This is a genomic window from Streptomyces sp. NPDC091649, from assembly GCF_044756785.1.
Lineage (GTDB): Bacteria > Actinomycetota > Actinomycetes > Streptomycetales > Streptomycetaceae > Streptomyces.
This window is the reverse complement of the sequence record NZ_JBIVTR010000001.1, coordinates 401,920-458,832: the sequence shown is the minus strand read 5'-3', so window position 1 is coordinate 458,832 and position 56,913 is coordinate 401,920. Positions and strand designations below refer to the sequence as shown.

52 protein-coding genes and 1 tRNA gene (1 of these 53 only partly in view) are annotated in these 56,913 nt (G+C 71.8%); 37 read left to right on the top strand and 16 right to left on the bottom strand.

All coding sequences use genetic code 11. From position 1 onward, the window contains the following. Positions 1-71: 71 nt before the first annotated feature. The 5 genes from ACIQMU_RS01965 to ligD all read right to left on the bottom strand — a co-directional run bounded on the left by ACIQMU_RS01965 (position 72) and on the right by ligD (position 6,289). Entirely contained in the window at positions 72-1,451 is a 1,380-nt protein-coding gene (locus ACIQMU_RS01965) for an ATP-binding protein (protein WP_402688053.1), read from the bottom strand. Then, positions 1,448-2,209, bottom strand: a complete 762-nt coding sequence (locus ACIQMU_RS01960; protein ID WP_402688052.1) for a hypothetical protein — start codon at positions 2,207-2,209, stop codon at positions 1,448-1,450. Before ACIQMU_RS01960 ends, ACIQMU_RS01965 begins: the two co-directional genes overlap by 4 nt. Before the next feature lie 184 nt (positions 2,210-2,393). Then, positions 2,394-2,708: a zinc-ribbon domain-containing protein gene (locus tag ACIQMU_RS01955; RefSeq protein WP_352238199.1), complete on the bottom strand. Its 315-nt coding sequence runs from the start codon at positions 2,706-2,708 to the stop codon at positions 2,394-2,396. After that, a complete protein-coding gene (locus ACIQMU_RS01950) occupies positions 2,705-5,155 on the bottom strand; it encodes a HEAT repeat domain-containing protein (RefSeq protein WP_352238200.1) in 2,451 nt (816 codons plus the stop codon). Before ACIQMU_RS01950 ends, ACIQMU_RS01955 begins: the two co-directional genes overlap by 4 nt. A 243-nt stretch (positions 5,156-5,398) precedes the next feature. After that, positions 5,399-6,289, bottom strand: a complete 891-nt coding sequence (gene ligD, locus ACIQMU_RS01945) for a non-homologous end-joining DNA ligase (RefSeq protein ID WP_352238201.1) — start codon at positions 6,287-6,289, stop codon at positions 5,399-5,401. 88 nt (positions 6,290-6,377) lie between these two features. Between ligD and ACIQMU_RS01940 the strand changes: the two genes are divergently transcribed. The 6 genes from ACIQMU_RS01940 to ACIQMU_RS01915 all read left to right on the top strand — a co-directional run bounded on the left by ACIQMU_RS01940 (position 6,378) and on the right by ACIQMU_RS01915 (position 13,053). Further along, complete coding sequence (locus ACIQMU_RS01940; RefSeq protein WP_402688051.1) at positions 6,378-7,622, top strand: Ku protein; 1,245 nt, start codon at positions 6,378-6,380, stop codon at positions 7,620-7,622. A 151-nt stretch (positions 7,623-7,773) separates the two neighbouring features. Then, entirely contained in the window at positions 7,774-9,666 is a 1,893-nt protein-coding gene (locus ACIQMU_RS01935; RefSeq protein ID WP_402688050.1) for a protein kinase, read from the top strand. Between the two features lie 326 nt (positions 9,667-9,992). Then, positions 9,993-10,322, top strand: coding sequence for a hypothetical protein (locus ACIQMU_RS01930; RefSeq protein ID WP_352238204.1), 330 nt, complete (start codon positions 9,993-9,995; stop codon positions 10,320-10,322). A gap of 228 nt (positions 10,323-10,550) precedes the next feature. Then, a complete protein-coding gene (locus ACIQMU_RS01925) occupies positions 10,551-11,150 on the top strand; it encodes a hypothetical protein (RefSeq protein ID WP_352238205.1) in 600 nt (199 codons plus the stop codon). A gap of 227 nt (positions 11,151-11,377) precedes the next feature. After that, on the top strand, positions 11,378-12,031 hold the full coding sequence (locus ACIQMU_RS01920) for a hypothetical protein (RefSeq protein WP_352238206.1): 654 nt from the start codon (positions 11,378-11,380) through the stop codon (positions 12,029-12,031). 380 nt (positions 12,032-12,411) lie between these two features. Continuing rightward, positions 12,412-13,053 (top strand): hypothetical protein, encoded by a 642-nt coding sequence (locus ACIQMU_RS01915; RefSeq protein ID WP_402688049.1) that lies wholly within the window; start codon positions 12,412-12,414, stop codon positions 13,051-13,053. A gap of 179 nt (positions 13,054-13,232) precedes the next feature. Here ACIQMU_RS01915 and ACIQMU_RS01910 read toward each other — a convergent pair. After that, positions 13,233-13,304: transfer RNA gene (locus ACIQMU_RS01910), tRNA-Arg, on the bottom strand. Between the two features lie 211 nt (positions 13,305-13,515). Between ACIQMU_RS01910 and ACIQMU_RS01905 the strand changes: the two genes are divergently transcribed. From ACIQMU_RS01905 to ACIQMU_RS01785, 25 genes are all read left to right on the top strand, one after another. Next, positions 13,516-13,929: a response regulator gene (locus ACIQMU_RS01905; protein WP_352238208.1), complete on the top strand. Its 414-nt coding sequence runs from the start codon at positions 13,516-13,518 to the stop codon at positions 13,927-13,929. A gap of 344 nt (positions 13,930-14,273) precedes the next feature. After that, complete coding sequence (gene nrtL, locus ACIQMU_RS01900) at positions 14,274-15,473, top strand: ArgS-related anticodon-binding protein NrtL (protein WP_352238209.1); 1,200 nt, start codon at positions 14,274-14,276, stop codon at positions 15,471-15,473. Positions 15,474-15,505: 32 nt separating this feature from the next. Then, a complete protein-coding gene (gene lysA / locus ACIQMU_RS01895) occupies positions 15,506-16,897 on the top strand; it encodes a diaminopimelate decarboxylase (protein WP_352238210.1) in 1,392 nt (463 codons plus the stop codon). A gap of 258 nt (positions 16,898-17,155) precedes the next feature. Beyond that, complete coding sequence (locus ACIQMU_RS01890) at positions 17,156-18,457, top strand: homoserine dehydrogenase (RefSeq protein ID WP_352238211.1); 1,302 nt, start codon at positions 17,156-17,158, stop codon at positions 18,455-18,457. Positions 18,458-18,464: 7 nt separating this feature from the next. Then, positions 18,465-19,535, top strand: coding sequence for a threonine synthase (gene thrC / locus ACIQMU_RS01885; RefSeq protein WP_402688048.1), 1,071 nt, complete (start codon positions 18,465-18,467; stop codon positions 19,533-19,535). Between the two features lie 409 nt (positions 19,536-19,944). Then, positions 19,945-20,862 carry a homoserine kinase gene (thrB, locus tag ACIQMU_RS01880; RefSeq protein WP_402688047.1) on the top strand — a complete coding sequence of 306 codons (918 nt, stop codon included), beginning with the start codon at positions 19,945-19,947 and terminating at the stop codon, positions 20,860-20,862. Positions 20,863-21,251: 389 nt separating this feature from the next. Continuing rightward, positions 21,252-23,297 carry a transcription termination factor Rho gene (gene rho / locus ACIQMU_RS01875; RefSeq protein ID WP_352238214.1) on the top strand — a complete coding sequence of 682 codons (2,046 nt, stop codon included), beginning with the start codon at positions 21,252-21,254 and terminating at the stop codon, positions 23,295-23,297. 427 nt (positions 23,298-23,724) lie between these two features. Next, a complete protein-coding gene (locus ACIQMU_RS01870) occupies positions 23,725-24,828 on the top strand; it encodes an LCP family protein (RefSeq protein ID WP_352238215.1) in 1,104 nt (367 codons plus the stop codon). A 199-nt stretch (positions 24,829-25,027) separates the two neighbouring features. Next, positions 25,028-25,252, top strand: a complete 225-nt coding sequence (gene rpmE / locus ACIQMU_RS01865) for a 50S ribosomal protein L31 (RefSeq protein ID WP_015611364.1) — start codon at positions 25,028-25,030, stop codon at positions 25,250-25,252. A gap of 192 nt (positions 25,253-25,444) precedes the next feature. Beyond that, a complete protein-coding gene (gene prfA / locus ACIQMU_RS01860; protein ID WP_352238216.1) occupies positions 25,445-26,521 on the top strand; it encodes a peptide chain release factor 1 in 1,077 nt (358 codons plus the stop codon). Positions 26,522-26,567: 46 nt separating this feature from the next. After that, positions 26,568-27,413, top strand: a complete 846-nt coding sequence (gene prmC, locus ACIQMU_RS01855) for a peptide chain release factor N(5)-glutamine methyltransferase (RefSeq protein ID WP_352238217.1) — start codon at positions 26,568-26,570, stop codon at positions 27,411-27,413. A gap of 52 nt (positions 27,414-27,465) precedes the next feature. Then, on the top strand, positions 27,466-28,113 hold the full coding sequence (locus ACIQMU_RS01850; protein WP_352238218.1) for an L-threonylcarbamoyladenylate synthase: 648 nt from the start codon (positions 27,466-27,468) through the stop codon (positions 28,111-28,113). Continuing rightward, positions 28,110-28,751 (top strand): protein-tyrosine-phosphatase, encoded by a 642-nt coding sequence (locus tag ACIQMU_RS01845; RefSeq protein ID WP_352238219.1) that lies wholly within the window; start codon positions 28,110-28,112, stop codon positions 28,749-28,751. The genes ACIQMU_RS01850 and ACIQMU_RS01845 overlap by 4 nt, the downstream gene beginning before the upstream one ends. A gap of 155 nt (positions 28,752-28,906) precedes the next feature. Continuing rightward, the gene (glyA, locus tag ACIQMU_RS01840) at positions 28,907-30,208 is read left to right on the top strand and encodes a serine hydroxymethyltransferase (RefSeq protein ID WP_352238220.1); all 1,302 of its coding nucleotides are present in this window, start codon (positions 28,907-28,909) and stop codon (positions 30,206-30,208) included. Positions 30,209-30,392: 184 nt separating this feature from the next. Next, positions 30,393-31,775, top strand: a complete 1,383-nt coding sequence (locus ACIQMU_RS01835; protein ID WP_352238221.1) for an MraY family glycosyltransferase — start codon at positions 30,393-30,395, stop codon at positions 31,773-31,775. A gap of 267 nt (positions 31,776-32,042) precedes the next feature. Then, entirely contained in the window at positions 32,043-32,483 is a 441-nt protein-coding gene (locus ACIQMU_RS01830) for a hypothetical protein (protein ID WP_352238222.1), read from the top strand. A 200-nt stretch (positions 32,484-32,683) separates the two neighbouring features. Next, positions 32,684-33,511: a F0F1 ATP synthase subunit A gene (atpB, locus tag ACIQMU_RS01825; protein ID WP_352238223.1), complete on the top strand. Its 828-nt coding sequence runs from the start codon at positions 32,684-32,686 to the stop codon at positions 33,509-33,511. 97 nt (positions 33,512-33,608) lie between these two features. After that, the gene (gene atpE / locus ACIQMU_RS01820; protein WP_003966254.1) at positions 33,609-33,845 is read left to right on the top strand and encodes an ATP synthase F0 subunit C; all 237 of its coding nucleotides are present in this window, start codon (positions 33,609-33,611) and stop codon (positions 33,843-33,845) included. 37 nt (positions 33,846-33,882) lie between these two features. Next, positions 33,883-34,419, top strand: coding sequence for a F0F1 ATP synthase subunit B (locus ACIQMU_RS01815; RefSeq protein WP_352238556.1), 537 nt, complete (start codon positions 33,883-33,885; stop codon positions 34,417-34,419). Then, the gene (locus ACIQMU_RS01810; protein ID WP_352238224.1) at positions 34,416-35,231 is read left to right on the top strand and encodes a F0F1 ATP synthase subunit delta; all 816 of its coding nucleotides are present in this window, start codon (positions 34,416-34,418) and stop codon (positions 35,229-35,231) included. Before ACIQMU_RS01815 ends, ACIQMU_RS01810 begins: the two co-directional genes overlap by 4 nt. Before the next feature lie 128 nt (positions 35,232-35,359). Next, positions 35,360-36,931, top strand: a complete 1,572-nt coding sequence (gene atpA / locus ACIQMU_RS01805) for a F0F1 ATP synthase subunit alpha (RefSeq protein ID WP_352238225.1) — start codon at positions 35,360-35,362, stop codon at positions 36,929-36,931. A gap of 3 nt (positions 36,932-36,934) precedes the next feature. After that, complete coding sequence (locus tag ACIQMU_RS01800) at positions 36,935-37,852, top strand: F0F1 ATP synthase subunit gamma (RefSeq protein WP_352238226.1); 918 nt, start codon at positions 36,935-36,937, stop codon at positions 37,850-37,852. Continuing rightward, positions 37,852-39,294: a F0F1 ATP synthase subunit beta gene (atpD, locus tag ACIQMU_RS01795; RefSeq protein WP_352238227.1), complete on the top strand. Its 1,443-nt coding sequence runs from the start codon at positions 37,852-37,854 to the stop codon at positions 39,292-39,294. Before ACIQMU_RS01800 ends, atpD begins: the two co-directional genes overlap by 1 nt. A gap of 109 nt (positions 39,295-39,403) precedes the next feature. Beyond that, a complete protein-coding gene (locus ACIQMU_RS01790) occupies positions 39,404-39,778 on the top strand; it encodes a F0F1 ATP synthase subunit epsilon (protein WP_003966248.1) in 375 nt (124 codons plus the stop codon). A 133-nt stretch (positions 39,779-39,911) separates the two neighbouring features. Further along, positions 39,912-40,358 carry a DUF2550 domain-containing protein gene (locus ACIQMU_RS01785; protein WP_352238557.1) on the top strand — a complete coding sequence of 149 codons (447 nt, stop codon included), beginning with the start codon at positions 39,912-39,914 and terminating at the stop codon, positions 40,356-40,358. A 192-nt stretch (positions 40,359-40,550) separates the two neighbouring features. Here ACIQMU_RS01785 and ACIQMU_RS01780 read toward each other — a convergent pair whose 3' ends face one another. From ACIQMU_RS01780 to ACIQMU_RS01770, 3 genes are all read right to left on the bottom strand, one after another. Beyond that, positions 40,551-42,425, bottom strand: a complete 1,875-nt coding sequence (locus ACIQMU_RS01780; RefSeq protein ID WP_352238228.1) for a glycoside hydrolase family 18 chitinase — start codon at positions 42,423-42,425, stop codon at positions 40,551-40,553. 170 nt (positions 42,426-42,595) lie between these two features. Next, complete coding sequence (locus ACIQMU_RS01775) at positions 42,596-43,270, bottom strand: response regulator (RefSeq protein WP_402688046.1); 675 nt, start codon at positions 43,268-43,270, stop codon at positions 42,596-42,598. Continuing rightward, positions 43,267-44,490, bottom strand: coding sequence for a sensor histidine kinase (locus ACIQMU_RS01770; protein ID WP_402688045.1), 1,224 nt, complete (start codon positions 44,488-44,490; stop codon positions 43,267-43,269). Before ACIQMU_RS01770 ends, ACIQMU_RS01775 begins: the two co-directional genes overlap by 4 nt. A gap of 151 nt (positions 44,491-44,641) precedes the next feature. On the opposite strand from ACIQMU_RS01770, the gene ACIQMU_RS01765 reads away from it, so the two are divergent. Then, positions 44,642-45,211: a hypothetical protein gene (locus tag ACIQMU_RS01765; RefSeq protein WP_352238231.1), complete on the top strand. Its 570-nt coding sequence runs from the start codon at positions 44,642-44,644 to the stop codon at positions 45,209-45,211. On the opposite strand, the gene ACIQMU_RS01760 is transcribed toward ACIQMU_RS01765, so the two are convergent. After that, positions 45,208-45,780 (bottom strand): cob(I)yrinic acid a,c-diamide adenosyltransferase, encoded by a 573-nt coding sequence (locus ACIQMU_RS01760; protein WP_352238232.1) that lies wholly within the window; start codon positions 45,778-45,780, stop codon positions 45,208-45,210. The genes ACIQMU_RS01765 and ACIQMU_RS01760 overlap by 4 nt on opposite strands. A gap of 267 nt (positions 45,781-46,047) precedes the next feature. Between ACIQMU_RS01760 and ACIQMU_RS01755 the strand changes: the two genes are divergently transcribed. From ACIQMU_RS01755 to ACIQMU_RS01745, 3 genes are all read left to right on the top strand, one after another. Next, positions 46,048-46,896, top strand: a complete 849-nt coding sequence (locus tag ACIQMU_RS01755; RefSeq protein ID WP_352238233.1) for a 3-hydroxyacyl-CoA dehydrogenase family protein — start codon at positions 46,048-46,050, stop codon at positions 46,894-46,896. Positions 46,897-47,183: 287 nt separating this feature from the next. Next, entirely contained in the window at positions 47,184-47,507 is a 324-nt protein-coding gene (locus ACIQMU_RS01750; RefSeq protein WP_352238234.1) for an STAS domain-containing protein, read from the top strand. Between the two features lie 307 nt (positions 47,508-47,814). Next, positions 47,815-50,310, top strand: coding sequence for an ATP-binding protein (locus ACIQMU_RS01745; protein WP_402688044.1), 2,496 nt, complete (start codon positions 47,815-47,817; stop codon positions 50,308-50,310). Between the two features lie 105 nt (positions 50,311-50,415). On the opposite strand, the gene nucS is transcribed toward ACIQMU_RS01745, so the two are convergent. Next, entirely contained in the window at positions 50,416-51,087 is a 672-nt protein-coding gene (nucS, locus tag ACIQMU_RS01740) for an endonuclease NucS (protein WP_065488252.1), read from the bottom strand. A gap of 623 nt (positions 51,088-51,710) precedes the next feature. On the opposite strand from nucS, the gene ACIQMU_RS01735 reads away from it, so the two are divergent. Beyond that, positions 51,711-52,103: an SCO5389 family protein gene (locus tag ACIQMU_RS01735; protein ID WP_352238236.1), complete on the top strand. Its 393-nt coding sequence runs from the start codon at positions 51,711-51,713 to the stop codon at positions 52,101-52,103. A gap of 116 nt (positions 52,104-52,219) precedes the next feature. Here the strand turns inward: ACIQMU_RS01735 and ACIQMU_RS01730 are convergent, their stop codons facing one another. After that, complete coding sequence (locus ACIQMU_RS01730; protein WP_352238237.1) at positions 52,220-53,269, bottom strand: LLM class flavin-dependent oxidoreductase; 1,050 nt, start codon at positions 53,267-53,269, stop codon at positions 52,220-52,222. A 212-nt stretch (positions 53,270-53,481) separates the two neighbouring features. Between ACIQMU_RS01730 and ACIQMU_RS01725 the strand changes: the two genes are divergently transcribed. Further along, on the top strand, positions 53,482-53,811 hold the full coding sequence (locus tag ACIQMU_RS01725) for an ATP/GTP-binding protein (RefSeq protein ID WP_352238238.1): 330 nt from the start codon (positions 53,482-53,484) through the stop codon (positions 53,809-53,811). A gap of 86 nt (positions 53,812-53,897) precedes the next feature. Here the strand turns inward: ACIQMU_RS01725 and ACIQMU_RS01720 are convergent, their stop codons facing one another. The 4 genes from ACIQMU_RS01720 to ACIQMU_RS01705 form a co-directional block, all read right to left on the bottom strand. Further along, complete coding sequence (locus ACIQMU_RS01720; protein ID WP_352238239.1) at positions 53,898-54,746, bottom strand: ABC transporter permease; 849 nt, start codon at positions 54,744-54,746, stop codon at positions 53,898-53,900. Next, the gene (locus tag ACIQMU_RS01715; RefSeq protein WP_352238240.1) at positions 54,743-55,897 is read right to left on the bottom strand and encodes an ABC transporter ATP-binding protein; all 1,155 of its coding nucleotides are present in this window, start codon (positions 55,895-55,897) and stop codon (positions 54,743-54,745) included. The genes ACIQMU_RS01720 and ACIQMU_RS01715 overlap by 4 nt, the downstream gene beginning before the upstream one ends. Before the next feature lie 162 nt (positions 55,898-56,059). Continuing rightward, complete coding sequence (locus ACIQMU_RS01710; RefSeq protein WP_388533222.1) at positions 56,060-56,839, bottom strand: ABC transporter permease subunit; 780 nt, start codon at positions 56,837-56,839, stop codon at positions 56,060-56,062. Positions 56,840-56,844: 5 nt separating this feature from the next. Then, positions 56,845-56,913 carry the 3' portion of an ABC transporter ATP-binding protein gene (locus ACIQMU_RS01705; protein WP_352238242.1) on the bottom strand. Its footprint extends 927 nt past the window's final position, so the window shows 69 of its 996 coding nt (coding positions 928-996); its start codon lies beyond the right edge, outside the window; it ends in the stop codon at positions 56,845-56,847.

The following is a 56,913-nucleotide window of genomic DNA, read 5'->3' as shown; positions in this document are numbered from 1 at the left end:
GGGGACCGTGGGGGACACGAGCTGAGCTCGTGCTGACGACGCTAGGTTCGCCACTCGCGGTCCGCAACGCGTCACGTTGGGTGAGGTGCGTTCCTCGTTGAGCCGTCCGGGTCGTCCGTGCTCGGCGGACCCCCGTCGCGACCGGGATTCCCGTCGGAATCACCGTCGTCGAGGCGGACGTACTCCGGCAGGGTCATCCGGGCGAGCGCCCCGCCGTCCGGCGGATTCTCGAAGTCCAGCCGGGCGCCGATGACCCCGGCCTGACCGAGGGCGATGGTCAGCCCCAGCCCGTGGCCCTTGCCCGCGCCGTCCGTGCGGAACCGCTGCGGACCGCTCTCCAGCAGATACGCCGGAAACCCCGGGCCGTGGTCGCGCACGGAGATCACCGCGCCGTCGACGCTCAGCACCACCGGAGGGCCGCCGTGCCGGTGGGCGTTGGCCACCAGGTTGCCGATGACCCGCTCCAGGCGCCGCCGGTCGGTCTCCACCCGGGCCGCGCGCCCCACCCGCACCTCGGTGTCGGTGCCCGACGCCCGGACGACCCGCTCCGCCACCGGCACGAGATCGTGCACGGCGAGGTCGACCTGCTCGGTCCGGGCGTCCAGGCGGGAGATCTCCAACAAGTCCTCCGTCAGCGCCCGCATCGCCCGCACCCGGTCGCGCACCAGCTCCGCCGGGCGGCCCTGCGGCAGCAGCTCCGCGGCGGCCGACAGGCCGGTCAGCGGGGTGCGCAGCTCGTGCGCCACGTCGGCGGTGAACCGCTGCTCGGCCTGGAGCTTGCGCTGGAGGGTCGAGGCCATGGTGTCGAGCGCGCCCGCCACGATCGCCACCTCGTCCTGGGCGCGGAGCGGGCGCGCGGTCCGGGGGTCGCCCACCCGGGCGTCGAGATCGCCCGCGCTGATCCGGCGGGCCACCCGGGCGCTCTGGTGCAGCCTGCGGGTCACCCGGCCGACGGCGAACAGGCCGACGAGCAGGGTCGCGGCGATGGCCAGCAGCGAGGAGCCGATGATCGCCCGGTCCAGCCCGGCGATGGTGCGGGCGCTGTGGCTGTAGTCCGTCCAGGTGGCCAGCGCCCGCCCGTCCGCCGGGCCCGCCGCCCACATGGCGGGGCCGCCGCGCCCGTCCGGGTCGCCCGGCCGGCGCGGTCCCGCCGCGACGACGGTGCCCCGCTCACCGCCCGCGGCCAGGGCGCGCAGCGAGGCGGGCAGACCCGGCGGATCGATGCCGGACCCCGGGGGCAGCGGCTCCCCGGCCTCGTACGCGTCGGTGACCACCTCCAGCCGGCTCAGCGTCTTCTCCCGGGCCTGTTCGACCGTCTGCCGGGTGACCGCCGTGTGCACCAGGAAGCCGAGGAGGGCGGCCAGGGTGCAGCACATGGCGGTCAGGAAGACAGCGGACTTCCAGGCGAGGCTCGCGGTCCAGGAGGGCGAGCGGAACCGGTGCCGCCTCATCGCGCTCCCGCCGAGGACGCCGGGGACGCCGGGGACGCCGAGGACGCCGGGGACACCGGGGACTCCGGGGAGGGCTTCGGGGCCCTCCGGTGCTCGGGCGTCCGCAGGATCTCGTCCCGGGTGGGCAGCATCGCGCCCTGCCGGTCGTCCCAGGACCACGCCGTGCGGTACTCGTACCCCGGGATCACCGAGGGAGCCCGCATGATCAGGTCCCGGCCCGCCAGCTCCACGCTGATGACGGCGTCGTAGGTGGACATGATCCGGGTCAGCCGCCCCCGGTCGGGCATGTAGACGCGCAGGGCGAGCTGCCGGTCGGGCATCCGGATGCCGAGGACCAGTTCGTCCCTGCCGTCCCCGGTCAGGTCGCGGTAGTACGGCGGGAGGACCGGGCAGTCGTCCGGAGCGGTCCGGCACGCCTCGATCCGCCGGACCGTGGCATCCGGCAACTCGTCCAGGCCGCTGTCCCGCTCGGTCTTCGCCTTGAGGCCGGCCTGCGCCACGGCCACCGGATCCAGCCGCCGCACATCGCCGCCGGTCACCCGGATCCCCGGGATCAGCGCGGTCTCGCCCTCCCCGTAGTCGTACGGCGCGGAGGAGGCGGGCGGCAGATCCGGCCAGAGGCTCTGGGGCTCGACGGCCGACGGTGCGTCCCCCGCGCTCTCCAGCCCGCCCGCCGCGCCGCAGCCGGCCGCCAGGGCGAGCACGGCGACGGCGGTCACGGCGCTACGGGCCGCCCTCGCGACGCGGTGCGGAAGCACGGCTCGCCTCCTCTTCGACGACAGCGGTTTCCCACCCGGAGCGGACACGCACGGGCGGTTCCGGCCTCGCGGCCCCGTGCGGCACCACACGCTCACAGGAGCACGGAGAAGAGGGCCGGTCGGCGGGCCGGGGCGGCCGGGAAGCGGGAGAAGCCGTGCGGCCCGGGCGGCGGAGGCCGCCGGGTCAGCGCTGGTACGGGTTCCCGGGCGGGGTGAAGCCGGGCTGCTGCGGGGCCTGGCCGTGGGCGCCGCCGTCCTGTCCGCCGGCGGCCTGGGCGAGCAGCTGATCCGCCTCCTCCTCGGGTATCTGCCGCTCCCCGCCGCAGAACGTGCACTGCGTGGCGTACTTCGTCGAGAACGGGAACAGCGGGACGAAGAACAGCGTGAACTTCGTGACCCGCTTGCGCAGGGTGTGCGCGGCCGGATTGCCGCACCAGCCGCACACCATCGTCAGGATGGCCAGCTGGTGGAGGTAGCCCTTGGTACCGAAGATGATCATGCCGTGGTTCCTTTCCCCGTCCCCCGCAGTGCCCGTCGGCACAGCGCCAGGAGCTTCTCGTCCTCGTGGATGTCATGACTGCCGTACCCGCCGTCCATCGCGTTGTGACGGCGTACGGAGGCGAGTTCGCTCCGCAGGACGTGTGCTGCGGCCGACCCCTCCGGGACCGGCCCCATCCTTGCCACGCATTCTGCCACCCGGACCCGGACCTGGCGGCTCCGCTCCCAGTCGGCGAGCAGGGCTTCGGTGGTCTCCCGTGTCCGGCCGGACACCTCCCACAGCGCGATCGCCGCGTCCACGCGCAGCCACAGCTCCTCGTGCGCCAGCAGTCCGCGCAGCCGCGGCGCGACCACGGCGGCACGCGGCCCGAGGGCCCCCAGCGCCACCGCCGCCGCCCGCCGGTCGTGCACCTGGTCGGACTGGAGCCCCTCGATCAGCACCGGCAGCACGGCCTCGGTGTCCCCGGAGACGGCCCACAGCGCCTCGGCCGCCTCCGTCGCGGCGGGCGTCCCCGGGCGGCGGATCAGCGCCCGCAGCTCCGGGACGGCCTCCCGGGCGGCGGGTCCGAACGAGCCCAGCGCCCGCAGCGCCGCCGTACGCAGCCACTCGCCCCGGTACTCCGGAGCCCCGCGCAGCACCCGCAGCACCTCGGGGGCCGCCTCGCCCGCCCGCAGCCCGGTCAGCCCCGCCAGCAGCGGGCTCGCCCGGTCGTAGGCCCGCTCGTCCAGCTCCACTTCGGCGAGCCTGCGCCGCAGCGCCCCGGCGAGCGGCCGGGCCGCCTCCCCGAGGTGGCTCACCGCGAACCCCACGTCGTGCGCCACCTGGGGCAGCTCCAGCGCCGCCGCGAGCGCGGGCACCGCACGGGCGTCACCCAGGCGCGCCAGCGCCTTCACGGTGGAGCCGAGCCCGGGCGGACCGCTCGCCCAGGACTTCACCCAGCCCCCGGGATCGGCGGCCAGCCGGGCGGCCAGGGCGTCCGCGGCGGGCTCGGCCAGGCCGAACAGCTCCTCCAGCACATGGGACGCGGCCTCGGCCAGCCGGGGCTCGGGGTCGGACAGCTGGTCGCCGACGAGCGCCACCAGCTCATCGTAGGGGCCGCGCCAGGCCCGTATCAGCCCACCGCTCATCCGTACGGCGTCGATGCGCTGCCGGCGGTCGGGGCTGCGCAACTGGTCGGCGAGCAGCGCCGTGCGGTCGCCCACCCGGTCGTCGAGGCCGACGTGCAGGGTGCGCAGCAGGTCCGCGGCCCACGGGGCGCCGTGCCCGGCACTCTCCTGGGCGGACAGCGACCGCAGCCGGCCCACGAGCGTCGGCGTCGCGACCTGGTCGCCGCGACGGGGCTCCGCCGCGGTCACGGGCTCCGGATCCATCGGCTCGGCGTCAATCGGCTCGGCGTCCACCGGCTCGGGGTCCATCGGGTCGGGACCCGCCGGCTCCGGGGCCACCGGCCCGGAGTTCATCGGGTCGGGGTCCGTCGGGCCGGAGTCCGTCAGCCCGGGGGCCGTCGGGTCAGGAACCACCGTCTCCGGCTCCGTGCCGACCGGCTCCGTGGGGACCGGACCCGTGCCGACCGGCTGCGCGGGGGCCGGACCCGTGCCGACCGGGCCCGGGCCCAGGGGCTCCCGCTCAGGGTCCACCGGCTCCGCGGCCGGGCGCGGCCCGGGGCCCGGCTCGGCCCTGTCCCGCGGTGCGTCCCCCTCCGCGGCGTACTCCTCCGGCGACGCGCGCATCTCGCGCAGCAGCCCCGAGACCACCGGCACCACATCGCCGGGCAGCCCGTCGGGCGAACAGCGCGCCAGCTGGGCGAGGGCCGCGAGCCGCAGCCCCGGGGAGTGCGCCCGGGACGCCAGCCGGCCCAGCCACTCCGCGACCCGCCCCGCCAGCGGCCGGTGCCGCAGCGCGACCCGCCCGGCCGCCTCCACGAGGGCGAGCCGGACCTCCTCGTCGGGCTCCACCGGCAGCCGCTCCCGCAGCAGCGCGAGCACCCGCACGGGATGCCGGTGCAGCGTGGCGAGCGCCAGCGGGGCCGCGAGCCGCACCCCCGGGTCCTCGTCGGCGATCAGCTCGAAGAACACCCCCGCGCCCGCGGTGACCGCGGCCGCCGCCATCGCGTAGTTCGCGGCGCCCTCGATCTCGTCCTCGTCGATCTCCGCCTCGTCGTCCTCGTCGAGGTCGAAACCGCCGATGCTGGTGAGCAGTTCGACGACGCTGCCCCGGTCCTGCACCTCCGGGTCCACGGCCAGTTCGAACAGGAACGGGATGCACGCGAGCGTGCACGCGTACACATCGCCCTGGTGATGCACCGCGCCGTACATGCCGTCGAGTGCCGCCTCCCGCTCCGCCGGATCGTCGGAGGCCAGTCCCCGCAGGAGCTCCGGCACGTCGTCGGCAGGCCCGTAGGCATGCTCCATCGAGGCCCAGTCGACCTCGTCGATCCCCGAGAACACGCCATCCCCTCCCCACGATCACGACAGCGCCCGGACCGGCGCACCCCGGGCGCGCCCCTGTCCGTCACACCCCTCCCGGCGCGCCCTGTAGAAAGCGCCTGCGCAGAGTGTGCACCACCGGTCCGACAATCCACCCGCCACTTGTGGCCTTTCCTCGGGCCGTGACGAGGTCATGACCCGGTCAAGACGATTCGGCTGTGCGGTCCCTGTGTGCGGCGGGTCTCCACGGGCGGAGGAGCGCCGTCACGCCGGCAGCGGGCGGCCCTGCTCCGGATCGTTCAGGGGGGCGAGCAGATCGCCGTGCAGGTCCAGCCGGGCGGCCATGTCCTGGGCGCGGAACACCAGGTCCCCGGCCTCCCGGCACCCCCTGATCTCCTCCCAGGTGACCGGGGCCGACACGGTGGGTTCGGGCCTGGCGCGCAGGGTGTAGGGCGTGGCGGTCGTCTTCGACGCGGAGTTCTGGCTGAAGTCGACGAAGACCTTGCCCGGCCGCAGGGAGCGCTTCATCCGGTGCAGGGCCAGCCCCGGAAGGGCGGCCTCCGCCTCCACGGCCACCCGCTTGGCGTACGCGGACGCCTCGTCGGACGGGACCGGCTCCAGCGGCACCAGCAGATGCAGCCCCTTGGACCCGGACGTCTTCCCGTACGCGACCAGCCCGTCGGCGGCGAGACGCTCCCGCAGCCAGAGAGCCACCGCGCAGCACTCCACGACGGTCGCGGGGGAGCCGGGGTCAAGGTCGAAGACCATCCGGTCGGCGATCTCCGGCGCGTCCGTGCGCCACTGCGGGGTGTGGAACTCCACCACCAGGTTGGCCGCCCACATCAGGGAGGCCAGATCCCCCAGGACCACCTGCCGGGCGGCCGGGTCCTCGCTCCGGGGAACCGGGGTGGTGGCCACCCAGGCGGGCGTGCCGGGCGGCGGGTTCTTGGTGAAGAAGAGCTGGCCGCCCGGCCCGTCGGGGTAGCGCAGGAAGGACACGGGGCGGTCCCGCAGATGCGGCACGATCACCCCGCCCGCGGTGGCCGCGTAGTAGTGCAGCACCTCGCCCTTGGTCGTCCCGCCGGCCGGATACAGGACCTTGTCCAGATTGCTGAGCGAGACCCGTCGCCCCTCCACCTCGGTGATCGGCGTCATACGATAAGAGTCACACGAAAACGGGCCAAAGTGTGCTCAGGCGTTCTGGGTGGCTGAAGGGCGCTCCACGGTCGACAAGGGGTGAACGGTGAGGTCCATATGGAACGGCGCCATCTCCTTCGGGCTGGTCAGCATCCCGATCAAGCTGATCAACGCCACCGAGAACCACTCGATCCACTTCCGCCAGATCCACCTCGCAGACGGTGGCCGGATCCGGTACCGCAAGGTCTGCGAAGTGGACGAGGAGGAGGTCGCGAGCGGTGAGATCGGCAAGGCGTACGAGGACGCCGACGGCACGATGATCCCGATCACCGACGAGGACCTCGCCCAGCTCCCGCTGCCCACGGCGAAGACGATCGAGATCGTCGCGTTCGTGCCGGCGGACCGGATCGACCCGCTCCAGATGGACACGGCGTACTACCTCTCCGCCAACGGTGTCCCGGCCGCCAAGCCGTACACCCTGCTCCGTGAGGCGCTCCAGCGCAGCAACAAGGTCGCCGTCGCCAAGTACGCCCTGCGCGGCCGCGAACGGCTCGGCATGCTGCGCGTCGTGGACGACGTGATCGCCATGCACGGCCTTCTGTGGCCGGACGAGATCCGCGCCCCCGAGGAGGTCGCCCCGGACGGCGACGTCACGGTCCGTGATGCCGAACTCGACCTGGCGGACGCCCTCATGGACACGCTCGGTGGGGTCGACATGGACAGCCTCCACGACGACTACCGGGAGGCCGTGGAGGAGCTGATCGCAGCGAAGGCCGCCGGCGAGACCGTGCCCGCGGCCCCGACCGAGGACGGCGGCGGCAAGGTCATCGACCTGATCGCCGCCCTGGAGAACAGCGTGCGGGCGGCCAGGAAGTCCAGCGGCGAGGAGGGCGCCGAGACGGAGGCGCAGGAAGAGGGCGACGGCGACATGGCCGACGTCCATCCCATCAAGAAGACGGCTTCGCGGACGTCCGGTACGTCGTCCGGGGGCGCCTCGGACACGTCGTCCGCCTCCGCCTCGTCGTCCGGGAAAGCCGCGAAGAAGACGACGAAGACCACGCACCGCACTCCGACCGGCAAGACCGTCACCCGCTCCGGCAGCTCCACGACGAAGAAGCCGGCCCCCAAGTCCACCGGCACGAAGAAGTCCACGTCGACGGCGAAGAAGTCCGGCGCCGGCGACGGGAGCAGCGGGAGCCGAACGGCGGCGAAGAAGAGCACCGCGAAGAAGAGCACGGCGGAGAAGAGCAGGGCGGAGAAGGGCACGGCGAAGAAGCAGTCGTCGTCGACCGGTGGCGCCGCGGCGAAGAAGACGGCATCCTCGTCCTCCCGCAAACGCGCCTCGGCCTGACAACGGCCGTGGCTCGACGTCGACAAGCCCCGACGTCGACATGAGGTGACGACGACATGACGACATGGCGACGTGGCCCGACTGAGAACGTACAACTGCGTCCTGACCGTGCCGTGCACGGCTGTCGTACGGCCGCCGTACGCTACGTCCCATGAGCGAAGAGGCCCCCTCGGGACGGGTGATCGACGGTCGTTTCACGCTGGTGGAGCGGCTCGGCAGCGGTGGCATGGGCATGGTCTGGCGGGCCCGTGACGAGGCGCTCCACCGCGATGTCGCCCTCAAGGAGGTACGGCCCCCGGACCCGGCGCTCGCGGAGTACGACCCCGAGGGCGCCCGCACCCTGCGCGCTCGGGTGCTGCGCGAGGCCCGCGCCCTGGCCCGCGTCGACCATCCATGCGTGGTCACCGTCCACCACATCGTCGACCCCGGCGAGGACGGCTACCCGTGGATCGTGATGGAACTGGTGGCCGGCCCCTCCCTGCACGACCGGCTCGCCGCAGGGCCCATGGAGCCCGCCGGGACGGCCGCACTCGGCCGCGGCATCCTCTCCGCCCTCCGCGCCGCCCACGCCTCCGGCATCCAGCACCGCGACGTCAAGCCCGCCAACGTACTGCTGCGCCCCGACGGCCGCCCCGTCCTCACGGACTTCGGCATCGCCGCCATCCGCGAGTCGACCAGCCTCACCATGACGGGCGCCCTCATCGGCTCGCCCGACTACATAGCCCCCGAGCGCATCCGGGGCACCGAGGGCGACCCGTCCTCCGACCTCTGGTCGCTCGGCATGCTGTTGTACGTCGCCGTCGAGGGCCGCCACCCGCTGCGCCGGGCCACCACCCTGGCCACGCTGGCCGCCGTGCTCGACGAGGAGATCCCGCCGCCGGTACGGGCGGGGGCCCTCGCCCCGGTGCTGAGCGCGCTCCTCACCCGGGACATCCCGGCCCGCCCGGACGCCGAGGCCCTCGACCGGATGCTGGCCCGGGCCGCGTCGGACACCGGCGGGAGCCCGGCCCCGACGCCCACGGAGCCCGTACGGCATCGCCCCGCCTCCGCGCGCCCGGCGGCCTCCGCGCACCCCGCATCCGTGCACGCGACGCCCACGCAGACGGTGTCCGGGCCTCCGACCGGGCCGAGACCCGGGCAGCCGCCCGCACCCGACGGGAAGCCGCACACCGCCTCGTCCACCCCGTCCACCCCGTCCGCCTCGTCCGCCTCGGACTTCGGGGCCGCCGCGTCCGGCGTGCCGCACGACCGCGTCCCGACGGGGCACGGCCTCCCGTCGTCCGCTGCCACACCCGCACCGGGCGACCCCGGCCGACAGATGGTCACCGGTCCTCCCGCTGCCCCGGAAGAGCGCCGAGACCGCTCCACACTCCTCTACCGGCCGCTCGCCATCTCCTCGGCCGCCATCGCCGCCGTGGTGGTGGCGGGCGTCATCCTCTGGACGGTCGGTCCGTTCTCCTCCAACGGTTCCGACAGCGACGACCGCCCCCGTGACACGGTGAGCACGCCGTCGGCAGACGGGACACCCTCGTCACCGGGTTCCGCGCCGGCATCGGAGCCGGCCGCCGACGAGGACGGGCCGGAGGTTCCGGGAAGTCTGCTGACCCCGAAGGGGGCACGGGCGGTGATCAAGGCGCTGACGCCCCTCATGGGCGGGACGAAGGTCACCGGCTTCACCCTCTTCGACGAACACGCCTCGGCCGAGGCGCCGCTGAAGTCCAACTCCGCGCTGTACGACCGCTTCAGCTATCGCGAGGGCAGGGCCAGGAACGACGAGACGGGCGGCACGCTGATGCCGAGGGACACGACGGTCGACCTGGACTCCGTCGACTGGGACGCGCTGCCCGCCCTGCTGAAGACGGCGGAGAAGACGCTCAACATCCCGGAACCGGAAAGCCGTTATGTGATCCTGGACCCCTCGTCCCCCTTCCACGACGACCGCCCGGTGCTGCGCGTCTACGTCTCCGACTCGCACGGCGGCGCCCATCTCACCGCGGAACTGGACGGCCGGGTCATCGAGAAGAGCCCGCGCCCCAAGGGCTGAGCACCGGCCGCAGCGGGTCCGGGATCAGCGGCAGGTCCAGCCCGAACGGACCCCGTTCGATGGCATAGGTGCAACGCCGTACACCCGGGAGTTCGGTCGTCCGGGGCCTCCGTGCGGCAGCTCCAGGGAGCCACGTTCCCCGGGGGAGTGGGCTCGGGCGGTTCGATGGTCGACCGGACGTAGATCCGCGGGAGCGCGTGGGCGCGGGGGCATGGAGCACTCAGGCGCTCATCTTCACCTGTTCTCCGCTCTCCGCGCCGTGCGTTGTGGCACCGTGGATCGACTGGCGACTCGGGCGTCCGAGCGTTCGCGTAGGGGGAATCTGCATGCGTTTTCGCACCGTTGCGGCCTCGGCCACGTTCGTCCTGTGCGCCTCGACGGGCGCGGCGGCCTGTTCCTTCTCGCCGGGCCCCACAGACGCCACCCGGCCCGCCGTCCCCGCCGTCTCGGCGACGCCCGTCCCCGCGGAAGGCATGGCGGGACACATCGAGACGGGCCGGCGTCAGGCAGGCCCGCCCCCGACGGGCGGACAGGACGGCACGGGCCCCGCGAAGTGCGCGACGTCCGCCGCCGCGATCCCGGCGGAGTGCGCTCTCGATCTCTCGTTCCCCGACGTCACCGAGGGGAAGCCGGCCACGGAACCTCCCGTGCGGTGAGAACCGTACGGGGGAGGGGCGGGCACACGGCGTGTGCCCGCCCCCCTCTGGCCGGGCCTGCGGCACGCACGCCCCGGCGCCTCGACCCCCGATGCGCCTCGTACCGTCGGAACCCCTGCGTCACAGAAGCCCCTTCCATCCGTCACGGTGATCTCTTAGTCTCACAGTCTGTTCACATATTGATATTGATGATCTTGCAACAGAGGTCAGGCGCGGGGGTAGTGAAGCATGCGTGAAAACTGGCGCTCGAAGTTGAGCGTTCTCGCCGGTACGTCAGCACTTGTGCTCTCGGCCGTCACCGCGACGCCGGCGCTGGCCGACGACGCACCGGTGAGCCCCCAGGAAGTGCGGATGCCGGCGAACATGAAGATCGTCGAAGGCGGGGCCACGGAGCCCGGAGCGGCTGCTCCCTCACCGGCGGAACGGGCGGAACCGGCGGCGCCGGCGAGCCCGGCAGTATCCGCGGGACCGGCGGGAACGATGGAAGCGGTGGGCACGGCCCAGGCCGCTCCGTCGTCGAACACCTGCCTGGGCTCGACCGCCGCGTACGGCGCCAGCGGATGCTTCCAGCACAGCGGCGACATCGTCTGGGCGGGCGACACGAAGAAGGACGGCATGTCCGCGGCCGTCGGGGTCTACACCGACTACGGGCGCGCCGCCGAGGTCTGCGTCAACAAGCTCGGCGTCGACACCTGGGCGACCTGCAACAAGAACTACGGCGAGGGCGGGAACGTACGCCTCCGCGTCCTGCGCTACGACGGCGACACGGGCAAGTTCTACCAGCCCGAGACGTGGTCCGGCTGGATTCCGGTCGACGGGAAGTACTGAGCCCCGGAGACGATCCCGACGTGCGGCTCCGGGCTCGGTCACCCGCACGCCGTCATCACACCCGTACGCCCCTGCCTGCCCCGTGACCCGACCCGACGGAAGCCGGAAGGGGCCCGGCGGCGACACGGTCTAAGACGTCAAGCTGACCAGGTGAGACCGTAGGGCACGCTCGCGCGCGGATATTGACCCGGGGCCGCCTGTCAGCGGTGGGTGGGACAATCCGCGGCATGCGTGAACACACGGACTGGACGTCGATCCCCTCCCCCGGCCGCATCGCCGCGGGGCTGGCCTACGGCGCGACGTTCGCCGCCGTGCTGGGCCTGCTCCCCCGGCACGCGCCCGAGCCCGAACGGGCCGCCCACGACGACGGCGGCGGCAGCTCCTTCGTGCTCGACCTGTCCGGGACCGTACCCGTGCTGGTGACGCGCGACCGGGATGTGTACGACGTGCAGATCGCGTATGAGGACGTACGCGCCACGCTGGACCTCGCGGAGCTGCCGGGCCCCTACGCCCACGCGTGGGACCTGGCCTTCAGCGGGGCAGCCCGGTGGGACGGAGCGTCCTGGACGCCCGCCGTCGGCGTCCCGGGCCGCGTCGTCACCGGCGTCGTCGACGACCGGCACCTCCTGAGCGAGGCTGACATCGCCCTGGCCGAGGTCGCCGAGGGCGAGAGCGACCCGAACGCGCTGGCCGCCCTCCTGGCCGCGGTCCGCGCCGGCGCCTGGGACCGGGACATGGTCGAGGCGGCCGTACGCCTGGCCCCCTACGAGGACGACGAAGACCTCGAAGCCCACCCCGACCCCGAAGCGGCCTTCGACGCCCTGGAGCGCTACGCCCACTTCCTGGAACACGCCCTGGCGGTGGACCGCGGCACTTCCTGACGTCGGGTCAGCCGACCACCGCGGGCGGAGGCCGCCCTGGAGCATCTCGACGCCGGCAGTCCCGCTGTGTGGTCGCCGGGGCGCGCTTCTCACCAGTTCCTCCGGCTTGGGGAGGCGGCTCCCGTGCAGAGGGATCCTGTTCTTCCTGCCTGCGGCGTCGGGCTGCGGACGGACTCGTACGTCGAGGCGAAGTGCAGCTCATGCACAGGGCCCTTCGCGCGCGAATGCCGCTCATGCCGGTGGATGTGACCGCAGGGTCGGTCTGGTGGTGAGGGCCGCCGACCGCGCCGGGACCGTGGTTTCGCCAGGTCCGCACCGGTACCTCCGCACCGACCACGAGGCAGTCTTCCCGTCCATCGTCCTGTACTACGGTCGCCCGCATGCTTGTCGAACAGAACGCCGACCCCGCCCGCGTCGAGGCGGCCTGGCGGAACATCACCGCGTGGCTCGCCGAACACGCACCCCTCTCGCACGCCTCACTCCTGCCGCCCGCGTCCGAGGCTGAGACCGAGCGCGCCGATGCTCTTCTTCGGGAACGCCTCGGCTTTGGACTTCCGGCTGAACTGCGGAAGTTGTGGCGACTGTGCGGTGGTGTGGAGCACCAGGACATCGAGGCCGACGCGCAGGGCGAGGTCTTCTCCGGGGCGTTCTTCCCGGACGGGGTGCTTCTGTCGCCGGCCAAGGCGCTGGGGCCGCGCCTTCCCGGGCCGGGGGCAAAGGACTTCTGGGGCGCCGAGGTGGTTCCCTGGCTCACGGGGGACGACGAGGACGCTCCACTGCAGGGCTCCTACATCGGCGCCCGGGGTGTCGGGAAGTGGTCGTTCGAGGACGACCCGGCCGGCACACCCGATTACCCATCGATGGCCGTCTACCTGGAGGACGTTTACCGCACGCTGAACACAGGGCCTGCGAACCTGATGGGATCCGATGTCCCCGGCGTCGTGTGGGGGTGCCTGGTCTGGGACCGTCCTCAGGGGTCCTGGTTGACGGATGCCGCCGAGCACTGGAGTCCGCTCCACTGACTGGGCGGCGCCTGCTTCCACGCGAGACGCCGTGCCTCTCTTCTGAACGGCGGCACAAGGCTTCTGGTCGAAGAGCTAGGGAAGTCAATCGCACACGGACCTTCGGACCGGTGCTGCTTTGGCAGGAACAAAAAAGGCGCTGACCTGCATTTCTGCTGGTCAGCGCCTTGATCCGGAAGTGCCCCCGGCAGGATTCGAACCTGCGCACCCGGCTCCGGAGGCCGATGCTCTATCCCCTGAGCTACGGGGGCGTATCGCTGTGCTGCTCTGCGACGGGTGAAACACTACCAGCTTCCACGGGGTGTCCGTGAACAGGTATTCCGTCGCGCCTCCGGGGTTCTCCCCGCCGGTCGGGCGGCCTTCCAGAGCGGTGGCCACTCGTCCGGTGCGGAAGTGGACAAAACCCGGACGCCGGGCCTCCGGCCGACCTACTCTCGAAGGGTGTCAGGGGCGTACGGCCGCGTGCTTGTTGTCGACGACAACAAGGTCATCCGGCAGCTGATCAGGGTCAATCTCGAGCTGGAGGGCTTCGAGGTCGTGACCGCGGCCGATGGCGTCGAGTGCCTGGACCTGGTCCAGCGGATCCGCCCCGACGCGATCACCCTCGATGTCGTGATGCCCAGGCTGGACGGTCTGGAGACCGCCACCCGTCTCCGCTCCGATCCTCGGACCCGTCGTCTTCCCATCGCCGTCATCAGCGCCTGTACGCCCCAAGAGGTCGACGCGGGTGTGGCGGCGGGGGTCGACGCGTTCCTGGCGAAGCCGTTCGAGCCGAGTGAGCTGGTGCGGATCATGCGCCGGCTGGTGACCGGTGCGGAAGAGCCCGCGGTGGACGGGCGGCGCGGTGCGGGCCGGGCGGGGAGCACCGCCGGCTGACCTTGCCGGCGAACGGGAGTCCGGGCCGGCTCTGCGGCTGGAACCGCGGATGGAACCGCGCCCTGCGCGTCGGAGCGCTGTGCATCCGGGTCACCGCCGGCCAGGGCCGCCGAACCGGGCCCGGCGGAGCACGGCAGCCAATCCGGCCCGACCAATCCAGCCACCGAACCGGCCCGACCGAACCGGCCCCGAACCAGCCCCACCGAACCGGCCCAGCGGAGCAGGGCAGCCACATCGAGCCGGCCGAAGCGGGGCCGGTGGAGCAGGTGGTGAAACGGGGCGCGGCTGCCCGGATGGCGAAACCGGGTCGCGGAGTGCCCCCCTCTCTCACCTACGCTTGACCCGTGACCCCCGCCGATCTCGCCTCGACCGTGCTGCACGCCGTGCGCCGCGCGGTCGACGAGGATGCGTTGCGCGCGCCCGTGCCCGCGCGCGTGCGAGTGGAGAGGTCACGGCCCGGCGGCAGCGGGGACTACGCCTGCGCCGTCGCGCTCCAGCTCGCCGGGCCCGCCGCGCTGCCCGCCCTGGAGGTCGCCCGCATCCTGCGGGAACGCGTCGTCGGCCGGCCCGGCGTCGGGCGGGTCGAGATCACCGGACCGGGGTTCCTGAGCTTCACCCTCGACGCCCCGGCCGATCGCGACCGGGCCGTGCTCGACGCCGTACGGGCACAGGGCCTCGGGTACGGACACGGGGACGCGCTCCGCGACGAGGCCCTCCAGTTCCACCACGCGCGGGAGGTGCGCGCCGCCGTCACCGCCCACGCCGTGCGCCGGCTCGCCGTCGCCCAGGGCGCCCGGGTCCGGGTCAGCTGCGAGGAGGCGCCCGACCCGCACTGGGCCCGCCTCGGCGTCGCCGTCGACGCGCACGGGACGCCCCCCGTACCGCTCACCGGGATCCGGCCCGTCCCCGCCGGGGCCACCGCGGCGGAGCTGTCGGAGCGGCTCGGGTCCGACGCGGCCCGCTGGGGGCTCCTGCGGCCCGCCGGGCACGACCGTGCCGCCCTCGGCCCCGAACTGCTCGTCCAGGGCGAGGCCAATCCGCTCTTCCGGGTCCGTTACGCCCACGCCAGGGCCCGTGCCCTCACCCGGGCCGCCGCCCTCCTCGGCTTCACCGCCGAACCCACCGGCCACGCCCCGTACGGGAAGCACACCGGGCAGGCAGCGCAGGCGGGGGCCACCGTGCAAGCCCCCTGCACCGAGCACGCCGGCGATGCCGCGCACCGAGAGCAGACCGGGCCCACCCCGTACGGCGAAGGCCCCGCCCCGTACGACAGTGCCGCGCGCCCCCTCCTGGACCTCATCGCCGACCATCCCGGCGTCCTGCTCGCAGCGGCTCGTCACCGCGCGCCCGACCGGGTCGCCCGGCAGCTGGAAGCCGTCGCGTACGCCTTCTTCGACTTCCACGACGCCTGCCCGCCCCTGCCCGCCGGTGACGAGAAACCCTCGGCCGCCCACCGTGCCCGGCTGGCTCTCGCCGAAGCCGCCGGGACGGTGCTGGCCGGTGGCCTGTCCCTGCTCGGCATCCGCGCGCCCGAACATCTCTGACGAGATCAGACGAGACCCGAGAGAGCATCACGATGAGCCGCTCCGCACACCCCGCCGGCCCCCGTCACGCCGACGTCTTCACCGAGGGCCACTACTCCGCGCCCGCCGCCGACCTCAACGTCCTCGACGAGAAGGTCTGGTCGCGTACCGTCACCCGCGACGCGGACGGCGCCCTCACCGTCGGCGGGATCGCCGTCGCCCGGCTCGCGGAGGAGTTCGGCACCCCGGCCTACTTCCTCGACGAGAGCGACTTCCGGGCCCGTTGCCGCGCCTGGTCCGACGCCTTCGGGCCGGACGCCGACGTCTTCTACGCCGGAAAGGCATTCCTGTCCCGCGCCGTCGTGCGCTGGCTGACGGAGGAAGGGCTCAACCTGGACGTCTGCTCCGGCGGGGAGCTGACCACCGCCCTCGACGCCGGAATGCCGGCCGAGCGCATCGCCTTCCACGGCAACAACAAGACCGTCGCCGAGATCGAGCGGGCGGTCGCGGCCGGCGTCGGGCGGATCGTCCTCGACTCCTTCCAGGAGATCGTCCGCGTCGCCCACATCGCCCAGCGCCACGGCGTCCGCCAGCGCGTGCAGATCCGCGTCACCGTCGGCGTCGAGGCCCACACCCACGAGTTCATCGCCACCGCGCACGAGGACCAGAAGTTCGGGATCGCGCTCGCCGACGGGCAGGCCGCCGAGGCGGTGCGCCGCGCCCTCTCACTCGACGGGCTCGACCTCATCGGCGTCCACTCGCACATCGGCTCGCAGATCTTCGACATGGCCGGCTTCGAGGTCTCCGCCCGGCGCGTGGTGCAGCTGCTCGCCGAGATCCGCGACGAGCACGGCGTCGAACTGCCCGAGATCGACCTCGGCGGCGGCCTCGGCATCGCCTACACCTCCGAGGACGACCCCCGCGAGCCCCACGAGATCGCCAAGGCGCTCAGCGACATCGTCACCCGCGAGTGCGAGTCGGCGAAGCTGCGCACCCCCCGCATCTCCGTCGAGCCGGGCCGCGCCATCGTCGGACCCACCGCGTTCACGCTGTACGAGGTCGGCACGATCAAGCCCCTGGAGGGGCTGCGGACGTACGTCAGCGTCGACGGCGGCATGTCGGACAACATCCGCACCGCGCTGTACGACGCCGAGTACAGCGTCGCGCTCGTCTCCCGCACCTCGGACGCCGAACCCATGCTCGTCCGGGTCGTCGGCAAGCACTGCGAGAGCGGCGACATCGTGGTCAAGGACGCCTTCCTGCCCGCCGACCTGGCCCCCGGCGACCTGATCGCCGTCCCCGCCACCGGCGCGTACTGCCGTTCCATGGCGAGCAACTACAACCACGCGCTGCGCCCGCCGGTCGTCGCGGTCCGCGACGGAGAGGCGCGCGTCATCGTCCGGCGCGAGACGGAGGAAGATCTCCTGCGCCTCGATGTCGGCTGATGAAATAGTCATCTCAGGATCCGGACGGGGGTCAGAAACTCCCGTCCGGTGAGTGAGACTGGTCCACACATGAGTATGACCCTCCGGCGATCGGGAGGGCGGGAGAAGGAGCGGGACTGGGTGCGTGCGGCTGCAAGGCGGAGGATCGAGGCATGGCGGAGCCATGGTGATTGACGACAACGCCGCAGATGTGCGCACCCAGTCCCGCGACGCCGCTCCCCGATCGCCGGAGGGCCCAGGTATGAGAAACGAGGTCGGATGATGCGTACGCGTCCGCTGAAGGTGGCGCTGCTGGGCTGTGGAGTGGTCGGCTCAGAGGTGGCGCGCATCATGACGACGCACGCCGACGACCTCGCGGCGCGCATCGGCGCGCCCGTGGAGCTCGCCGGGGTGGCCGTCCGCCGGCCCTCGAAGGTGCGGGAGGGCATCGACCCCGCACTGATCACCACCGACGCGACCGCGCTCGTGCGGCGGGGCGACATCGACGTCGTCATCGAGGTCATCGGGGGCATCGAACCGGCCCGCGCGCTCATCACCACCGCCTTCGAGCACGGCGCGAGCGTCGTCTCCGCCAACAAGGCGCTGCTGGCCGAGGACGGCGCCGCCCTGCACTCCGCCGCCGAGAAGTACGGCCGCGACCTCTACTACGAGGCCGCCGTCGCCGGAGCCATCCCCCTCGTACGGCCGCTGCGCGAGTCGCTCGCCGGCGACAAGGTCAACCGGGTGCTCGGCATCGTCAACGGCACGACCAACTTCATCCTCGACAAGATGGACACCAGCGGCGCCGGCTACTCCGAGGCGCTCGACGAGGCCACCGCCCTCGGGTACGCCGAGGCCGACCCGACCGCCGACGTCGAGGGCTTCGACGCCGCCGCGAAGGCCGCGATCCTCGCCGGCATCGCCTTCCACACCCGGGTCCGGATCGGGGACGTGCACCGCGAGGGCATCACGGAGGTCACCGCCGCCGACATCGCCTCCGCCCGCCGGATGGGCTGCACGGTCAAGCTGCTGGCGATCTGCGAGCGCGCCGCCGACGGGCAGTCCGTCACCGCCCGCGTGCACCCCGCGATGATCCCGCTCAGCCACCCGCTGGCCTCGGTCCGCGAGGCGTACAACGCGGTCTTCATCGAGGCCGACGCGGCCGGGCAGCTCATGTTCTACGGGCCCGGGGCCGGCGGCTCGCCGACCGCCTCCGCGGTCCTCGGCGACCTCGTCGCGGTCTGCCGCAACAAACTGGGCGAGGCCACCGGTCCCGGTGAGTCCGCCTACACCCGCCTGCCGGTCAGCCCCATGGGCGAGGTCGTCACGCGGTACCACATCAGCCTCGACGTGGCCGACAAGCCGGGCGTTCTCGCCCAGGTCGCGACGATCTTCGCCGAGCAGGGCGTTTCCATCGATACGGTACGCCAGCAAGGGCGTCCGGACGGAGGCGGCGAGGCGTCCCTCGTCGTCGTCACCCACCGCGCGCCCGACGCCGCCCTCTCCGGGACCGTCGAAGCGCTGCGCAAGCTCGACACCGTGCGCGGTGTCGCCAGCATCATGCGTGTTGAAGGGGAGTAAAGGACCCATGACCAGCAAGGGCACCCACCAGTGGCGCGGCATCATCGAGGAGTACCGGGACCGCCTTCCGGTCACGGCCACGACGCCGGTCGTCACCCTTCGTGAGGGCGGTACGCCGCTCGTTCCGGCGCAGGTCCTCTCCGAGCGCACGGGCTGCGAGGTACACCTCAAGGTCGAGGGCGCCAACCCCACCGGTTCGTTCAAGGACCGCGGCATGACCATGGCCATCACCCGGGCCAAGGAGGAGGGGGCGAAGGCCGTCATCTGCGCCTCCACCGGCAACACCTCGGCCTCCGCCGCGGCGTACGCGGTGCGCGCCGGGATGGTCTGCGCCGTCCTCGTGCCGCAGGGCAAGATCGCCCTCGGCAAGATGGGCCAGGCGCTCGTGCACGGCGCCAAGATCCTCCAGGTCGAGGGCAACTTCGACGACTGCCTGACTTTGGCCCGCTCGCTCTCGGACAACTACCCGGTGGCGCTGGTCAATTCGGTCAATCCGGTCCGTATCGAGGGCCAGAAGACCGCCGCGTTCGAGATCGTCGACGCGCTCGGCGACGCCCCCGACATCCACGTCCTGCCGGTCGGCAACGCGGGCAACATCACCGCGTACTGGAAGGGGTACACCGAGTACGCCGGTGACGGGGTCTCGACCCGCTCCCCGCGCATGTGGGGATTCCAGGCGTCCGGCTCCGCGCCCATCGTGCGCGGCGAGGTCGTCAAGGACCCGTCCACCATCGCCACCGCGATCCGCATCGGCAACCCGGCCTCCTGGGTCTACGCGCTCGCCGCACGCGACGAGTCGGGCGGCTTCATCGACGAGGTGACGGACCGGCAGATCCTCTCCGCGTACCGGCTGTTGGCCTCGCAGGAGGGCGTCTTCGTGGAGCCCGCGTCGGCCGCGTCCGTCGCCGGCCTGCTCAAGGCCGCCGAGGAGGGCAGGGTCGACCCCGGCCAGCGCATCGTCTGCACCGTCACCGGGAACGGCCTCAAGGACCCCGACTGGGCCGTCGCGGGCGCGCCGCAGCCGGTCACGGTCCCGGTCGACGCGGCCACCGCCGCCGAGAAGCTCGGCCTCGTCTGACCCGGCCCCGGGCCGGCCCCGGGTCGGCCGCAGCAGACGACGCGGCCGACCCGGGCAACCGCGACAACCCGCTCAACCGGCCCCTTTCCGGGGCGGAGAGCGCATGCGAGGCGGGCGACACGCATCGTGCGCCTCCTGTGCGCCCTATGTCGCCACAGAACCTTCCTTCGATAAGCTGTACCCCATCCGCCCGGCATCCGCCCGCCGGACCGCCACGCCGACGGTCCCCGTCGTGGCCGTCGGGCCGGCCGCCGGATTCCCGCACCGTCTCGGAGCCCTCCGCACAGCCGCGACCCCACCGCAACGACCTCCGCCGTTCGCACCCGCCCCCGTCCCCGCCGTCAACGCCCCGCCGCCGCAGAGCCACCCGCACTGCATCCCCGCCGCCTTACAAGGAGTGGTCCGACCGATGGCCGGTCCCGCGTTCCGAGCCGCCGCCGTCAGGGTGCGCGTCCCCGCAACCAGCGCGAATCTGGGTCCGGGTTTCGACTCCCTGGGCCTCTCGCTGGGGCTGTACGACGACGTCGTCGTCCGGGTCGCCGACTCCGGGCTGCACATCGACATCGCAGGTGAGGGCAGCGAGACGCTGCCCCGCGACGAGAGCCACCTGCTCGTGCGCTCCCTGCGCACCGCGTTCGACCTGCTCGGCGGCCAGCCCCGCGGGCTGGAGATCGTCTGCGCCAACCGCATCCCGCACGGCCGGGGCCTCGGCTCCTCGTCCGCCGCCATCTGCGCCGGGATCGTCGCCGCCCGCGCGGTGACGACCGGCGGCGACGCCCGCCTCGACGACGCGGCCCTGCTGGAGCTGGCGACCGAGATCGAGGGGCACCCCGACAACGTCGCGGCCTGTCTGCTCGGCGGATTCACGCTCGCCTGGATGGACGGCGGTGCGGCCAGGGCGATCAGGATGGACCCCGCCGCCTCCGTCGTCCCGGTGGTCTTCGTACCCGGGCGCCCGGTGCTCACCGAGACGGCGCGCGGCCTGCTCCCGCGCACCGTCCCGCACGTCGACGCGGCCCTCAACGCCGGCCGGGCGGCCCTGCTCGTCGAGGCCCTGACCCGTCGGCCCGAGCTGCTGCTCGCCGCGACCGAGGACCGGATCCACCAGGAATACCGGGGCCCGGCCATGCCCGAGAGCGTGGAGCTGGTCAACCGCCTGCGCGCCGACGGCGTGCCCGCGGTCATCTCCGGCGCGGGACCCACGGTCCTGGCGCTGACGGAGGAGGGCTCGGCCGACAAGGTCGCCCGACTGGCGGGGGAGGACTGGGCGGCGAACCGGCTGGCCCTCGACGCGACGGGTGCGAGTGTGCTGCCGCTGGCCGCATAGGCGCAGGTGATTACCGGTGAGCGAGAGGGGGAATATGTGTTGGAGCCGGTAGTGTTAATCTCAAGTCTGCAACCGACGTCTTTGAGGCGCGTTGCTTCGTGTCCCTTTCCGGGACCGCCATTCTTCCGGGAGCCTCCCCAACTGCCTGAGCAGCCTGCCTGAGCAGTTTCGAGCACGCTCCGGAACCGGCACGACACCCCTCGCTGGTCCAGGAGTGGGCCGAGCAGGGGGATTTCGCGCCGGACCCCGCACGTTCATCTCTCCGCCGTACCCGGCGGACCACCGCCCCGGCAAGGTCCGCGATCCAGCAAGATCGAAAGACCGCAGTCGGACAGCACAACCGGTCGCCGAGCCAGAAGGCCGACGTCCGCTCCAGGGAAGGACCCTTCGTGAGCGACACCACCGATCTGATGGGCGTGACTGCCGACAAGAACGTCGACAGCGCCGCGCCCGCCGAAGGTGCTGCCACTGGCACCACCGCACGGCGCCGCCGCTCCGGCACCGGCCTCGAGGGCATGGTCCTGGCCGAGCTGCAGCAGGTCGCGTCCGGCCTCGGCATCAGGGGCACCGCGCGGATGCGCAAGAGCCAGCTGATCGAGGTCATCAAGGAGGCGCAGGCGGGTGGCGGATCCGCCGCCCCCAAGACCTCCTCCAAGTCCGCAGAGGCCCCCGCCGAGGCGGAGAGCAAGCCGAAGCGCCGCGCGACCTCCAAGGCGCGCACCGGGGACGAGGCCGCCGCTGCCGCCGCCGAGAAGGACACGGCCCAGCAGCAGACCGCCCAGCAGCAGATCGACATCCCCGGCCAGCCGGCCAGCGACGACCAGCCCGCGGGCGAGCGTCGGCGCCGCCGAGCGACCGCGCAGGCGGGCAGCCCCGACACCAAGACCGAGGCGAAGTCCGAGGTCAAGGCCAAGGCGGAGCCCCAGGCGGAGCAGAAGACCGAGGAGCGGGGCGAGCCGAAGGGCGACGCCAGGGCCGAGGCCGCCGCCGACACGGCCGAGGGCCGTCGCGGTGACCGTCGCGACCGCGGTGAGCGCGGCGACCGCAGTGAGCGCCGCGAGCGTCAGCGCGACCGCCGCGGCAAGGGCGACGACCAGGGCCAGCAGGGCGGCGGCGGGCAGCGCCCGCAGCGCCAGGGCCAGGGTCAGGGCCAGCAGAACCGCGACAACGGTCCGCAGGACGACTTCGACGACGAGGCGGGCGGCCGTCGCGGCCGTCGCGGACGCTACCGCGACCGCCGGGGCCGTCGCGGGCGCGACGACTTCGCCAGCGATGTGCAGGTGGCCGACGACGACGTCCTCATCCCCGTCGCGGGCATCCTGGACATCCTCGACAACTACGCGTTCATCCGGACCTCCGGCTACCTGCCGGGCCCGAACGACGTGTACGTCTCGCTCGCCCAGGTCCGCAAGAACGGCCTGCGCAAGGGCGACCACGTCACCGGCGCGGTGCGTCAGCCCAAGGACGGCGAGCGGCGCGAGAAGTTCAACGCGCTGGTCCGCCTCGACTCGGTCAACGGCATGGCCCCCGAGTCCGGCCGGGGCCGCCCCGAGTTCCAGAAGCTGACCCCGCTCTACCCGCAGGACCGGCTCCGTCTGGAGACGGACTCCAACATCCTGACGACGCGGATCGTCGACCTGGTGGCCCCGATCGGCAAGGGCCAGCGCGGGCTCATCGTGGCTCCGCCGAAGACCGGCAAGACCATGATCCTGCAGGCCATCGCCAACGCGATCACGGTCAACAGCCCCGAGTGCCACCTGATGGTCGTCCTGGTCGACGAGCGTCCGGAAGAGGTCACCGACATGCAGCGGTCGGTGAAGGGCGAGGTCATCTCCTCGACCTTCGACCGTCCCGCCGAGGACCACACCACGGTCGCCGAGCTGGCCATCGAGCGCGCCAAGCGCCTCGTCGAGCTGGGTCACGACGTGGTCGTGCTGCTCGACTCGATCACCCGTCTGGGCCGTGCGTACAACCTCGCGGCGCCCGCCTCAGGCCGCATCCTGTCCGGTGGTGTCGACTCGACCGCGCTCTACCCGCCGAAGCGCTTCTTCGGCGCCGCGCGCAACATCGAGGACGGCGGCTCGCTGACCATCCTGGCCACCGCGCTCGTCGAGACCGGCTCGCGCATGGACGAGGTGATCTTCGAGGAGTTCAAGGGCACCGGCAACATGGAGCTCAAGCTCGACCGGAAGCTCTCGGACAAGCGCATCTTCCCGGCGGTGGACGTCGACGCGTCCTCCACCCGCAAGGAAGAGATCCTGCTCGGCACCGACGAGCTGGCGGTCGTCTGGAAGCTGCGCCGGGTGCTGCACGCGCTCGACCAGCAGCAGGCCATCGAGCTTCTCCTGGACAGGATGAAGAAGACCCAGTCCAACGCGGAGTTCCTGCTCCAGATCCAGAAGACGACACCGGGCAGCGGAAACGGCAACGACTGACCGACCGCGCACCGGCACCCGTCCGGTCCCCAAGGACTCCGCCCCCTCGCTCCGGCACTCCGGTGAGGGGGCGGAGCCCGTTCCCGGGGGCGGTGCCCGGACGTCTCCCGCCGCCGGCGCTCCCCGCCCCGGCCGGGGCCCACCCTTCCGGCCGGAAGGCCGGCCCGCCCGAACCCGAGACCTTGACCACACGGCACCGGCGCCCGAGCTGTCCGCCGACTCCCGGCACCGCGCACGAAACCCCAGGTGAAAGCGGTCTCCGGGCCCGTTCGCCCGAACCGTCCGCGGCCCCCGTCGTCCGGCGGGGGCCACAGACGCGTATGCAACCCTTCTTGCTGCTTCGGCCGTCCCCCCCCGGGAGAGGCCGACCGCGCGTGGAGGACCACGGCAGGGGGCCGGACGGGCAACAGGAGCGACGAGGAGACGCGTGAGCGAGCAGAGCAGGAGCACGGGCCGCATACGCGGTACCGGCAGCCGGCGGAGGAAGCCGTCGCGCCGGCGCCGCGCCAAGGCCGTCGCGGCCTGGACGGCGGCGGGTGTCGTGGTCGTCGGCGGGGCCGGACTCGGCTACGCCTATCTGGCGCTCGACGGCAACCTCTCCAGCATCGACATCGACGCCCGGCTGGGCGCCGACCGCCCCGACGACGTCGACGACGGCTCGCAGGACATCCTGGTGCTGGGCTCCGACTCGCGCTCCGGCGACAACGGGGAGTACGGCGAGGACGAGGGCGCGGCCCGCTCCGACACGGCGATGGTCGTGCACGTCGACAAGGGCCACAAGTCCGCGAGCGTCGTCTCGATACCCCGCGACACCCTGATAGAGCGTCCCGCCTGCGCCAGTGACACGACGGGCGAACCCGTCGGCGCCGAGCACCGGGCCATGTTCAACACCGCCTACGAGGTCGGCGGGCCCGCCTGCGCGGTGAAGACCGTCGAGTCGATGTCCGGCATCCGCATGGACCACTACCTGGAGGTCGACTTCACCGGCTTCAAGAAGCTGATCGACGAGCTCGGCGGCGTCGAGATCACCACGAGGACCGCCATCGACGACGCCAAGAGCCATCTGGACCTGGAGCCGGGCACCCACACCCTGAACGGCGAGGAGTCCCTCGGCCTCGTCCGTACCCGCAAGAGCGTCGGCGACGGCAGCGACCTGGGGCGCATCCAGCTCCAGCAGGCGTTCATCAAGGCGCTGATGGAGCAGGCGAAGAGCGTCGGCGTGTTCTCCAGCCCCAAGAAGCTGTTCGGCCTCGCGGACGCCGCCACCAAGGCCGTCACCACCGACTCGGGGCTCGGCTCCGTCAAGAAGCTCACCGGTTTCGCGGGCGGCCTCAAGGGGCTGGACGCGAAGAACGTGCACATGGTGACGCTGCCCGTGGAGTACGACCCGGCCGACCCGAACCGGGTCCTGCCGCAGGAGAAGGCCGGCCGGCAGGTCTGGGCCGCGCTCAAGGCCGACCGGCCGATCCCCGCGTCCGCCACCGAGGAGTCGGCCGGCGACAAGGGCGACGCCGCCGACGTCGTCGAGTAGCCACCCGCCGGCGCACGGACCGCGCACGCCGTCACACTCCGTGCGCGAGGCGCCGGCGAACACCCGGCGGGGAATACCTGCGCTACGCCCCCGGTTTTGGGAGATACGGCCGGTCCTGGCAGACTGGTACGTCGGCCCCGGTTCACGGCCGCGCAATCCGCGCGGACGACCCGGAGCCCTCCCGAAACTAGGAGACACCTTGAAGCGCGACATTCACCCCGAGTACGTCGAGACGCAGGTCAGCTGCACCTGCGGTGCCTCGTTCACCACCCGGAGCACCATCGACAGCGGCGCCATCCGCGCCGACGTCTGCTCCGAGTGCCACCCGTTCTACACGGGCAAGCAGAAGATCCTCGACACCGGCGGCCGCGTGGCCCGCTTCGAGGCCCGCTTCGGCAAGGCTGCCGGCTCCGCCAGCAAGTAGCGAGCCACTGCGCCGGTTCTCGGCGCCCTCTTCCCCGGGGGCGTCGGAGCCGGCGTTTTTCCGGTCGGGTGCCCCGGGGGAGCCCTCCCGGACCGAGGAGTCTCCCCGGCCCGGGAAAGCCCTCTGGGCCACCCCACCCGGCAGTACGCCCTCCAGCAGGCCCGCAGACGTAAACCAACCAGGAGCCCCCGAATGTTCGAGGCGGTCGAGGAACTGATCGGTGAACACACCGGTCTTGAGAAGAAGCTCGCCGACCCGTCGGTCCACACCGACCAGGCCAACGCGCGCAAGCTGAACAAGCGCTACGCGGAGCTGACCCCGATCGTCTCCACGTACCGGACCTGGAAGCAGACCGGCGAGGACATCGAGACCGCCCGCGAGTACGCGGCGGACGACCCCGACTTCGCCGCCGAGGTCAAGGACCTGGAGAAGCAGCGCGACGAGCTCACCGACAAGCTCCGCCTCCTCCTCGTCCCGCGCGACCCCAGCGACGACAAGGACGTGCTCCTGGAGATCAAGGCGGGCGCCGGCGGCGACGAGTCGGCCCTGTTCGCGGGCGACCTGCTGCGCATGTACCTGCGCTACGCCGAGCGCATCGGCTGGAAGACCGAGATCATCGACTCCACCGAGTCCGAACTCGGCGGCTACAAGGACGTCCAGGTCGCCGTGAAGACCAAGGGCGGCAACGGCGCCACCGAGCCCGGCCAGGGCGTCTGGGCCCGGATGAAGTACGAGGGCGGTGTGCACCGCGTGCAGCGCGTGCCCTCGACCGAGTCCCAGGGCCGCATCCACACCTCCGCGGCGGGCGTGCTCGTCACCCCCGAGGCCGAGGAGGTCGACGTCGAGATCCACGCCAACGACCTGCGCATCGACGTCTACCGCTCCTCGGGACCCGGTGGGCAGTCCGTCAACACCACCGACTCCGCCGTCCGCATCACGCACCTGCCGACCGGCGTCGTGGCCTCCTGCCAGAACGAGAAGAGCCAGCTCCAGAACAAGGAGCAGGCCATGCGCATCCTGCGCTCCCGGCTGCTGGCCGCCGCCCAGGAAGCCGCCGAGCAGGAAGCCTCCGACGTCCGCCGCAGCCAGGTCCGCACCGTCGACCGCTCCGAGAAGATCCGGACGTACAACTTCCCGGAAAACCGCATCTCGGACCACCGCGTCGGCTTCAAGGCGTACAACTTGGACCAGGTGCTCGACGGAGAGCTCGACGCCGTCATCCAGGCATGCGTCGACGCCGACTCCGCCGCCAAGCTCGCCAACGCGTAAGCGACCCGCCCGCCCCGCACGCCCGTAACCCGTACGGAGAACCGCGATGAACCTGCTGCTCGCCGAGGTGGCCCAGGCCACCCAGCGGCTGGCCGACGCCGGTGTCCCCTCACCGCGTTTCGACGCCGAGGAACTCGCGGCCTTCGTCCACGGGGTGAAGCGGGGAGCGCTGCACACGGTGCCCGACACGGATTTCGACGCCCGCTACTGGGAGACGATCGCCCGCCGCGAGGCCCGCGAACCCCTCCAGCACATCACCGGCCGCGCCTTCTTCCGCTACCTGGAACTCCAGGTCGGACCCGGGGTCTTCGTCCCCCGGCCGGAGACCGAGTCGGTCGTCGGCTGGGCGATAGACGCCGTGCGCGCGATGGACGTCGTCGAGCCCGTCGTCGTCGACCTGTGCACCGGCTCGGGAGCCATCGCGCTCGCCATGGCCCAGGAGGTCCCCCGCTCCCGGGTGCACGCCGTGGAGCTGTCCGAGGACGCCCTCAGGTGGACGCGGAAGAACGCCGAGGGGTCCAGGGTCACCGTGCACAAGGGAGACGCCCTGAGCGCCCTTCCCGAGCTCGACGGCCAGGTCGACCTGGTGATCTCCAACCCGCCGTACATTCCGCTCACCGAGTGGGAGTACGTCGCCCCGGAGGCCCGCGACCACGACCCGCAGATGGCCCTGTTCTCCGGCGAGGACGGCCTCGACACCATCCGCGGCATCGAACGCACCGCCCACCGCCTGCTGCGCCCCGGCGGCCTCGTCGTCATCGAGCACGCCGACACCCAGGGCGGCCAGGTCCCCTGGATCTTCACCGAGGAGCGGGGCTGGGCGGACGCCGCCGACCACCCCGACCTGAACAACCGGCCCCGGTTCGCCACCGCCCGCAAGGCCATGCCGTGACCGGCCCCCGGCACCACCACCCGTACCCGTACCCGCTCCAGGAGGCCGGCTGATGGCTCGGCGATACGACTGCAACGACGCCACCGACCGGACCACGGGCCTGCGCGAGGCCGCATCGGCCGTCCGCCGGGGCGAACTGGTCGTGCTGCCCACCGACACCGTGTACGGGATCGGTGCGGACGCCTTCACCGCGGAGGCCGTCGCGGACCTGCTGGACGCCAAGGGCCGGGGCCGCAACATGCCCACCCCCGTCCTCATCGGATCGCCGAACACCCTGCACGGCCTGGTCACCGACTTCTCGGAGGAGGCGTGGGAGCTCGTCGACGCCTTCTGGCCCGGCGCCCTCACCCTCGTCGCCCGGCACCAGCCCTCCCTCCAGTGGGACCTCGGCGACACCCGGGGCACCGTAGCCATCCGGATGCCGCTGCACCCGGTCGCCATCGAGCTGCTGACCGAGGTCGGTCCGATGGCCGTCTCCAGCGCCAACCTCACCGGACACCCCGCGCCGGAGGACTGCGACGCCGCCCAGGGCATGCTCGGCGACTCCGTCTCGGTCTACCTCGACGGCGGCCCGACGCCCGGCATCGTGCCGTCCTCGATCGTCGACGTCACGGGCGCCACCCCGGTACTGCTGCGCGTCGGCGCCCTCTCCGCGGAGGAGCTGCGCAAGGTGGTCCCCGACCTCGAGGTGGCCAATTGACCGCCCCCGAGGGGCGTGGCATAGCGGGGCGGACCGACACCTTCCGCATCCTCCACGTCAGCACCGGCAACGTCTGCCGCTCGCCGATCACCGAGCGGCTGACCCGCCACGCCCTGGTGGACCGCCTCGGCGATCCGCTCAGCGGCGGGCTCGTCGTGGAGAGCGCGGGCACCTGGGGCCACGAGGGCGCACCCATGGAGGCCAACGCCGAGGTCGTCCTCGCCGACTTCGGCGCGGACTCCAGCGGTTTCGTCGGCCGGGAGCTGCTGGACGAGCACGTGATCCGCGCCGACCTGGTCCTCACCGCCACCCGTGACCACCGTGCCCAGGTCATCTCCATGGGCCACTCCGCGGGCCTGCGCACCTTCACGCTCAAGGAGTTCACCCGGCTGGTGCGGGCCATAGACCCGGCCACCCTGCCCGACGCGCTCGACGAGGGCGTCGTCGAGCGCGCCCGCGCCCTGGTGCGCGCCGCCGCGGCGCTGCGCGGCTGGCTGCTCGCCCCGACCGCCGAGGCGGACGAGGTCTACGACCCCTACGGCGCCCCCATCACCTTCTTCCGCTCCATCGGCGACGAGATCAATCAGGCGCTCGACCCGGTCGTCACCGCGCTCACCGGCGTACGCGCCCCGCACTGACCGGGCGCACCCGCCGGGCCCGCGCACCTCGCGCCGGTGCGCCGACCGGGGTACGGGACCCCGCGACAGCGGGCACAGCGCCTCGCCCCGGCCTACATTGGAGCTGACACCGGCACGCTCGCCGGCGCACCCTCCTCCAGGCCCGGAGCCGTCCCATGCCGGTCACCTCTCCCGCCGCACCCGCAGCTGTGCCGCCCGCGCCCGACGCCCTGCCCCAGGACTTCGGCGCGCTGCTCCGCCAGGACCCGGAGGTCGCCGGGGTCCTGCTGGCGGAGGGGGACCGGCAGGCGTCGACCCTCCAGCTGATCGCCGCCGAGAACTTCCAGTCGCCCGCGGTCCTCGCGGCCCTCGGCTCCCCGCTCGCCAACAAGTACGCCGAGGGGTACCCGGGCGCCCGCCACCACGGCGGCTGTGAGTACGCGGACGCCGCCGAGCGTGTCGCGGTCCGCCGGGCCACCGCCCTCTTCGGCGCCGAGCACGCCAACGTCCAGCCGCACTCCGGCTCCTCGGCCGTCCTCGCGGCCTATGCCGCACTCCTGCGCCCCGGCGACACGGTGCTCGCGATGGGACTCCCGTACGGCGGACACCTCACCCACGGGGCGCCGGGCAACTTCTCCGGCCGCTGGTTCGACTTCGCCGGCTACGGCGTGGACGCGGAGACCGGGCTGATCGACTACCCCCGCCTCCGCGCCCTGGCCCGCGCCCGCCGCCCCAAGGCCATCGTGTGCGGCTCGATCTCCTACCCCCGCCACCCCGACTACGCCCTGTTCCGGGAGATCGCCGACGAGACCGGGGCGTATCTGATCGTGGACGCCGCCCACCCGATGGGGCTGATCGCCGGGGGAGCGGCGCCGAACCCGGTCCCGTACGCCGACGTGGTCTGCGCCACCACGCACAAGGTGCTGCGCGGGCCGCGCGGCGGTGTGATCCTGTGCGGCGCGGAGCTGGCCGAGCGGATCGACCGGGCGGTGTTCCCGTTCACCCAGGGCGGCGCGCAGATGCACACGGTGGCGGCGAAGGCCGTCGCGTTCGGGGAGGCGGCCACTCCCGCGTACACGCGCTACGCGCACCAGGTCGTCGCCCACGCCCGGGTGCTCGCCGCCGGCCTGGAGGCGGAGGGCTTCGAGGTGACCACGGGCGGCACGGACACCCACATCGTCGTCGCGGACCCGGCCCCGCTCGGCGTCGACGGCCGCACCGCCCGCGAGCGGCTGGCGGCGGCCGGCCTGGTCCTGGACACCTGCGCACTGCCGTACGGGAACGCCCGGGGCATCCGCCTGGGCACCGCGGCCGTCACCACGCAGGGGATGGACGACGGGGACATGGCCCGGATCGCGGCCCTGTTCGGGGCGGCGGTGCGGGAGCCGGGCGGTGCGAGCCGGATCGCGGCGGAGGTCCGGGACCTGGCCGCGCGCAATCCGCCGTACCCGCGGGAGCGGACTCCGCGGTATCCGTAGCAAAATCCCCGGGACAGCGGGATTCCGGGGGCGGGAGCTCCCCGGGTCCGGGCGCGCGTCCCCGTGCGCGGGGCGGCTGACCCGGCCGTATCCGGGGCAGACGAACCCTGTGCAACCATCACCCGTACCGTGGAGTCCTTGTTCCAGAGACTAGGGTGTGGGTTTTGGATGGCCGGCGAGTTCTGTGGGGCAGCCCGTGCGTGATTACCTGCTGACGCTCTGTGTCACGGCAGCGGTGACTTATCTGCTGACCGGACCGGTGCGTAAGTTCGCCATCGCGGTCGGGGCGATGCCCGCGATCCGTGCGCGTGACGTCCACCGGGAGCCGACACCCCGGCTCGGTGGGATCGCCATGTTCGGCGGACTGTGCGCGGGGCTGATCGTGGCCGACCACCTCTTCAACCTGAAGGGCGTCTTCGAGCTCTCCAACGAGCCGAGGGCGCTGCTCTCCGGCGCCGCCCTGATCTGGCTGATCGGCGTCCTCGACGACAAGTTCGAGATCGACGCCCTGATCAAGCTGGGCGGCCAGATGATCGCCGCCGCCGTCATGGTCATCCAGGGCCTCACGATCCTGTGGCTGCCGATCCCCGGCGTCGGCACGGTCGCCCTCACCCAGTGGCAGGGCACGCTGCTCACGGTGGCGCTGGTCGTCATCACGATCAACGCGGTCAACTTCGTCGACGGCCTGGACGGCCTCGCGGCGGGCATGGTGTGCATCGCGTCGGCGGCCTTCTTCCTGTACGCCTACCGCCTCTGGATGGGGTACGGCATCGAGGCGGCGGCCCCCGCGACCCTGTTCGCGGCGATCCTGATGGGCATGTGCCTCGGCTTCCTGCCGCACAACATGCACCCGGCGCGGATCTTCATGGGCGACTCGGGCTCGATGCTGATCGGCCTGGTGCTGGCGGCGGGCGCGATCTCGATCACGGGTCAGGTCGACCCGGACAACATGCAGATCTTCGGCAGCGAGCGCGGGGCCACCCACGCGATGCTCCCGGTCTTCATCCCGCTGGTGCTGCCGCTGACGATCATCGCGATCCCGGCAGCCGATCTGGTCCTCGCGATCGTCCGGCGCACCTGGAACGGCCAGTCGCCGTTCGCCGCCGACCGGGGCCATCTGCACCACCGGCTGCTGGAGATCGGCCACTCGCACAGCCGGGCCGTGCTGATCATGTACTTCTGGTCGGCACTCATCGCGTTCGGCGCCGTCGGCTACTCGGTGCACTCGGCCTCGATGTGGATCGTCTTCGTCATCATCGCGGCGAGCACCATGGGACTGGTCCTGCTGCTGATGCCGCGCTTCACCCCGCGCGCCCCGCACTGGGCCAACCGCATCGTGCCGCCGCGCTACCGCCGGGCTGCGGTGCAGGAGCCCTCTTCCTCGCACGAGGAGCAGCCGGCGCCCGGGACCTCCGGAGCCCAACAGGGCTCAGCGGACGCTCCGATGGACGAGGAGAGCGACGAACGGGCTCCCGTGGCGGTCGGGGTGTCCGGCGTCAACGGCGCTACCGCGATCGGCGCTCGTTCGCGGTTCCCGGATCGCCGCTCCATCGACTCGTCACATTGACGATTCGGGATCCGCGGTGCATTACCAGACATTGCGCCTACTTGTCGTGCACACACGCGCGCCGTCACTCTCATGTGTGACAGTTGGCACACTTTTCAGGTAAAGACCTCATCAAATAGTTTGTGATACCGTTCACGAGACCCGGTGACGGAGCCGAAGGACCTTGGTAACACGGTCCATTGGCCCGAAGATCCGCCTCGCGGACCGGGCCTACGCTCGTCCATGACGACGCCCCATTCCTCCCCTCAGACCAGTGGAGCTGCCGCCATGCAGTCCGACATGCGCGAACTACTGCGCATCGCCACCCCCACCGCCGCAGTGGGAGCCGTCGCCACGCTCGTCGGCGGCCTGCTCGCCGGTGGCGAGGGGGCGATCGGCGCCGCGGTCGGCTGCGTGGTCGTGATCGTCTTCATGGCGCTCGGACTGCTGGCGCTCAACTGGGTCGGCAAGACCATGCCTCACCTGTTCCAGGGCATGGGGCTGATGATTTACTCGGCTCAGCTCGTGCTCCTGCTCATCTTCATCCTGAGCATCAGGAACACCACGCTCTTCGATCTTCAGGTCTTCGCCCTCTCGCTGGTCGCGGCCGTCATCACGTGGATCACCACACAGGCCGTGCTGCATTCCCGGAGCAAGACCCTTTACGTCGACCCCGACGCGGAGACCCGGAACCGTCCGGGCGGAGCTGGGGGAGATCGTGACGAGTAGGGCCGGAATAAAGCCGTGTTCGACGTGCTGCTATCGTCCGGTCTCGGTTGCGGTAGTGCGAGCGCGGGCAACAGGGCGGTCGCATGATTCATCGCGAGGCTTCGGGCCCGGCCGCCGCCTCCTCACCGTAAGAACCAGTCCGGTGCCGACCTGCGGCCACCCGCCGCTCCGACACAACGAGGTAGCCGCATCCATGCGCCATGCAGAAGGAGCTCTTGGTGACTGACGCCCAGACGCTCGCCTTCGAGACGAACTGCCACCTGTTCAAGGACTGCGGGTTTCATGCCCCCAGCGTGTGGTCGTTCCTCTTCGAGCCGCTCTTCACCATTGGGCCTGTCGAGTTCAACAAGCCCATGCTGCTCGCGATCATCGGCACATTCGCGATCCTGGCCTTCTTCTGGGCCGGTTTCTCGAAGCCCAAGGTCGTCCCGGGCAAGCTCCAGATGGTCGCCGAGGCGCTGTACGACTTCGTCCACCGCGGCATCGCCCGTGAGGTCATCGGCAAGAAGGGCGAGCCCTTCGTCCCTCTGCTGGTCTCGCTCTTCTTCTTCGTCTGGATCCTGAACCTCTGGGCCATCATTCCGCTCGCCCAGTTCCCCGTCAGCTCCGTCATCGCCTACCCCGTCGGTCTGGCGCTGGTGGTCTGGGTGACGTACATGACGGTGACGTTCCGGACGAACGGGCTCGTCGGGGGCATCCGCAACCTCTGCGTCCCGAGTGGTCTGCCCAAGCCGATCTACGTGCTGCTGACGCCGCTGGAGTTCATCTCCAACGTCTTCGTCCGGCCGTTCACGCTGGCGGTACGACTCTTCGCGAACATGTTCGCGGGCCACATCCTGATCCTGATCTTCACGATCGCCACCTGGTACATGCTCGGCACCGTCCTCGGCACGGTCTACGCCGGAGCGTCGTTCATCATGACGCTGGTCCTGACCGTGTTCGAGATGTTCATCCAGGCCCTTCAGGCATATGTGTTCACGGTGCTGACCGCCACGTACCTCTCCCAGGCGCTCGAAGAAGCCCACTGAGGAACCCCCGAGCCCTCCGGCTCGATTCCTCACCCACCCCAGACGCCCGGTGTGAAGACACTTTCCACCGGTCCCACCAAGAGAAGGAACCACGGACATGTCTGCTGCTTTCGAGACCCTCGCGGCCGTGAACGGCAACGTCGGCACCATTGGCTACGGCCTCGCCGCGATCGGCCCCGGCATCGGCATCGGCATCATCTTCGGTAACGGTGTGCAGGCCATCGCCCGCCAGCCCGAGGCTGCCGGCCTCATCCGCCAGAACATGCTGCTCGGCTTCGCCGTCGTCGAGGCCCTCGCCCTGATCGGCTTCGTCGTTCCGTTCATCGTCAAGTGACGTTGTGGCTGTAGCTCCATTCGACGAAAGGTCCACCATGATGTACCTGGCAGCCGAGGAACCGCAGAGCCCTCTGCTCCCGGTCTGGCCTGAAGTCGTCATCGGCCTGATCTGCTTCGGCATCGTCTTCTTCGTCTTCTCGAAGAAGCTGCTTCCGGTGATCAACAAGACCCTGGAAGAGCGCCGCGAGGCGATCGAAGGTGGCATCGAGAAGGCCGAAGCGGCTCAGACCGAGGCCCAGAGCGTTCTTGAGCAGTACAAGGCTCAGCTCGCCGAGGCCCGCCACGAGGCCGCCCGTCTGCGCCAGGAGGCGCAGGAGCAGGGTGCCGTCATCATCCAGGAGATGAAGGCGGAAGGTCAGCGGCAGCGCGAAGAGATCATCGCCGCCGGCCACACCCAGATCGAGGCCGACCGCAAGGCCGCGGCCTCCGCGCTGCGCCAGGACGTCGGCAAGCTCGCCACCGACCTGGCCGGCAAGCTCGTCGGGGAGTCCCTCCAGGACCACGCCCGGCAGAGCGGCACCGTCGACCGTTTCCTCGACGAGCTCGAGGCGAAGGCCGAGGCGGCCCGATGAACGGCGCGAGCCGCGAAGCACTGGCTGCCGCACGCGAGCGTCTCGACGCGCTGACCGACAACACGTCGGTCGACGCGGCGAAGCTCGCCGAGGAGCTGGCATCGGTCACGGCACTGCTCCACCGCGAAGTATCCCTGCGCCGGGTCCTCACCGACCCGGCCCAGAGCGGCGAGAGCAAGGCCGAGCTGGCCGCGCGTCTGCTCAGCGGGCAGGTCGGCGGAGAGACTGTCGACCTGGTGTCCGGACTCGTCCGGTCCCGCTGGTCGTACTCCCGTGACCTGGTGGACTCGGTCGAGGAGCTGGCGAACACCGCAGACCTCACCGCGGCCCAGCGCGGCGGCCGCCTCGACGACGTCGAGGACGAGCTGTTCCGCTTCGGCCGGATCGTCGGCTCCGACACGGGCCTGCGGTCCGCGCTCACCAGCCGTACGGCCACGGCGTCCGCCAAGAGCGAGCTGCTGCGCAGCCTGCTCGGCGGCAAGGCGCAGCCGGTCACCGAGCGGATCATCGTCCGCCTGGTCACCCAGCCCCGTGGACGTAGCCTGGAAGCCGGGCTGGACTCACTGTCCAAGCTCGCCGCGGAGCGCCGGGACCGCATGGTCGCCGTCGTCACCTCGGCGGTGCCGCTCAGCGACCGGCAGAAGCAGCGCCTCGGCGACGCCCTGGCGAAGCTCTACGGCCGGCAGATGCACCTGAACCTGGACGTGGACCCCACGGTCCTCGGCGGGATCTCGGTGCGCGTCGGTGACGAGATCATCAACGGCACCGTCGCGGAGCGCCTCGAAGAGGCGACCCGCCGCATGGCCGGCTGACACAGAGCAAGAACAAGCAAGACCAGCGGCCCGGTTGGGCCGTGCAGAAATTGCAGAAGATTCCTGGGGGTCGGCCCCCAGACCCCCTTAAGAAACTTCGGGCCCAACAAGGAGAGCAGGGAACCCAGATGGCGGAGCTCACGATCCGGCCGGAGGAGATCCGGGACGCGCTGGAGAACTTTGTCCAGTCGTACAAGCCGGACGCGGCCTCGCGCGAGGAGGTCGGTACGGTCAGCGTTGCCGGCGACGGCATCGCGAAGGTGGAGGGACTTCCCTCCGCCATGGCGAACGAGCTGCTGAAGTTCGAGGACGGCACCCTCGGTCTCGCCCTCAACCTCGAGGAGCGCGAGATCGGTGCGATCGTCCTCGGCGAGTTCAGCGGCATCGAGGAGGGCCAGCCGGTGCAGCGCACCGGTGAGGTGCTCTCCGTAGGCGTCGGCGAGGGCTACCTCGGCCGTGTCGTCGACCCGCTCGGCCAGCCGATCGACGGTCTCGGCGAGATCGCGACCGACGGCCGCCGCGCCCTCGAGCTGCAGGCCCCTGGCGTCATGGTCCGCAAGTCGGTGCACGAGCCGATGCAGACCGGCTACAAGGCCGTCGACGCCATGGTGCCGATCGGCCGCGGCCAGCGTCAGCTGATCATCGGCGACCGTCAGACGGGTAAGACCGCTCTGGCCGTCGACACGATCATCAACCAGCGCGACAACTGGCGCTCGGGCGACGTGAACAAGCAGGTGCGCTGCATCTACGTCGCCATCGGTCAGAAGGGTTCCACCATCGCCTCCGTGCGTGGTGCGCTCGAAGAGGCCGGTGCGCTGGAGTACACGACCATCGTCGCCGCCCCGGCGTCCGACCCGGCCGGCTTCAAGTACCTGGCGCCGTACACCGGTTCGGCCATCGGCCAGCACTGGATGTACCAGGGCAAGCACGTCCTGATCATCTTCGACGACCTCTCGAAGCAGGCCGACGCCTACCGCGCCGTGTCCCTGCTGCTGCGCCGCCCGCCGGGCCGCGAGGCATACCCGGGTGACGTCTTCTACCTGCACTCGCGTCTGCTGGAGCGCTGCGCCAAGCTCTCCGACGAGATGGGCGCCGGTTCGATGACGGGCCTCCCGATCGTCGAGACCAAGGCGAACGACGTGTCGGCGTTCATTCCGACCAACGTCATCTCCATCACCGACGGCCAGTGCTTCCTGGAGTCCGACCTGTTCAACGCGGGTCAGCGTCCGGCGCTCAACGTCGGTATCTCGGTCTCCCGAGTCGGTGGCTCCGCCCAGCACAAGGCCATGAAGCAGGTCTCCGGCCGGCTTCGCGTGGACCTCGCCCAGTACCGCGAGCTGGAGGCGTTCGCCGCCTTCGGTTCCGACCTGGACGCGGCCTCGAAGGCTTCGCTGGAGCGCGGTAAGCGCATGGTCGAGCTGCTGAAGCAGCCGCAGTACGCCCCGTTTCCCATGGAGGAGCAGGTCGTCTCGGTCTGGGCCGGTACCACGGGCAAGATGGACGACGTCCCGGTCGAGGACATCCGTCGCTTCGAGGGCGAGCTGCTGGAGTTCCTGCGCCGCGAGCGCAAGGACCTCCTGACCAGCATCGCCGAGGGCGGCAAGATGTCCGACGACACGCTGCAGTCGATCGCCGACGCGATCGCCGCCTTCAAGCAGCAGTTCGAGACCTCGGACGGCAAGCTCCTGGGCGAGGGCTGATCGATGGGCGCTCAGCTTCGCGTTTACAAGCGCCGCATCCAAGCCGTCACCGCGACCAAGAAGATCACCAAGGCGATGGAGATGATCGCCGCCTCGCGCATCGTCAAGGCGCAGCGCAGGGTGGCGGCGTCCAAGCCGTACGCGACCGAGCTCACCCGTGCGGTGACCGCGGTGGCGACCGGCTCCAACGCCAAGCACCCGCTCACCACCGAGGTCGAGACCCCGACCCGGGCCGCGGTCCTGCTCGTCACGAGCGACCGCGGTCTGGCCGGCGGCTACTCCTCCAACGCCATCAAGGCCGCGGAGCGGCTGCGGGAGCGCCTTGCCTCCGAGGGCAAGGAGGTCGACACGTACATCGTCGGCCGCAAGGGTGTCGCGTACTACGGCTTCCGCGAGCGCAAGGTCGAGGACTTCTGGACCGGCTTCACCGACAACCCGGCGTACGCCGATGCCAAGCGCGTCGCCGCCCCGTTGATCGAGGCCATCCAGCGGGACACGGCCGAGGGCGGCGTCGACGAGCTGCACATCGTCTTCACGGAATTCGTGTCGATGATGACGCAGAACGCGGTCGACGACCGGATGCTGCCGCTTTCGCTCGACGAGGTGGCGAAGGAGAACGCCCGCAAGGGTGAGATCCTGCCGCTGTTCGACTTCGAGCCGTCGGCCGAGGACGTCCTCGACGCCCTTCTGCCGCGCTACGTCGAGAGCCGCATCTACAACGCACTGCTGCAGGCAGCAGCCTCCGAGCACGCTGCCCGCCGCCGCGCGATGAAGTCGGCCACCGACAACGCCGGGGACCTCATCAAGAGCCTGTCCCGGCTTGCCAACGCGGCCCGCCAGGCCGAAATCACCCAGGAAATCAGCGAGATCGTCGGCGGTGCCAGTGCGCTGGCCGACGCGACCGCGGGGAGTGACAAGTAATGACCACCGCTGTTGAGACGGCCGCTGCCACGGGCCGCGTCGCCCGGGTCATCGGCCCGGTCGTCGACGTGGAGTTCCCCGTCGACGCGATGCCGGAGATCTACAACGCCCTCCACGTCGAGGTCGCCGACCCGGCCGAGGACGGCGCCCGCAAGACGCTGACCCTCGAGGTCGCCCAGCACCTGGGCGACGGCGTGGTCCGCGCGATCTCGATGCAGCCCACCGACGGTCTGGTCCGCCAGGCCCCGGTGACCGACACGGGTGCGGGCATCACCGTCCCCGTCGGTGACATCACCAAGGGCAAGGTGTTCAACACCCTCGGTCAGATCCTGAACGAGCCGGAGGCCGAGGCGCAGATCACCGAGCGCTGGCCGATCCACCGCAAGGCCCCGGCCTTCGACCAGCTCGAGTCGAAGACCGAGATGTTCGAGACCGGCCTGAAGGTCGTCGACCTGCTGACCCCGTACGTCAAGGGCGGCAAGATCGGTCTGTTCGGTGGTGCGGGCGTCGGCAAGACGGTCCTCATCCAGGAAATGATCATGCGTGTGGCGAAGCTGCACGACGGTGTGTCGGTGTTCGCCGGTGTCGGTGAGCGCACCCGTGAGGGCAACGACCTCATCGACGAGATGACCGAGTCGGGCGTTCTGGAGAAGACCGCGCTCGTCTTCGGCCAGATGGACGAGCCGCCGGGGACGCGTCTGCGCGTGGCCCTGTCCGCCCTGACCATGGCGGAGTACTTCCGCGATGTGCAGAAGCAGGACGTGCTGCTCTTCATCGACAACATCTTCCGCTTCACGCAGGCCGGCTCCGAGGTCTCCACGCTGCTCGGCCGTATGCCGTCCGCGGTGGGTTACCAGCCGACCCTGGCCGACGAGATGGGTGTGCTCCAGGAGCGCATCACCTCGACGCGTGGTCACTCGATCACCTCGATGCAGGCGATCTACGTCCCCGCGGACGACCTGACCGACCCGGCCCCGGCCACCACGTTCGCCCACCTCGACGCGACGACGGTTCTCTCCCGTCCGATCTCCGAGAAGGGCATCTACCCGGCCGTGGACCCGCTGGACTCCACGTCCCGCATCCTGGACCCGCGCTACATCTCGCAGGAGCACTACGCCGCGGCCAGCCGCGTCAAGGGGATCCTGCAGAAGTACAAGGACCTCCAGGACATCATCGCGATCCTCGGTATCGACGAGCTGGGCGAGGAGGACAAGCTCGTTGTCCACCGTGCTCGTCGCGTCGAGCGCTTCCTGTCGCAGAACACCCACGCCGCCAAGCAGTTCACCGGCCTGGACGGTTCGGACGTGCCGCTCGACGAGTCGATCGCCGCGTTCAACGCGATCTGCGACGGGGACTACGACCACTTCCCCGAGCAGGCGTTCTTCATGTGCGGTGGCCTGGACGACCTCAAGGCCAAGGCCAAGGAGCTCGGCGTCTCCTGAGCCTCCGGCTCACCGAGGGGGGTGGGTGTGTCCCGCCCCCCTCACCACGCCCCGTAGAATTGACCCAACACCCGGCCGGGCGGCCGGGTGGTGACCCGAGGAGCCACCCTTGGCTGCTGAGCTGCATGTCGAGCTGGTCGCCGCGGACCGAAGTGTCTGGTCCGGCGAGGCCACCCTGGTCGTCGCGCGCACCACGTCCGGCGACATCGGCGTCATGCCCGGTCACCAGCCGCTTCTCGGTGTGCTGGAATCGGGCCCGGTGACGATCCGCACGAGTGAGGGCGGCACCGTGATCGCCGCTGTGCACGGTGGATTCATCTCGTTCGCGGACGACAAGCTGTCGCTGCTGGCCGAGATCGCCGAGCTGGCCGACGAGATCGATGTCGAGCGTGCGGAGCGTGCGCTGGAGCTCGCGAAGTCGGACGCGGACGCCGCTGCCCAGCGGCGCGCCGACGTGCGACTGCGCGCGGTGGCGGTGCGCTAGCACCCCCACTGACAGATGTTTTTACTCAGCCGCGGCCCGAGCTGGAGCAATCCAGCCGTGTCGCGGCTGAGGCGATGCAGGTGCAATACGGTTTCGGTACGCGTTACTCGACGATGCGAGGAGGTCGGTGGAGATGGTCCTCGCGTTGTGGGTGGGCGTGTCCGTCGTCGTCATGGTCCTGTTGGGACTGTTCGTCTTCGGTCTGCGAAGGCGGTTGATCCAGCGGTCCGGAGGAACCTTCGACTGCAGTCTGCGCTGGGATGTGTCCGAGGAACCGGACTCCCTCGGCAAAGGCTGGGTGTACGGGGTCGCCCGCTACAGCGGTGACCGCGTCGACTGGTTCCGGGTCTTCTCCTACGCTCCTCGCCCCCGCCGGGGCCTGGAGCGTTCTGCGATCGAGGTGATCGCCCGCCGGCTGCCGGAGGGCGAGGAGGAGCTGGCGCTCCTGTCCGACTCCGTCGTGCTCGGCTGCCTGCACCGCGGGACACGCCTGGAGCTGGCGATGAGCGAGGACGCCCTGACCGGCTTCCTCGCCTGGCTGGAGGCGGCACCGCCCGGCCAGAGGGTCAATGTGGCCTGAGAGGCAGCCCCGCTGGTCGGGGGCGCCCCTGGACGGAGTCCGGGGGGGCCCCGGACCGTGTCCGGGCCGGGGCGGAGGCCGCGTAGCCACGGGCGTACACAGCGAAAACCGGGGAGACGGGGGGCGGACCCGTCTCCCCGGCGCTTTTCCGGGGTGGTGCTTGCCGTTACGGCGTGGGGGTGACCGTCGTGGCTACTGGAGACCGCTGTCGATCGCGCTCACCAGTTCGCCGTTGGCGGTGTCACCGGAGAACTCCCAGAAGAACGCGCCACCGAGGCCCTGGTTCTTCGCCCAGGTCATCTTCGAACCGATGGTGGCCGGGGTGTCGTAGCTCCACCAGTTGGTGCCGCAGTGGGCGTACGCGGTGCCGGCGACGGTACCGGTGGACGGGCAGCTGTTCTTGAGGACCTTGTAGTCCTCGATGCCCGCCTCGTAGGTGCCCGAGGCCGCGCCGGTCGCCGTGCCGCCGGGGGCGGACTGGGTGACGCCGGTCCAGCCGCGGCCGTAGAAGCCGATGCCGAGGAGCAGCTTCTTGGCCGGGACGCCCTGTGCCTTCAGCTTGGCGATGGCGTCCGCGGAGGTGAAGCCCTGCTGCGGGATGCCGGTGTAGGAGGTCAGCGGCGAGTGCGGGGCCGTCGGGCCCTGCTTCGCCCAGGCGCCGAAGAAGTCGTACGTCATCACGTTGTACCAGTCCATGGACTGGGCCGCGCCGGCGTAGTCGGTGGCGTCGATCTTGCCGCCTGCCGAGGCGTCCGCGGTGATGGCGGCGGTGACCAGGTTCTTCGAGCCGAACTTCGCCCGGGTGGCGTCGGAGAGCTTCTTCAGCGCGCCCGGACCACTGGTGTCACAGGTCAGACCGCAGGCGTTGGGGTACTCCCAGTCCAGGTCGATGCCGTCGAAGACATCGGCCCAGCGGGGGTCCTCGACCAGGTCGTAGCAGGACTGCGCGAAGGCGGCGGGGTTCTGCGCGGCCTGGGGGAAGCCGCCGGACCAGGTCCAGCCGCCGAACGACCAGAGGACCTTGATGTGCGGGTACTTGGCCTTCAGCTTGCGCAGCTGGTTGAAGTTGCCGCGCAGCGGCTGGTCCCAGGTGTCGGCGACGCCGTCGACGGACTGGTCGGCCGTGTACGCCTTGTCGTAGTCGGCGTACGAGTCACCGATCGTGCACTTGCCGTTCTGCACGTTGCCGAAGGCGTAGTTGATGTGCGTGATCTTCGCGGCCGAACCGGACGTCACCAGGTTCTTGACGTGGTAGTTGCGTCCGTAGACGCCCCAGTTGGTGAAGTAGCCCAGGTTGATCTTGTCGCCGCCGGGGCCGGGGTTCTGGTCGCCGCCGGTGGTGCGCACGGAGACGGAGGCGGAGACCGGGCCGGTCTGGTCGGCGGTGTCCCGGGCCTGCACGGCGTAGGAGTAGTCGGTGCCCGCGGTCAGACCGGTGTTGGTGTACGTCGTGCCGGTGACCGTGGCGACCTTCGCGCCGTCGCGCAGCACGTCGTAGTTCTTGACGCCCTTGTCGTCCGTCGCGGCGCTCCAGCTGAGCTTCACCGAGGTGTCGGTGACATCGCCGGTGGTGGGGGCTCCGGGGGCGGAGGGCGGGTTGTCGCCCGGCACGCTGCCGCCGTCACAGGAGGCGCCGTTCAGCTTGCAGCCCGTGGGGGAGCCGGAGCCGGTGCCGTTGAAGCCGAAGCTGACGCTGGCGCCGGGCGCCACGGTCCCGTTCCAGGAGAGGTTCTTGGCGGTCCAGTGGTTGCCGCTGCTGGTGACGGTGGCGTCCCAGGCGGAGCCGGCCGAGGTGCCCGAGGGGAAGTCCCACTCGATGGTCCAGGACGAGAGCGCGGTGGTGCCGGTGTTCTTCACCGTCCACTGGCCCTCGAAGCCGCTGCCCCAGTCCGACTTCTTGGTGTACGTGGCGGTGGCCGACGTGGCAGCCGAGGCGGGGGAGGCGAGCCCCACCATCGCGGCCAGCGGCACGACCAGCGCGGTCAGCCCCGCGACGACCTTGGACCGGCCGCTCGGGGTGGGTATCCATCTGAATCTGGAACGGCGTTGTGGGGATTCTGTGCTCAACGGTGCTCCTCGGGTGAGGTCCAACAAACGGGGGGTGATTCGTGGACTGCAAACCCTGCGCCGCCCTGAGTACGTGGTGCGCTGTACTCACCGCAGTGTGTGTGTCGGTGACAGTAGGAAGGTCTGGACCAATCGTCAAGAGGTCTGGACCAAAGATCGGGGAAGCCCGTTCAGATCCCCAACTCCTGCGCCAGGACGGCGGCCTGCACCCGGCTGCGCAGTTTCAGCTTGCCCAGCAGCCTGCTGACGTGGGTCTTCACCGTGGCCTCGGCCATCGAGAGGCGCAGCGCGATCTCCGCGTTCGACAGGCCCTCGCCCAGGCATCCCAGCACCTCGCGTTCGCGCCGGGTGAGCACGTCCAGCACCGCCGGATCGGCGGCCACCCGGCCGCGGGCGGTGCCCGTGCCGCTGCCGGTTCCGCCGCCGGTTCCGGCGAACTCCGCGATCAGCCGGCGGGTCACGGCCGGGGCGATCAGCCCCTCGCCCCGCGCCACCGTGCGTACCGCCTCCAGCAGGCCCCGCGCTTCGGTGTTCTTCAGCAGGAAGCCGGACGCGCCCGCGCGCAGCGCCCCGAAGACGTACTCGTCCAGATCGAACGTCGTCAGGACCAGGACGTCCGCGAGCCCTTCCGCGACCACCTGCCGCGTCGCCGACACCCCGTCCAGACGCGGCATCTGCACATCCATCAGCACCAGATCCGGGCAGAGTTCCCGGGCCAGGCGCACCGCCGCCTCGCCGTCGCCCGCCTCGCCGACGACCTCGATGTCCGGCGCGCTGCCGAGGATCAGCACCAGCCCCGCGCGCACAGCTGACTGATCCTCCGCCACCAGTACCCGGATCGTCATTCCCGCACCGTCCTCTCCGTCACGGGCAGTTCGGCCCGCACCCGCCAGATCCTGTCGCCACCGCCACCGCCACCGCCGCCCTCGTCGCCGGACGGCTCGGCCCCGGCGTGAAACGTCCCGCCGAGCAGCGCCGCCCGCTCCCGCATGCCCACCAGGCCCGCCCCCGAGCCCGGCGCCGTGGGGCCGGGGCGGCGGCCCAGCACACTGGTCACCTCGACCGTCAGCAACTCCCCGGCCAGGCGGAGCCGCACCACGACCGGGCCCGGCGCCGCGTGCTTGAGCGCGTTGGTCAGGGACTCCTGAACGATCCGGTACGCGGCCAGCTCCACCGGCGTCGGCAGCGCGCCCGCCCCCGGGCCCCGGGCGTCCTCCACGGCGCAGACGAGCCCGCTGGAGGCCCCGTTGGCGTTCGCCTGCGCGACCAACGCGTCCAGGGAGGCGAGCGTCGGGGCCGCCGCCGGGGCGTCATCCTCGCCGCCCTCCCTCAGCAGCCCGATCAGCCGCCGCATCTCCGCCAGCCCCTCGACGCTGTTCTCCCGGATCACCTTCAGGGCGTTCCGTGAGGTCTCCGGGTCGTCGATGGACAGGGCGGCGGTGGAGTGGATCGCCACGGCCGAGAGGTGGTTGGCCACCATGTCGTGCAGTTCCCGGGCCATCCGGGCGCGCTCGGCCACCACCGCCTGCGTCCGGTCCACCTCGGCCAGCCGCGCGGTCTGGCGGGCCGCCAGCCGGGCGGCGTCGGCGGCGGTGCGGTGGTTGCGCACGCTGACCCCGGCGATCGCGGGGAGGAAGGAGAGCAGCCCCGCGACGACGCCGATCAGCAGCGCCTCGGGTCTGCGGAACCAGCCCAGGAAGCCGATGGTCACCGCGACGGTGATCAGGAGTGTGGCCACCGGGATCCGGCGCGCCGCGGCCGGGGTCCCGTACAGCACGGCCGCGTACACGATGTCCGTGAACATCAGGACGGTGGCCAGACTGCCGCGGGTGAGCTGGTCCGCGATCAGCGCGAGGGCGCCGACGGCCAGTGCCGCCCGGGGCGCGCGGCGGCGCAGCAGCTCCATCGCGGCCATCACGGTCAGCGGTACGAGGGTGACCCAGGGGGCGGCGAAGGGGCGGCCGCCCTGGGTGTGCAGGCCCAGCAGCCACAGGAGCAGCCCGCCGAGCAGCCCGGAGGCGGCGAGGGCGACGTCGTCGCGGTGGAAGCGGATCGCGGTGGACACCCCTCCATCCAACACGCGGCAACGCCGCCGGGCCTCCGTTCCGGGGCCGAGGCGCGGCTACATCGAAGGATGCAGTCCTGTTTCGTCACTGCCGACGACGCGTCCCCGCCCGCCGGACGGAAAGCTGGAGGAGAACGGGAGGAGAGAAGTCGTGATCGCCATTCTGATCGTGCTCTGCGAGGTCGCTTTCTGGGTGCTGCTGGCCGCCGGACTCGCGTTGCGCTACGTCGCGAGGAAACCGAGGCTCGGCGCGGCCGTCCTGCTGTGCGAGCCGCTGCTGGAGGTCGTGCTGCTGGTGGTGACGGCCATCGACCTGAAGAACGGCGCCGAACCCGACTGGAAGCACGGTCTCGCCGCCGTCTACATCGGCTTCACCGTGGGCCTGGGCCACTCCACCGTCAAGTGGGTGGACGCCCGCGTCGCCCACCGGTGGTTCGGCGGCCCGCCGCCGGTGAAGCCGCCGAAGTACGGCAGGGCACGCGCCGCCCACGAGTGGCGCACCGCCGCCCGCTGGATCCTCGCGTCGGTGGTCGCGCTGGGCCTGCTCCAGGCGGCGATCTGGTACGTCGGCTCCGGCGGGGACAGCGGCTCGCTGCGGATGTGGCAGCAGAAGATGACCTGGGTGATCGGCATCAACCTGGTCATCGCCGGGAGCTACACCCTCTTCCCGAAGCAGGCCCCGAAGGGCGCGGTGGCCGATCGGGAGCCGGCCGACCGCTAGCGCTCGCCGCCCGGCACCCACAGTACGTCCCCGACCTCCTTGTTCGCGCTCCGTGCCAGGATGAACAGGAGGTCGGAGAGACGGTTGAGGTAGGTGGCGGTCAGAGTGTTCATCGACTCCCCGTGCACCTCCAGCGCCGCCCAGGTGGACCGCTCGGCGCGCCGGACCACGGTGCACGCCTGGTGCAGCAGGGCCGCGCCGGGCGTACCGCCGGGGAGGATGAAGCTGCGGAGCTTCTCCAGCTCCTCCAGGAAGGTGTCGCAGTCCGCCTCCAGCTTGTCGATGTAGGACTGCTCGACCCGCAGTGGCGGGTACTCCGGGTCCTCGACCACCGGGGTGCACAGGTCCGCGCCCACGTCGAAGAGGTCGTTCTGGACGCGTACGAGGACCTTCACCAGCTCCTCGGGAAGCTGCCCCAGCGCGATGGCGGCGCCGATCGCCGCGTTGGCCTCGTTGGCGTCCGCGTACGCCGAGATCCGCAGATCGGTCTTGGCGGTGCGGCTCATGTCGCCGAGGGCCGTGGTGCCCCGGTCGCCGGTCCGGGTGTAGATGCGCGTCAGATTGACCATGGGGCCAGCGTAGTTACGCTCCGGCCCGCCGGAAGAGCCGTGTGCCCACCGTCACGGCCGCGGCGGCGGGACGGACGGCGGCCGGGCCCTCAACTGTGCGCCCGGGGGAGCCGAATGACACGTCCCGGTGTGATGTCCGTCATCTGAGACGTGACGCGCATCTCTTCACCGCCCCAGCGCGCCCGACGGGTACTAACCTCCGCCGGAGAGCATGTGAACCGCCGTGAACAGAAGCGCACGGGCGAACAGAAACCAAGGGGTGCGAACGTGGCCAGGAAGCTCGCCGTCATCGGGGCCGGACTCATGGGATCCGGGATCGCGCAGGTCTCCGCCCAGGCGGGCTGGGACGTCGTGCTGCGCGACGTCACGGACGCCGCGCTGACCCGGGGCCGTGACGGCATCAGGGCCTCGTACGACAAGTTCGTCTCCAAGGGCAAGCTGGACGCGGCGGACGCCGAGGCCGCGCTCGCCCGCATCACGACGTCCACCGACCTCGACGCGGTGGCCGACGCGGACGTCGTGGTGGAAGCCGTCTTCGAGAAGCTGGAAGTCAAGCACGAGATCTTCCGGGCCCTGGACAAGGTCGTCGGTGAGCACACCGTCCTCGCGTCCAACACCTCCGCCATCCCGATCACCAAGATCGCGGCCGTGACGGAGCGTCCGGAGCGCGTCGTCGGCGTGCACTTCTTCTCGCCGGTCCCGATGATGCAGCTCTGCGAGCTGGTGCGCGGCTACAAGACCAGCGACGAAACCCTCGCCACCGCGCGGGAGTTCGCCGAGTCGGTCGGCAAGACGTGCATCGTCGTGAACCGCGATGTGGCGGGCTTCGTCACCACCCGGCTGATCTCGGCGCTCGTCGTCGAGGCCGCGAAGCTGTACGAGTCGGGCGTCGCCTCCGCCGAGGACATCGACACCGCCTGCAAGCTGGGCTTCGGCCACGCCATGGGCCCGCTCGCCACCGCGGACCTGACCGGCGTCGACATCCTGCTGCACGCCACGGGCAACATCTACACCGAGTCGCAGGACGAGAAGTTCGCCGCCCCGGAGCTGATGCGCCGGATGGTCGACGCAGGTGACATCGGGCGCAAGAGCGGGCAGGGCTTCTACACGTACTGACCGGAGCCGCCCCCTCGGCCCGCCGGCCCGCCGCCGTCCGGGCCGGGGAAGCCGGGGACGCTACCCGGCAGTGACCGGTCACCGCCGAACCGGCGTCACTCCACCGAGTGAATTCGATATCGATTCGCTCACAGACGGCAACTTCCCTGTCGCCGCGACAGTCAGTGGTGGCAGGGGCAAGGCCGGTGACAGCGGCGAACGCCGACGGCCGAGCAGAGCGGCCGGACAGCACGGGCCGGAGAGCACAGCCAGACAGACCTTCTACGGAGCATGACCGGGGAGCACATATGCATATCAGGGGCGACCACGCCGAGCTGGTCGTCGGGGGCCGCCTCGACGTCCGAAGCGCGGCGGACGCCCGTACGGTCCTGCACTCGGCCGTGGACGACGGAGTCGGCGACCTCGTGCTGGACCTGACCGAGCTGGACTCCTGGGACGCCACCGGACTCGGCGTCATCATGGGGGCCCACCGCCGCGCCGGGCGGGCCGGGCGCCGTCTCGTGCTGCGCGGCGTGCCGCCGCAGATGCAGCGCCTGCTGGTGGCCACCCGGCTGCACCGCATCCTGGCCATCGAGGGCGGCATCGTCGCGGAGTCGCTGCCGCGCGTCTGAGGACCTCCGCGCGCCGCTCACCCCGCCGCTCAGCCCTGCCACCCACCGCTCGCCCGTCCGCGGGCCGGGCGGACCGGGCGGCCGGGCGGACCGTCCGTGGAGGCAGAAGTCACGCAATCCTCACCGGAACGTGACGTCCTGGACGGCGTGGCACCCCGCCGGTTTATGGATACTGGGTCACGGTCTAGGGTTCGGCCGTCCGCCGAATGACGACGAACCCATGGGCGGACACCGGACCGGAAGCGACAGCGGGGCGCGTGTGAGGCCGGGAGGGCGACCGCGCACGACGCGTCTGGGGGACTTTGCGATGGACCCGACACACCGGGCACCGGAAGAGTACGGGCAGGGCCACGACCGCTCCGGCGGCGATCCGGGCCACCGGCGGCCGTCCCGTGACTCCGGCGCCGACTTCGCCCAGCAGGCTCCGCAGCAGGTCCGCGTCGTCCAGCTGACCGTCGGCGACCTGCTGCTCACGGTCAACCCCGTCGACGGCAGCGAGGTCGAGGCGTGCCCGCCCGGCTCGGGCCCCGACGCCCCGGTCCGCCGCGCCCCCGCCGAACGCGCCGACCACGAACGGGCCGGCGCTCCCCCCGTGCCCGCCGGCCCGCCGGCTCCCCAGCCGCCCCTCCTGGAACGCCAGGAGGAGCGCGAGCGCCTGGTCCGCCTGCTGGCGCGCGGCCGCAGCGTCCGCCTCACCGGCCAGGCCGGCGCCGGCCGCACCGCGCTGCTGGACGCCGTCGCCGCCGACTGCGCGGACCTGGCCCCCGACGGGGTCGTCCGCCTCAACGGCCGGGGCCGCACCGGTCCCGATCTGCTGCACGCCCTCTTCGACACCGTGTACAAGGCCCCGGGCCACCGCCCCGACCGGGACGAACTGCTCGCGCTCGTCCGGGGCATCGGCGCCGTCGTCACCATCGACGACCTGGAGATCGGCGGCGCGGCCCTCGACGAACTCCTCGCCGCCACCCCCGAGTGCGCCTTCCTGCTCGCCGCCACCCCCGACGTCACCACCCCCGGCGTCGACGCCCACCTGGAGGAGGTGCTCCTCGCCGGACTCGGCCGGAGCGCCTCACTGGACCTGCTGGAGAAGGTCGTCGAACGCCCCCTCACCGAGGAGGAACGGAACTGGGCGGGCGACCTCTGGTTCGAGTCCGAGGGCCTGCCCCTCCGCTTCGTCCAGGCCGGCTCCCTCCTCGTCCAGCGCGACCGGCTGCGCGCGGACCCCGGCGCCTTCGACGAGCACGACTCCTTCGAGCCACGCGCGGACGACGCGCCCGAGGCGCCGGCCGCCGAAGCCCCGGACGCCCCCCTGCCGAGCCTCGGCGAGGGCGCGGCCCCGGCCGCGCTGCTGGCCTCCCGGCTCAGTGAGGCGGCCCGTGCGGCGCTGCGCTTCGCCGTCGCCCTCGGCGGTGAGGTGCCCCACCAGGCCCACCTGCCGGCCCTCGTGGGCGACACCCACGCGGACGCCGCGCTCGGCGAGCTCGCGGGCTGCGGTCTGCTCTCCCCGGCCGGCCCCCGCTACCGCCTCGCCGCCGGAGTCCTCGCCCAGCTGGCGGCGGCCGGTTACGAGGACGACGCCGCCGCCCACGCCCGCACCGCCGCCCAGCACTACGCCTGGTGGACCTCGCACCCCTCGGTCACCCCGCAGCGGGCGGTCGCCGAAGCCGACGCGATCGTCGCCGCCCTGGCCCGGCTGGTACCGGGCGACGAGGCGGGCGCGGCCAGCGCGGCCGTCCTGCTGGCCCGCAGCGCCTCCCCGGCCCTGGCCGCGGGGCTGGGCTGGGGGGCCTGGGAGCGGGCCCTCAGGATCGGCCAGGAGGCTGCCAGGATCGCCGGTGAGGTCGCCGAGGAGGCGTACTTCCACCATGAGTTGGGTGTCCTCGCGCTCTGCACCGGCAACGCGGACCGGGCCCGCACCGAGCTGGAGACCTCGATCGGGATGCGCGGTGCGCTCGCCGACAGGTCCGGGGCCGTGGCCGGGCGCCGGGCGCTCGCCCTCGTCGCGGACCGCTCCGGCGACTTCACCCCGCCGGGCCGCACCCCCTCGGGCGACGACGTGCCCGTCGTGTCCCAGGAGGCCCCGGGCACGCCGCCCGGCGGGTTCCCGGGTGCGCCGGTGTTCGCCCGGCACACCGGCGGGGAGGAGCCCACCGTCGCCTCCTCGCTGCCGCCCGGTCCCGCCGTGCGCAAGGGAAGCGGGCGCGCCGTCCTCGGCGGCGCCCGGCGCAATCTGGCCGCCGCGGGCGCGGGAGCCCTGCTGATCGCGGTGCTCGGCACCGTCGTCACGCTCGGCGTCACCGCGGGCGACGGCGACGAGCCGGCCGGCCGCAACGTCACCACCGAGCAGACGGCCACGAAGGACGCGACCGACGACGGTTCGTCCGCGGACGAGCCGGAGGGCGGCTCCGTACCGGCGGGGGCGACGACCGGCGGCGAGGCGCCCACGACCCCCGGCCCCTCGGGGTCGGCGAGCCCGAGCACGTCCGGCTCCGCGTCCCCCAGCGCCTCCGCCACGGACGGCGCCTCCCCGGGATCGGACGGGCCGACGGACGGCGGGAGCAGCGGCTCCCCGGACGATCCGTCGCCGACCGAGAGCTCGCCCGAGCCCTCGGCGAGCGAGAGTGACGGCGAGAGCGAGAGCCCGAGCCCCTCGCCGTCCGGGTCGGAGAGCGACTCGTCGTCCCCGACGCCCACCACCCCGACGACGTCTTCGAGTTCGGCGGAGGTGTCCTCCTCCGCGGTCGGCCCCGTGCAGTCGGCCGCCGCCCCGGAGTCCGGCGAGGCCACCGACCCGGCCCTCTGAGCGCGCCGGGGCGCGGACGGACGACGGGCCGGGGCGCGGACGGACGGAAGCCGGGCGGTGCGCGCTTTCGCGCGAGCCGCCCGGCTTCCGTCCGTCCCGGTCAGATCAGAACAGCCGCAGCTTGTCGTCCTCGATGCCCCGCATCGCGTCGTAGTCCAGGACCACACAGCCGATGCCGCGGTCCGTCGCCAGCACCCGGGCCTGCGGCTTGATCTCCTGCGCGGCGAAGACGCCCCGGACCGGCGCGAGGTGCGGGTCGCGGTTCAGCAGCTCCAGATAGCGTGTCAGCTGCTCCACGCCGTCGATGTCACCGCGCCGCTTCAGCTCCACGGCCACCGTCTGCCCGTTCGCGTCCCGGCACAGGATGTCCACCGGTCCGATCGCGGTGGGGTACTCCCGGCGGATCAGGGTGTGGCCCTCGCCGAGGATCTCGATCCGGTCCGCGAGCAGCTCCTGGAGGTGGGCTTCCACGCCGTCCTTGATGAGCCCCGGGTCGACGCCCAGCTCGTACGACGAGTCGTGGAGGACTTCCTCCATGGTGATGATCAGCTTCTCGCCCGCCTTGTTCACCACGGTCCAGACGCCTTCCTCACCGTCGGCGCCCTCCTTCAGGGTGCACGGCGGGGACATCCAGTTGAGCGGTTTGTACGCCCGGTCGTCGGCGTGGATGGAGACGCTTCCGTCCGCCTTCACCAGGATCAATCGGGGTGCGGAGGGCAGGTGGGCGGTGAGCCGGCCCGCGTAGTCCACGGAGCAACGGGCGATGACGAGACGGATGGCACTTGCCCTTCTCTACAGCAGCTGAGCTGCGTGTTTCGGGTGCGACCACGGAGACCGCGGGACATGGGCGGGATGCGAGGCGAACGGCGTCCGCCCCGTATCCCACGGGCTTCGACAGGGCCGACAGTCTACGGGGAAGCGGAGCCGCACCGCTTCGGCCCCTTCGACGGCGCCGTCGCCGGGGGCCGGCCCGGGACGAACGCTCCCGAGGGGCCGCGGGGGCGGTGGTCCGGCCCGGCGCGGGCGCTTCGGCCGGCGGGCCCGGTGCCGCGGGCCGCTCCCCGCTCCGTGCTGCCCGCCGGGGTGCCGCGCCGCCGCGAAGGGCAGGCCACTTCACGTCAACCTCGGGCTGTGGCCACGGCCGGCCGGCTCGGGGCTCAACGCGATCGCCCCACCCGCCGTCTCCTGTCACTCGGTGCACGTCGCGTCGCGGCCGAGCGGGCTTGCCCCTCTTTGCGACCCTTCGTTATTGGCCGGTTGTGTTCCCAATCTCCTGGTGCGGCCCCGACCGCGCGCTTAACGTGGAAGCAGGAGGTCGCCGCCCGTGCACGCTGCGTCGTCGCCCCCCTTCCCTGCCCGTAAGGCCCCGGCCACTGCCCGGGGTCGCGAGAGGAGAACCCATGTCGCTCGACGTCTCACCGGCGCTGTTGGAACAGGCCGAGCGAGGCGAGGTCGACGAAGCCGACTTCGTCGACTGCGTCCGGACCTCCCTGCCCTTCGCATGGGAGATGATCAGCTCGCTGGTGGCTCAGTTGAAGGTCGACGGCGGAGAGTTCGCCGACAACCAGACGCCGCCGCCGGACGAGCAGGCACGTGGTCAGCTGCTGCGCGCGCTCGCGAGTGATGCGATTCGCGGCGCGCTCCAGCGGCACTTCGGAGTGCGTCTGGCATTCCAGAACTGCCACCGCGTCGCGGTGTTCCCGCTGGACGCCTCGGTCGACGACCGACTGGCCAAATTCACCTCGGTGAGGGGCCAGTTGCTCAACCAGTCGCCCGGACTACGGGACTGCTGAACGCTTCTGCTGCCGTCCCGGGCCGCGGGAGGTGCAACTGGCTCCGGGGCGGCAGCTCCCGTACCACCGCACCACACGTCCCACTGCGGTCCCCGAGGAAGGCCGAGCCGCGCAGGTCAGGTGAGCAGTGGCAGCACGTCGGCGCCCAGGCGCCGGACGTTCTCCTCGGTCGCCGCGAGATCGCCCGACCCCTCCACCAGGAGAGCGAAGCGCGTGATCCCGGTCCGCTCGGCCGTGGCCGCGAGCCGGTCGGCGGCCAGCCGCGGCGGGCCCACCGCATGCATGCCGCACAGCAGTTCCGTGTACGCGACCGGGTCCCGCATCACGCGGTGCCTGCCGTCGACCGTGACATGGGCGTCGAGCCCCTGGCGCAGCCAGCCGGGCATCGTCTTCACCAGCAGCTCCGTGGCGTCTCCGGCACCGTCCGCGATCTGGGCCACCCCGGCGGACACGTGTTCTGCTCCCGCCACCACCTCGGGCGGATGGCCGGCCTCCCGGGCCGCCGTACGCCACAGAGCGACCATCTCCGCCTTCTCCTCGTCCCCGCAGTGCATTCCCAGCAGCATCGGGAGTGCCCGCCGCGCCGCCAGCCGTACGCTCTTCGGAGAGGTGCACGCCACCACGACCTCGGGCCCCGCGGCAACCGGACCCGCGTCTCCCGGGCCCTCCAGCAGTTCGTCCGCGCGCGGCACCACCGCCACCTCGCGGAACCCGAACCGCTCGCCGCGCCCCGCGACGCGCGGCTCCCGCAGCCAGTCGAGCACCAGGCCCAACGCCTCGGGGAAGCCGTTCTCGTACGCGTCGAGACCCCCGCCGAACACTTCCAGGTCCACCCACGGGCCGCCCCGGCCCACTCCCAGCGAGAAGCGCCCGCCGCTGGTCAGATGCAGCAGGGCGGCCTGCTCGGCGAGGGCGACCGGGTGGTGGTTGGGCAGCACGCTGACCGCCGTGCCGATGCGGATTCTGCGGGTGCGGCCCAGCAGCAGCGCGGCCAGTGTGGTCGCGGACGGGCAGACCCCGTACGGCACGAAGTGGTGCTCGGCCAGCCACACCGAGTCGAGACCGCTCACCTCGGCGGCCTCGGCGGACCGCACGGCCCGGTGCAGGACTTCACCCGGCCCCTGCCCCGGGAACTGGGCTGCCAGAACGAATGTTCCGATGCGCATCGCCTATTGCCTCCTTGCGGCCGACGCGTTTCTCCCCCACCGGCAACAACGTCCGACACGTGCCAAAGGCACGGTCCGGGCGGAAGTTGTTGCGATTTTCCGCTAACTCACCCCTGTGCCGGATCGGGCCGCCGCGGCGCCCGACGGCCGCCCCCGGGGCCAGGCCCTAGGCTTGGGAGAACCGTGCCCGATCCGCCCCCGTGAGGTGTCCCGTGTCCCCGCGCCGCAACCGCCCCCGTGGCGGCGAGATTTCCGATGAACGCCTCGGCTCGGCGCCCGGCAGGTACGGCGGGGGAGGGGCCACCGAGAGCTGGCAGGGCGAGGAGTGGTCGGTGCGCCCGGTCAGCGGCGCGAGCGCCCGGGGCAAGCGGTACCGCTGCCCCGGCTGCGACCAGGAGATCCCCTCCGGGGTCCCGCATCTCGTCGCCTGGCCCGAGTTCGGCGGCATCGACGACCGCAGACACTGGCACAAGGCGTGCTGGAACGCGAGGGACCGCCGCACCACCCGGGTGCAGCGGTCACGGAACGCGCCGCGCTACTGACGACGAGCGGACCCCTCGGATGCCGAGCGGCCTCTCCGGGTGCCGAGCGGGTCCCTCGGAGGTACGCGCCGGGCGCCGCCCGCCCCTCAGACGTCGCGCCGGTGCAGTATCGCGACCGCACCGCCCAGAACCACGACGGCCAGCCCCAGCATCAGCAGCAGCGGCTCCCAGCCGGACGGGCCGGAGTCGATGAGCGTCGAGCCGTACAGCCCGCCGAGCTGGTTGGGGATCGAGTAGCCGATCAGGAAACGCTGGAGCCCCCGCAGGTTCTCGGCGAACATGAACAGTGCGAGGACCAGAGGCAGCAGCACCACGCCGATCATGATGGTGATCGCGCCCGCCGAGTGCCGCACGATCGCCCCCACACCCAGCGACAGCAGGCCGAGGGCCGCGATGTAGAGCCCGATTCCGACCGTGCCGCGCAGCCACTCGCCGGCCGACGCGGGAGCGCCGTCCAGGATGAGGTTCTGGATGCCCGCCACCACCGTGGCCGTCACCGCCGTGACGGCGAAGGCCAGCGAGAAGAAGACGATCGCCTTCGCCGACAGGACCCGGGCCCGGCTCGGGCAGGCTGTCAGCGTCGTACGGATCATGCCCGTGCTGTACTCGGATCCGATGGTGAGCACACCGAGGGTGATCACACAGATCGAGCTCAGCAGCACCCCGAAGAAGCCGAGCCCCACGACGGGCTCGTCCGCCATACTGCCGCCCTCCGCCGCGATCAGCAGCGCGGCGCCGATCCCGATCGACAGCATCAGCGCGATCATCACGCCGAGCGCCCACATCGTGGCGCGCACGGAGCGGATCTTGGTCCACTCCGAGGCGACCGCGTCACCGAGGGTGGCGGGCCGGATGGGGATCGGTGACTCGTACGAGCCCGGCGGGCCCGCTTCCGGCGCCTGCTGGTGGGCCCGCGGGGTGGCCGGCGTCGTCATCGGAGGTCCTTGTCGGTCGGCGCTGCGGCGTTGGCCGGTTCTTCGGCCGGGACGGCGGCCGGGGACCCGGCGCCGAGTGCGGGGGAGAGGCCGGGGCCCGGCCCGGCGACGGGCGGCGGCGGGGCGTACCAGCCCTCCTGCGGCACCTCCACCGGCTCGGGGGACGTGAAGCCCTCCCCGCCGCTCCCGTACGCCTCCTGCGGCAGCGGCTCCACGAGGCCCGCCTTGGCGTCGTCCGTCGAGCGGTAGTCCACCACGCCCTGCGTCAGCCGCATGTACGCCTCCTCAAGGGATGCCTGGTGCGGCGACAGCTCCCAGAGCCGTACGTCGCAGCCGTGGGCCACCTCGCTGATCCCCGGCAACGGCAGCCCGGTGACCCGCAGCGCCCCGCCGGGCTCCGACATGACACGGCCGCCCGCCTCGATGAGCGAGGCCGTCAGCTTCTCCCGGGCAGCGGGGCCGTCGTCGGGCACCCTGACCCGGGCGAAGTCGGCGGAGTTGGCGGAGATGAAGTCCGTGACGCTCATGTCGGCGAGCAGCCGGCCGCGCCCGATCACGATCAGATGGTCGGCGGTGAGGGCCATCTCGCTCATCAGATGGGACGAGACGAAGACCGTGCGCCCCTCGGCGGCCAGCATCTTCATCAGATTGCGGACCCAGTGGATGCCCTCGGGGTCGAGACCGTTGACCGGCTCGTCGAACAGCAGCACCTGCGGGTCGCCGAGCAGCGCCGCCGCGATCCCGAGCCGCTGTCCCATCCCGAGCGAGAAGCCGTTGGAGCGCCGCTTGGCGACGTCCTGGAGGCCGACGACGCCCAGCACCTCATCGACCCGGGCCGCCGGGATGCCGGCCAGCTGGGCCAGGGACAGCAGGTGGTTGCGGGCGGTGCGCCCGCCGTGCACGCCCTTGGCGTCCAGCAGCGCGCCCACCTGGCGCGGGGCGTTCGGCAGATCGCGGTAGGGGTGGCCGCCGATCGTGACGCTGCCCGCGGTGGGGCGGTCCAGACCGAGGATCATGCGCATGGTCGTGGACTTGCCGGATCCGTTGGGACCGAGGAAGCCGGTGACGGCACCCGGCCGCACCTGGAAGGAAAGGTCGTCCACGGCCGTCTTCACGCCGTAGCGCTTGGTCAGGCCGACTGCCTCGATCATTCTCCAGCCCCATCGACTCACTCTGTCGTTCGGGGCTCGGGCCACCCGGCCGCGCACCCCCGTAAGAATTAGGAGGATAACCAGGTGCTGACCGTTCCGGCCAAGTCGCGCACAGCCCGCTACCGGGCCGTCACACGGATCAGGGCATGCGACGGGGCCCCCTTACGCGTCCCGCTTCTTCAGGACCAGGAAACCGCCGAGCACCGCGGCCAGGACCCAGAGCACCATGATCCCGAGCCCCGCCCAGGGACCGTACGGGGCCGGATCGCTGCCCATCGCCTCCGGAACGACCTGCATGATCTTCGAACCGGCCTGGTCGGGGAAGTACCGGGCGACGCTCTTGGCTCCCGGCACCGCCGCGAGGATCTGCGAGACCAGGAAGAAGAACGGCATCAGGATGCCGAGCGACAGCATGGAGCTGCGCAGCATCGCCGCCACCCCCATGGAGAAGATCGCGATCAGCCCCATGTAGAGCCCGCCGCCGACGACCGCGCGCAGCACGTTCTCCGCGCCGAGGTCGGTGCCCCGGTCGCCGAGCATGGCCTGGCTCAGGAAGAACGAGACGAAGCTGGTGAGCAGACCGACCACCAGCGCCAGACCACCCGCCACTGTGATCTTGCTGAGGAGGAACGTCGCACGCTGGGGCACCGCCGCCAGAGAGGTTCGGATCATGCCGGAGCTGTACTCGGTGCCGACGACGAGCACGCCGAACACCACCATCGCGAGCTGGCCCAGAACCGTCCCGGAGAAGCTGACCAAAGTGGGGTCGAACGTGGCCTGCTCCGCTTCGGAGAGATCGTCGAACTGGGCGTTCAGGAGGGCGCTCAGCGCCGCCCCCATCACGACCGTGACGGCGAACGCGGAGATGAGGGTCCAGGTGGTCGAGGAGACCGACCGGATCTTGGTCCATTCCGAGGTGAGAACCGCGGGTACCGATGCCATGGTCGTCACGCCCCCTTGCCGTCGGCGCCGTCGGGCCTGTTCCAGTTCTCGCCCCAGCCGGCTCCCACCCCAGG

What these genes read in the sequence shown, in the direction of transcription:
- ACIQMU_RS01965 (WP_402688053.1), bottom strand. Translation starts at nt 1,451, where the DNA reads ATGAGGCGGCACCGGTTCCGCTCGCCCTCCTGGACCGCGAGCCTCGCC.
- ACIQMU_RS01955 (WP_352238199.1), bottom strand. Translation starts at nt 2,708, where the DNA reads ATGATCATCTTCGGTACCAAGGGCTACCTCCACCAGCTGGCCATCCTG.
- ligD (WP_352238201.1), bottom strand. Translation starts at nt 6,289, where the DNA reads ATGACGCCGATCACCGAGGTGGAGGGGCGACGGGTCTCGCTCAGCAAT.
- ACIQMU_RS01935 (WP_402688050.1), top strand. Translation starts at nt 7,774, where the DNA reads ATGAGCGAAGAGGCCCCCTCGGGACGGGTGATCGACGGTCGTTTCACG.
- ACIQMU_RS01930 (WP_352238204.1), top strand. Translation starts at nt 9,993, where the DNA reads ATGCGTTTTCGCACCGTTGCGGCCTCGGCCACGTTCGTCCTGTGCGCC.
- ACIQMU_RS01925 (WP_352238205.1), top strand. Translation starts at nt 10,551, where the DNA reads ATGCGTGAAAACTGGCGCTCGAAGTTGAGCGTTCTCGCCGGTACGTCA.
- ACIQMU_RS01920 (WP_352238206.1), top strand. Translation starts at nt 11,378, where the DNA reads ATGCGTGAACACACGGACTGGACGTCGATCCCCTCCCCCGGCCGCATC.
- ACIQMU_RS01915 (WP_402688049.1), top strand. Translation starts at nt 12,412, where the DNA reads ATGCTTGTCGAACAGAACGCCGACCCCGCCCGCGTCGAGGCGGCCTGG.
- lysA (WP_352238210.1), top strand. Translation starts at nt 15,506, where the DNA reads ATGAGCCGCTCCGCACACCCCGCCGGCCCCCGTCACGCCGACGTCTTC.
- ACIQMU_RS01890 (WP_352238211.1), top strand. Translation starts at nt 17,156, where the DNA reads ATGATGCGTACGCGTCCGCTGAAGGTGGCGCTGCTGGGCTGTGGAGTG.
- thrC (WP_402688048.1), top strand. Translation starts at nt 18,465, where the DNA reads ATGACCAGCAAGGGCACCCACCAGTGGCGCGGCATCATCGAGGAGTAC.
- thrB (WP_402688047.1), top strand. Translation starts at nt 19,945, where the DNA reads ATGGCCGGTCCCGCGTTCCGAGCCGCCGCCGTCAGGGTGCGCGTCCCC.
- prfA (WP_352238216.1), top strand. Translation starts at nt 25,445, where the DNA reads ATGTTCGAGGCGGTCGAGGAACTGATCGGTGAACACACCGGTCTTGAG.
- prmC (WP_352238217.1), top strand. Translation starts at nt 26,568, where the DNA reads ATGAACCTGCTGCTCGCCGAGGTGGCCCAGGCCACCCAGCGGCTGGCC.
- ACIQMU_RS01850 (WP_352238218.1), top strand. Translation starts at nt 27,466, where the DNA reads ATGGCTCGGCGATACGACTGCAACGACGCCACCGACCGGACCACGGGC.
- glyA (WP_352238220.1), top strand. Translation starts at nt 28,907, where the DNA reads ATGCCGGTCACCTCTCCCGCCGCACCCGCAGCTGTGCCGCCCGCGCCC.
- ACIQMU_RS01830 (WP_352238222.1), top strand. Translation starts at nt 32,043, where the DNA reads ATGCAGTCCGACATGCGCGAACTACTGCGCATCGCCACCCCCACCGCC.
- atpB (WP_352238223.1), top strand. Translation starts at nt 32,684, where the DNA reads ATGCAGAAGGAGCTCTTGGTGACTGACGCCCAGACGCTCGCCTTCGAG.
- atpE (WP_003966254.1), top strand. Translation starts at nt 33,609, where the DNA reads ATGTCTGCTGCTTTCGAGACCCTCGCGGCCGTGAACGGCAACGTCGGC.
- ACIQMU_RS01815 (WP_352238556.1), top strand. Translation starts at nt 33,883, where the DNA reads ATGATGTACCTGGCAGCCGAGGAACCGCAGAGCCCTCTGCTCCCGGTC.
- ACIQMU_RS01810 (WP_352238224.1), top strand. Translation starts at nt 34,416, where the DNA reads ATGAACGGCGCGAGCCGCGAAGCACTGGCTGCCGCACGCGAGCGTCTC.
- atpA (WP_352238225.1), top strand. Translation starts at nt 35,360, where the DNA reads ATGGCGGAGCTCACGATCCGGCCGGAGGAGATCCGGGACGCGCTGGAG.
- ACIQMU_RS01800 (WP_352238226.1), top strand. Translation starts at nt 36,935, where the DNA reads ATGGGCGCTCAGCTTCGCGTTTACAAGCGCCGCATCCAAGCCGTCACC.
- atpD (WP_352238227.1), top strand. Translation starts at nt 37,852, where the DNA reads ATGACCACCGCTGTTGAGACGGCCGCTGCCACGGGCCGCGTCGCCCGG.
- ACIQMU_RS01785 (WP_352238557.1), top strand. Translation starts at nt 39,912, where the DNA reads ATGGTCCTCGCGTTGTGGGTGGGCGTGTCCGTCGTCGTCATGGTCCTG.
- ACIQMU_RS01775 (WP_402688046.1), bottom strand. Translation starts at nt 43,270, where the DNA reads ATGACGATCCGGGTACTGGTGGCGGAGGATCAGTCAGCTGTGCGCGCG.
- ACIQMU_RS01760 (WP_352238232.1), bottom strand. Translation starts at nt 45,780, where the DNA reads ATGGTCAATCTGACGCGCATCTACACCCGGACCGGCGACCGGGGCACC.
- ACIQMU_RS01750 (WP_352238234.1), top strand. Translation starts at nt 47,184, where the DNA reads ATGCATATCAGGGGCGACCACGCCGAGCTGGTCGTCGGGGGCCGCCTC.
- ACIQMU_RS01745 (WP_402688044.1), top strand. Translation starts at nt 47,815, where the DNA reads ATGGACCCGACACACCGGGCACCGGAAGAGTACGGGCAGGGCCACGAC.
- ACIQMU_RS01735 (WP_352238236.1), top strand. Translation starts at nt 51,711, where the DNA reads ATGTCGCTCGACGTCTCACCGGCGCTGTTGGAACAGGCCGAGCGAGGC.
- ACIQMU_RS01730 (WP_352238237.1), bottom strand. Translation starts at nt 53,269, where the DNA reads ATGCGCATCGGAACATTCGTTCTGGCAGCCCAGTTCCCGGGGCAGGGG.
- ACIQMU_RS01720 (WP_352238239.1), bottom strand. Translation starts at nt 54,746, where the DNA reads ATGACGACGCCGGCCACCCCGCGGGCCCACCAGCAGGCGCCGGAAGCG.
- ACIQMU_RS01715 (WP_352238240.1), bottom strand. Translation starts at nt 55,897, where the DNA reads ATGATCGAGGCAGTCGGCCTGACCAAGCGCTACGGCGTGAAGACGGCC.
- ACIQMU_RS01710 (WP_388533222.1), bottom strand. Translation starts at nt 56,839, where the DNA reads ATGGCATCGGTACCCGCGGTTCTCACCTCGGAATGGACCAAGATCCGG.